Raw genomic sequence first — 52087 nt, 5'->3', positions numbered from 1 at the left:
ATCCGACATCCGACATCCGACATCCGACATCCGACATCCGACATCCGACATCCGAGCCGCCACGGCGTCCAGGCATCCAACATCCCACTACCTCTCCACTTCCTTCAAATTCTCAATCTTCTTATTTCTAAGGAATCCATTGATATCCTCAAAGTGCTCTTTCACCCGCTTGTTTCCAAACTCAAAGACTTTAGTGACTAAGCCATCCAAAAAGTCTCTATCGTGAGAAACGATAATCAAAGTCCCATCAAACGCCTTCAAAGCGTCTTTGATGATGTCTTTGGTTTTCATGTCTAAGTGATTGGTAGGCTCATCGAGAATCAGCAAGTTCACCGGCTCAAGCAAAAGCTTGATCATCGCCAATCGTGTCTTCTCACCACCTGAAAGCACTTTTACTTTCTTGTTGATGGCATCGCCTTGGAACATAAAGGCACCTAGAATGTCTTTTACTTTAGTTCGGATCTCTCCAACTGCTATGTAGTCGATCGTTTCAAAAATTGTCAAACTCTCATCCAGCAAGGAAGCTTGGTTTTGGGCGAAATAGCCAATCATAGAGTTATGACCCAACTCACATTTGCCTTCGAAGTCGATCTCGCCCATAATTGCCTTGATCATGGTAGATTTACCTTCCCCGTTTTTACCAACAAATGAAACCTTCTGGCCGCGCTCGATAGTCATAGACGCATTTTTGAAAACCACATGCTCATCATAACTTTTGCTCATGTCTTCCACGATCACAGGGTAGTTTCCTGATCTTGGAGAAGGCGGGAAGCGAAGCTTTAAGGCAGAGCTATCCACCTCATCCACTTCGATGATTTCCATTTTCTCCAACATTTTTACCCGTGATTGTACCTGAAGTGTCTTAGAATAAGTACCCTTGAAGCGGTCGATGAATCCTTGAATGTCTGCAATCGTTGCTTGCTGCTCTTCGTATTGCTTTTGCTGCTGTTCGCGACGCTCTTTTCTTAGTTCTAGGTAATGGCTGTATTTAGCTTTGTAATCGTAAATGCGACCCATTGTCACCTCGATAGTTCGGGTAGTAATATTGTCTACAAAAGCTCTATCGTGGGAAATCACCACTACCGCTTTCGCTTTATTCAAAAGAAAATCCTCCAGCCACTGAATGGATTCAATATCTAAGTGGTTAGTAGGCTCATCCAAAAGTATCAAATCAGGCTTTTGCAAAAGAATTTTTGCCAATTCAATTCGCATTCTCCATCCACCGGAAAATTCTGAGGTAGAACGTGTTAAATCAGTTCTTTCGAAACCAAGACCTAGCAACACTTTCTCCACTTCAGCCTCGTAATTGACTTCCTCAATTGCATAGAATTTTTCACTTAACTCCGAAACCTGCTCGATCAGCTTGTAATATTCATCGGATTCGTAGTCAGTTCTTACAGTCAATTCCTCATTGATTCGCTCGATTTCCGTCTTCATGTTCAAGTAGCTGGCGAAAGCCTTGGAAGTCTCTTCCATCACCGAGCAATCATCTGAAGTCAACAAATGCTGAGGCAGATAAGCCACCACAAAATCCTTAGGAGCAGAAACAGAACCTAAACTCGGCTTGGTCTCTCCAGCAATGATCTTCAAAAGTGTCGATTTTCCAGCACCGTTTTTCCCCATCAAGGCAATCTTGTCGGTTTCGTTGATGGCAAAGGAAACATTGCTGAAAAGGGTGGAACCGCTGTGAATAACGGCGACATTATCTACTGAAATCATAAGTATCGGAATTGAAGCGGCAAAGGTAAGGTTTAGGATTTGAAATTTTTAATTCAAAATTTGAGATTAGGTAATTGTCATTCTAACTTTAATTTCATAGATTAACTAGTGATTTAAAAATATTCAACTTCATTTTTATGCTGAAACTCATATATCTAATAGTTATACTTTTTAGTTTACTCAACATTGATCCAGAATACCTGTTGGGTTCATGGAAGATCACTAAATCACAAGCTTTGGAGAATCTAGTTTTGTCAGAAAGCTATAAAAACCTAATTGAGGATCAGCAAGAAAAGGTAAATCGATTAAATAAACTGGTTTTGGATAGTGCATATTATAGGTTTACTAAAGACTCTGTTTTTTGGTCAGATGTAAATCAAAGAGAAGAAAAGCTAGTTCATCTCAAAGGGCGTTGGCTTATTAAGGGAGATACGCTTTATGTTTTTAAGACAGGAAAAGTAGAACCTTATCCTTATTTGATTGAGAAAAAATCTACTAATGAAATATCAATGAGGTTTATTTTTCCAGACGGTCAAATTGCTAGAAGTAGAAGTGATTTTCAGAGAAAATTAAACTAAAAGCTAATGTGTGTTTAATACTACAATCTTGATACTTGAGTCTTACATCTAGCTACTAAAAAAGAAAAAACCGCTCCGAACTTAATCGAAGCGGTTTTTTTAACACCGGGCATCCAACATCGGACACCTGACAGTTATTTATGCATTCACACCCAAAGCCTTAGCCATGGTAGCTCCGATCTCCGCCGGAGAATCTACCACGTGAATTCCATTTTCTCTCATGATTCTCATTTTTGCAGCAGCGGTATCGTCAGCGCCTCCGATAATCGCACCCGCGTGACCCATTCTACGTCCAGCAGGAGCAGTTTGTCCGGCGATGAATCCTACTACAGGCTTCTTGTTGCCGTTTTCTTTGATCCACTTCGCTGCCTCAGCTTCGTAGTTTCCTCCAATTTCACCGATCATCACGATCGCGTCAGTCTCAGGATCTTCCATTAGCAACTGTACTGCTTGCTTGGTAGAAGTTCCGATGATAGGATCTCCGCCGATACCGATGGCAGTAGATACACCTAGACCAGCTTTGGCTACTTGATCAGCAGCTTCGTAAGTCAAGGTTCCAGACTTGGATACGATACCGATTCTACCTGTTTTGAAGACGAAACCTGGCATGATGCCAACTTTTGCTTCTCCCGGAGTGATTACACCCGGACAGTTAGGACCAATAAGTGTAGCGCCTCTTTCTATGATATATGGCTTAGCTTTCATCATATCAGCAACAGGAATTCCTTCTGTGATAGCGATGATTACTTTGATACCTGCATCTGCAGCTTCCATGATCGCATCCGCAGCAAAAGCCGGTGGTACGAAAATGATGGAAGTGTCTGCACCAGTTTTTTGTACAGCTTCTTCTACAGAATTGAATACAGGCTTCTCCAAATGAGTCGAGCCTCCTTTACCAGGAGTAACACCGCCGACTACGTTAGTACCGTATTCGATCATTTGCTGTGCGTGAAAAGAACCCTCAGACCCGGTGAATCCTTGTACGATTACCTTGGAATTTTTATTTACTAGTACACTCATGATGCGATTTCTATAGTTTGGCACAAAAATATAATAAACCCACCACCCACAAAAGAAAAGGGTGACAATATGCTGGGAATTTGGAGATTCTTTGAGAAAGCCTACGTAAAGGGGATGGGCGGTCAGACCAGATAGCAATTAAGCCCTGATTAGTTGAAAGAAGTTCTAGGAGAAGTCGATGCAGGAAAGGGTGTTTTCTAAAGCAATTGTTCTATTTCTACTTGCTAGAAGCATATTTTTTATATTTTCGATTCAAAATAGAGTTATCACTTCCACCATCACCTATGTTTACCCTAAAAATTCTCATCGTTGAGGACGATCCGGTTTCAGCACTTTTACTTCAGCGGGCACTTGAGAAAAACAGACATGAAATACTCGGTATAGCGGATTCAGGGGAAAAAGCTTTGGATATTCTATCTGAAAATCATGCAGATATGGTGATGATGGATATCAATTTGGCAGGGGAGCTAGATGGTATCAAAACCACCGAAATTATCAATGAAATTTATGATGTCCCAGTGGTGTATCTGAGTGCAAGCTCTGATGCTGAGACACTTAATAAGGTGGTGGGTACTAATCCAAGTGCCTATGTGATCAAGCCATTCAACATCCGCGAGCTGAACATGGTGATTGAATTGGCGATCTATAAGGATCGTAAGGAAAAAGAACTGCAAAAGCTCAATAATGAGCTGGAAGAAAAGGTAAAACAGCGTACCGAAGAGCTATATAATGCCAATAGAGAGCTGACAAAAGCTCTGGAAAAAGAACGGGAAATCAATGAATTGAAATCCAGGATTGTGTTGAACGTTTCTCATGGCTTCAAAACTCCCCTTACTTCTATCCTGAGCTCCGCGCAATTGCTCCAGATTTACGCGGAGAAGGATCATCCATTCAAGGCTAAGATCTCAAAACATTCGTTCAAAATTGAAAATTCTGTCAGAGCACTGAATAATTTGCTGACAAGCGTATTGTTCTTTGGAAAAGCAGATGCGGATAAAATAGAGTTCAAGCCCAAGAAGATGTTTTTGGGTGCTTTTGTGAAGGAGGTGCTGGATACTGTCAGCGCCAGCAAAGAGAATGATGTGAAAATTAAGACCGAGTTGGTGAACCTACCCAAGGTAATTACATCGGATAGCGAGCTATTGTATCAGATTTTCGAAAATCTACTTTCTAATAGTGTGAAATATTCCAAGGACGGACAGGAAGTAGTTTTCAAGCTGGAATATGTGGATAGTAAATTGATAGGTGTCGTAACTGACAAGGGAATTGGTATTCCAGTAGCAGAACAAGGCCAGTTGTTTGACCGTTTTTTCCGGGCAAAAAATGTGGGGATTGTAGAGGGCTCAGGATTGGGACTGTCTATTGTCAAAAAATGTATCGATGTCTTGAAGGGAGAGATCAGTTTCGAAAGCGATACCAAAAACGGCACAACTTTTAAAGTAGAAATCCCCGTTAAGTAACTATGCTTTTTGAATCTCAAAAAATAGAATATACCCATTCAGGACAAGCAAAATTGATTTTTCCTGATATTGGGCTGGATGCAGGAGAAAGCCTTTTGGTCCTAGGGAAATCAGGTTCTGGCAAAACCACCTTGTTAAATTTGCTTGCGGGCTTACTCAAACCTGAGGCTGGAGAAATAAAGTTAGCAGGTAAGAATTTAGCAGCTTTGAATGGGCAGGAGTTGGACTTGTTTCGCGGGAAAGAAATCGGCATCGTTTTTCAAAAACCACACCTTTTAGCCGCGCTCAATGTGAAGGAAAACCTTCAAATGGCTCATTTTTTCAGTAGAAAGAAAGGTCAAAATATTGAAGAACTTCTAGGCGAGTTAGGGTTGGCGGGTAAAGCAAAATCGTCCGTTTTAACACTTAGCGAAGGTGAAGCGCAGCGTGTGTCCATAGCCAGAGCACTTGCAACTAGTCCCAAATTAATTCTGGCCGATGAGCCTACTTCTAGCTTGGATGATGAGAATGCTGAAAAAGTAGTCAAACTGCTCAAGACTCAAGCTGCTAAGATCGGTGCGGCACTGATCATCGTCACTCACGATCAACGAGTAAAAGCACATATTCCAAATTTTGTAGAAGTAAAATCAGTATGAATTTAGTTAAACTGAGTTGGAAATATTTGACATTCAGGCCGCTTTCGACCAGTCTGAATGTATTGTTGTTGGCTTTAGGGTTGGCTATTATTACTGTGCTTTTGCTTATCCAAGATCAATTTGAGAAGAAGATGAATCAGGATGCAGCTGGGATTGATCTGGTAGTTGGGGCAAAGGGGAGTCCGCTGCAGTTGATTCTTGCGGGGGTGTATCATATCGATTTTCCTACAGGGAATATTCCAATGGAGGAAGCCCAAAAGCTTTCAAGAAACCGCTTGGTGAAAAATATTATTCCTATGGCTTTGGGAGACAATTACCAAGGTTTTAGAATTGTAGGCACTAATCACGATTATCCTGCACTGTACGAAGCTACCCTTGAAAGCGGAGCCCTTTGGCGAAAACCATTTGAAGTGGTATTGGGTGCAGAAGTGGCAGAGAAATCTGGGTATAAAGTAGGAGATGAATTCTTGGGCAGTCATGGGATCAGCGTAGGAAGCCATGAGCATGACGCTAATCAATTCAAAGTAGCGGGCATCTTAAAGCCAACGGGAAATGTACTAGATCGGCTGATCCTTACAAGTGTGGAATCTATTTGGTACACGCATGACGCAGAGGAACCTGAGAATTCGGATTCTACAGAAAATCATACGGAGCATCACAACATCGATTTTTCAAAAGATATTGCCATCAAAGGTTTTCCTAAAACAACTGAATCCAGAGCGTTGACCACGCTTTTGATTCAATACAGAAACCCCATGGCAGCTATTCAGCTACCTCGGCAGATCAATTCCGGTACTTCTATGCAAGCAGCTTCACCATCCTTCGAAATGGCTAGACTTTTCGAATTGTTAGGTGTAGGAATTACCTTGTTGCAGGGTCTTGCTGTGGTGATTATCGGTATTTCAGGTTTGGGGATTTTCATAGCGCTCTATAATTCACTGAAGGAAAGAAAGTACGATTTGGCGATACTGCGAGCAATAGGAGCCTCAAGGATCCAGCTTTTGTTTTTGATTTTTCTGGAAGGAGTCATGCTGACCTTTATGGGGGCAATTCTCGGAATTTTACTCGGTCACACTTTTCTTTCGGTGATTATTTCTCAGAATGAGCAGGGAGTTGTAGGGGCTCTTCAGCCATGGATTTTCCTAAGACAAGAACTTTGGATAGTAGTTTATGCGTTAACGGTTGGAGTTTTGGCTTCTATTATCCCGGCTTTTGCAGCTTATCAAACAAGTATTGCAAAGCAATTAACAAAGGCTTAACTAGCGGCTGAATTAAAACCCGGATATATGAATAAGTTAAAAATAGCCTTTTTGGCAATTCTAGTGATGACCTTGGTACAAGGTTCCCTTTTGGCACAAAGTACCAATGTCTGGAAAAATCTCTCTGAGGTCACTTATAAAATCTCTGAAGATGAATATGGAGAGTTATACGTTCCAGTTTTCTCCGAAAACATCACTAAAATGGAAGGCAAAGTAGTGGAGGCTGATGGCTACATTATTCCGTTTGAAGGAATGTTCAAACCAGAGCACATCATACTTTCCAGCTTACCGCTGGCAGAGTGCTTTTTTTGTGGTTCGGGAGGGCCTGAAACTGTCATGGAAGTGGATATGGCTTCACCTATCAAATACACTTCAAATAGAGTTCGCGTTCGTGGGACCCTAACTTTGAATAGCAAGGATCCCGAGAAGCTTATGTATATCATGAAAAATGCTACGTTGGTGAATTAATGGAGAAGGGTTTTAAGCCCAGAGTTCACAAACCTTAGGTTAAGCATCCAACCTTCCGAATTCATTTCTATTCTAGAAACAAATTTCCTTTTCCAACTCTCTGAATTTTTCCAAAAGTCCTAGCGAAACAGGTCCTGGTTTTCCAGTTCCGATTTCATGATCATCAATTTGAGTTACTGGAAGTAGGACTTTGGTGGTGCTGGTAATAAATGCCTCATCAGCATTTAAGGCCTCCTGCATGCTGATTGGCCTGATTTGTACCTTTCCAGCTAATTCGATGACGTTCTTTCGGGTAATTCCCATGAGTACATGAGTGTCTGGCGTGCTGATGACTCCATCCTTTACAATGAAGAAATTACTCCTTGAGCTTTCACTTAGGTGGCCATTGAGGTGATAAAGCACATCTTCAGCTCCGGCATCTTTCCAGCGTATGCTGTCCCAAACCGGATAAGCGTAATTCGTAGTTTTGATTTCGGCAATTGGTCTAACGTACTCCAGAGAAAGCAACTTGATCCCCTTGTCGTATTTCTCCTGAGCCGGGAAAATCAAGGATTCTGCAAAAATGAAAAGTTTTCCCTTGGCTGGGGAAAAGTGATTTGGAGATACCCCACCACTCAAAACCATGCGGATTCCTCCTTCTTTGAGGTGGTTTTTTTCAATAAGCTCATGAACAATGGCTTTCAGTTCTGCCCGGGAATAGTCCAAGGGCAGGAAAGTTCTTTCCGCAGAAGCCAAAAATCTATCGAGATAACTCTCAAGGAAAAGTGGTTTGAAATTAACAGTTCGGAAAAAATCAAAAATCCCATATCCTCGAATAAGACCTAAGTCCATAGGATGAATGGTGGCTTTTTCGGAAGATATAATTTGCCCATCGGCAAAGCAAAATGGTTTCATGGTGTTTCAGTTTAAGAGCACCTAAAAATAATAGCAATAGCCGAATAAATCACCCTCTATAAACATCAATGTTTTTACTACTATTTGTAGATTAAATAGTAACTTTGCGGCATAAAAACTAAGTAATTATGAAGCGTACAATTCTATTTTTGATTTTATCCTCATTTTTTGTTATCAACGCCTGTGGCCCTAAGGGACCAAGTGAGAATGAACTCCTTAGAGAAGAGGTCATTGCAGTACATGACGAGGTGATGCCTGAAATGGGCAAACTGAAATCGCTAGAGCGGCAGGCTCTTGAAAAAGTAGATGAGCTCGCAGATCAAACCCCTACAGATTCAACTAAGATTCAGGAATTTAAGGCACTCGCCTACGATCTTAATCATGCTCATGAAGCTATGTTTGCCTGGATGCGTCAATATGAGCCTAAAGATGGTGACCAATCTCCTGAGGAATTAAAGAAATATCTGGATGAGCAGATGGTGCTTGTATCTGAAGTTAATGAAGAAATGAAAGAAGCATTGGCGAAAGCTGATGACCTTCTCAAGTGATCAGAACTCAGGCTTTTTTTGCAGATATTTTTCCACATCATTTGAAGTGATTTTTCCTGCTTTCATTCCCCAGATGTTGTAGAGGTAGGTGCTGATCTGAGAGATTTCCAGTGGAGTCAGTTGCGGGCTGGCGGGCATGGGTTGATTATAGATTTGGCCATTTACTGTGATTTCTCCTTCCTGCCCATGTTTTATTATCCAAACCGTGCGGTGTACGCTTTCTTGGAAATAATCCGAATCTTTAATCGGAGGTATTAGTTTTCCCAGTCCCAATCCGTCGTTTTGATGGCAATTGCCACAGTGATTTTCGTAGATAGTTTTTCCCTCTACGGCATATTTCATCACTTCAGGGTCTTCTATCTGCGAGAGCGTGTTTTCATCATTTGAACCTTTTGGGCTACATGCTACAGCAAAGAGTAAAATGACTAGATACTTTTTCATTCTCCCAAAATCTTTGGAATATCCTTAATCAACTGATCTACTTGATCTGATTTGGTTCCGTCATAAACACCACGAATGTGGCCTTTTTGATCGATAAGGAGGAAAGCGCCAGAGTGTAAAAAACCGCCCGCTTCGTTTTGATCTTCCATAGCCGTGGTCATGTAGCTGGTTTGACCGATCTCGTAGATTTTCTCAGCTTCTCCTGTCAAGAAATTCCATGTTTTGGCATTCTCTATTCCCAGTTTTTGAGCGTAATCTTTCAGTACTTCCTCTGTGTCATGTTTTGGGTCGATCGTGTGACTCAGGATTTTGAAGTTGGGGTTGTTACCAAATTTCTCATAAACCCGAATCATCTCTTTTTTCATGATAGGACAGATGGTGGGGCAAGTTGTGAAAAAGAAGTCTGCGACATAAACTTTGCCGTTGACCGAAGCATTATCGATAGTTTCTCCATCCTGGTTTGTAAAGGAGAAATCAGCAATTTTATGGTAAACTGTATCCTGGACTACTTTTCCATCCACAGTTTTTTCATCCACATGCCAATTTCCAAGTTTTGGAAGAGTCGTATTATTTTCTCCCGCAGGTTTGCATTGAGAAAATAGAATTGGAATCAGGAGTAAAGAAAGAATAGAAAACCTCGTTTTCATATTAATACAATTTATTAGGTAATTAAGCTGTTTTACCAATCGGGTGATAAAAGCAGTAAGTTTCTGGCAATTACTGGCGATGAGGCTACTTCGGTCACCCGTCTTCGGTCTTCCATCTGCCAAATCAACGAAAACATGGATGCCTGCATCATTGCGGATAACCATATTATTTATTTCTAAATTTTTTGTAAAGGCGAATTGCAAGCATCAGCGTGACTCCAAGTGTAATCAAACCTGCCAATCCCCAAACCATGCTCAAGGTGCTTTTCAATACAATCAGGAACACGATGGCGAAGAGAAGAAGGGTAGAAGCCTCATTCCATATCCTCAACTGTGTGGAAGTCCATCTAGTTCGGCCAGCTTGCAGTTCTTTGAATAGTTTGTGGCACCAGCCATGGTAGCAATATAGAAGGAATACGAAACCGAGTTTAGCATGCATAAAAGGCAACTGCAAAAACTCCATGCGATAGGTCAAAACTAAAGTCCCAAAGATCAAAGTGAGCACAGCAGAGGGCCAGGTGATGATATACCATAGCCGGGAAGCCATGAGGTCAAGCTGAGGTTTGAGGATTTTTCCCTCAGATTCTGGACGCTCCATTGCCTCAGTCTGATAAATGAATAATCGAACGATATAAAATAGTCCTGCAAACCAGGTGACTACAAAAATGATGTGAAGTGCTTTGAGGTACTCGAAAGTCATTCTCGGAATTTTCGGCTAAATTAAGGCCTAATCTTTATAACCGCACGAATTTTTGAAAAGCTCTAAAATCATTTTCTGGATTATCGCTCTGATTGTGATGGGTCTTGTAGTTTATATTTCCATGGATTCGCTTACGCAACCAGGAATAGAACGCTTCGAAGGCAAATACAAGGAATTGTCCAGCTATAGAAATGAGAATAACACAGGTCCAGTCGTAAGAGTATATGCTGTAAAAGCACTGGACAATTCTAAGGAATGGATGCGAGAATACGGGGAGTCAATGCCTCATACAAAGTATGGTAGGACTGTAGTTTTCTTTTTCAAAAATGAGATAGATCAGGAAATCAAACTTTCTCCAACAGACCCTTATTTCACCCAAGGATTGCAACCTTATGTGATCGCTACTTACCAAAAGAGTCCTATGGGCGATGTGAGTTTTACTGATGGTTACCCAAAATGAGAAAACGCTTCACGCTTCAGGAATACAAAATAGGAGTTCTTTCAGGCGATAGAACAAAGCTCAGCCAAGCCATTACTTTGGCTGAAAGTTCGCTGGAAAGTGACTTGGCCTTGGCTTCAGATTTGGTTCAGGAGATTTTGCCTCATACCGGAAAGTCCATCAGAATTGGGATCACAGGTGTTCCTGGAGTTGGGAAAAGCACATTTATTGAATCTTTTGGACAGATGCTCGTTGATTCTGGGAAATCAGTAGCCGTTTTAGCAGTAGATCCTTCCAGTCAAAAAAGCAAAGGAAGTATTCTTGGCGATAAAACACGGATGGAAAAGCTCGCCGGAAATAAGCGCGCTTTTATCCGCCCAAGTCCAACGGGAAGTACCTTAGGTGGCGTGAGTTCCAAAACAAGAGAAGCAATGTTACTTTGCGAAGCGGCTGGTTTTGATGTGATTTTGATCGAAACGGTGGGAGTGGGACAATCTGAAACAGCTGTGAAGAGCATGGTGGATTTCTTTCTTTTGCTGATGCTAGCTGGTGCAGGCGATGAGCTGCAGGGAATCAAAAAAGGAATAATGGAAATGGCAGATGGGGTCGTCATCCACAAGTCTGACGGAGATAATCTGGCCAATGCCAAAAGGGCGAAGTCATCCTATGAAAATGCACTTCATCTTTTTCCATTGGGAGACAATAAATGGTCTGCTCCCGTATTGATAGCCTCTTCCTTGACTAAAGACGGGTTGAGCAATACTTGGGAAATGATCCAAAAGTATAAAGACCAAACTCAGCGGTCTGGTTTTTGGGAGTCAAACCGAGCTAAGCAAAGACTGAGTTGGCTGGATGAAAATCTACAATTCTTACTTGGTAAATTCTTTTTGGACCATCCGCAAGTGAAGAAGATGCTCACCAAAAATCGAACACGAGTTGAAAATGGAGAGCTCAGCCCTTTGTCTTTGGCGAGAGATTTGATCACTACTTTTTTTCAATCCAACCAAAATCATAAATGAAATACCTGCTAATTATATCTGTATTCCTATGTGTAGCTTGTAGCAAACCAGCGGAAGTTGAAGAGCAAATAGCGGAGGATATTAGTTTCAGTACAAAAACCTTTACTTCCGAAAGGTGTATTGATGACAATTGTGCCAAGGTTGAATTGAGTTGGCCAATCGCTGAAAATGTACCGGCGGCTTCTACAATTAATGAAGAAATAGGTCGTCAATTACTTGCTTACTTTCAACAGGATAAAACCTATGATAACCTTGATTCTGCTGCGAATGATTATTTGGATTCCTACGAGGAGTTTAAAATTGATTTCCCTGATGCCCCTGGAGGTTGGGCGATAGAAGTTAAGGTTGAGAAAAGCTACGAATCAGACAGTACTTTGAGTTTTAAATTCAGCGGATACGATTTCTCTGGGGGAGCTCATCCAAATTCCAGTGTTTATTATATGAATTTCGATAAGCAGACTGGCGAGTATTTAAGTGTGGATCGAGTGGTTTTGGATCAGGGTGAAATGCTGGAATTGGCTGAAGCTGCTTTCAGAAAATATCATGATGTGGAGGAAGGTGTAGAACTTAAAGATGATGGTAGGTTCTTCTTACCTGAATCGGGTTTCTTTCTTCCAAATGCTATAGGATATGAGGGTGATACTTTGCATCTGACTTACATTCCGTATGAGATTGGTCCGTATGCTATGGGATATACAGAGCTGGTTTTTCCAATACAGGAAGTCAATGATTTAGTAAGGCAGTAAACTACAAGATAAATTCCCTGAAATTTTCTCTGTGGATCAATTTGTACTCAGAGCTGTATGTTTCTTCGAAGGCGGATGGAATTGAAAATTTCGCGTTAGGATTCCATTTGAATTCATAAGCATTCAATTTCCCGTTTTTTTCTTCCAGATAATCCAACTCCTGTTGATTTTTTGTGCGCCAAAAATAGCTGTTCACTTTTGTGCCAGAATATTCTAAATACTTTAGCCTTTCAGCCATTAGGAAATTTTCCCAAAGCGCTCCAATATCATTTCTTAAGGCAAGTGGTTGAAGGTTTTTGATTAGTGCATTCCGGACTCCGTTATCGTAGAAATAGATTTTTTTATTCATCTTTATTTCCTTTCGCAGATTACGGCTGAAAGTTCCTAATCTATAAATCACGTACGCTTGCTCGAGCAGATCAATGTAACTAATGACAGTTTTGACATCCACTTGTAGAGATCTGGAAAGCTCATTGTAGGAAACCTCACTACCCATCTGAAAGGCCAAAAGTTGCAGAAGTCGATAAATCACATCCTGCTTTTTGATGACTCCCAAAGCAAGCACATCTTTATAGAGATAGCTCTCTGTGAGTTCATACAAAAGTGTTTCTTGGTCACTTATATTGGTGATGATTTCTGGGTAAAATCCATAAACTAGGCGGTTTGGTAAGTCCTGCTCCGCCGCTACATATCCTGTTGTTTGCTCGAATTCCTTCCAGCTGATGGGATAGAGATGAAATGTAACTTTCCTGCCAGTAAGCGGCTCCTGAGTCAATCCTGATAGTTCGAATGAAGAGGATCCGCTTAGAATTAAATGCACTTCTGGCATTTGATCGTGGATTATTTTCGCTGTGATTCCAATATTCTCGATGCGTTGGGCTTCATCGATGAATACGTACTTGTAGTCGCCGACAATTGATTTGATTTGCATTGTATTCGGAGTGTCCAGCAACCTCCTTGTGGTAGGGTCATCACCATCGAGGAATAGATAGTTTTTTCCAGCTAGCAAATCATAGATAAGCGTAGTTTTCCCAACTTGCCGAGGTCCTATCAGCAATATGACCTTCCTGTTTTGTAGCTGATCAGAAAGGTTTTGAAAATGAATCCTATTAAACTTCATACCCAAATATAGACTTTTATGGAGTTTAATCCACAAAAATCCGTCCTTTTATGGAATACGATCCACAAAAATCCGTCGTTTTATGGATTTGAAATTATGGAAATCAACTTTCAAACCAAAAAAGCCGATGAGAAACCAATCCCAACGGCTTTTTAATGTTGAATATCCAATATCGAATGCAGAATAATGAAGTAGTAAAACCTAATAAACCAAGAACCCGGATGGCCCTCTACCTGCCTCAAAAGTTTTGATCACAGAACCACTTTCAGAAAGAACTGTCACAGTACCGTTGCCTTGGAAGCCATTTGAATTAGAGACGTAAATCTGATCCCGCTCGTCGTCGAAGCCAATGCCATAGAACCCTGATCCTGTCATTAATTCCGTAACAGTCGCAGCGTTTCCTTCTATGTCAATACTCACCACGGCATCATTGTAATCCGGCCAGCCTGAGCTGGTCAAAACATACATTTCATCGTCTCCATCGAATGCAATTCTGCTGGTAGCGTTTGCCACCGGTACAGTGTAAGAAGTGCCTAGAGTTAGGCTGCTCAGATTTACAGTATAGAAAATCACCTCATCGGCTGCCACTGCATATACCCAAAGAACCCCGTCTTCAGCATAGAACTGCCGAGGTGAAGCTTCCAGGTCAAGGGTCGTAACTACAGCTTCCTGAGTGGCATCGATAATTTCGATTTTGTTTTCTTCAGAACCAGCTACAATGATGTAATTGCCATGAGCGAAAAGGTCTTCAGGTTTGTTTGAAACTTCGATTTTCTTAGAAACTACTCCACCGTCAAGACCATTTACCACTGCTATATAGGAATCTGGAGTTCCGTAATTATCGTCATAAGGGCCATAATCACTGATAAAAAGTTTGCTTCCATTTACAGCCAGAGATCTCGGCTGGTCCAGATCGGCTACCACAGCACCTGAACTTTTGAAATCCCCTGGGTTAACGATTTCTACCTTGCCGGTATTTGCTACCAAATACAATCTGTCAGCTTCAAGGACCATGTCTTCCAATAAACCTGCAAATGGGCGTGCATTTTCTGCTTCAAAAATATTTGGAAGAAGCTCCTGAGTATTTGGGTTTAAGTGATAGACTTCTCCATCATTTGTCCCGAAGTTTCCTTCATTCATGATCAAAATGCCGGATTCGTACTTGCCCAATGGCTTTTCATCTCCACTGTCGGAGCAGGCAAAAGAGATAGAAATCAAGGCTGAAGCCCAGAGAAATTGTTTTAAGTTCATAATAGTATGGATAAGTTAAATTGAAAAGATCTTCCTGGCATGGCTCGTAGATAGAGCACTTGGTAGTCGGTGTCGAGAATATTGTTGATTTGAAAACTGAGTGGAAAACGGATTTCGCCAAGTTGAAGACCGCTGTAGCCAAGTCCCAAATTGTATAGCTGATAAGAAGGTATCAGGCGCGGGTTATCCGCCGTGACTGATCGTTCGCCCACGTAAAATGTGCTCGCAAAGGCCGAAAAGTCCTGTATCTCTACTCTGATTTTGGCGTTAGCCTGATGCTGTGGAGAGTAAGGCAATTGCTTGCCTACCGATTGGTCATTTTCATCCACGGCTTCCGAGGTGATGGCCTTGGAGAACGTGTAGGAAGTGGTTAACTCCCAGTTCCACATTCCAAACTTTCCATCTAAATTTCCCTGATATTCTACACCTTGGTTACTGACTTTCTTGATGTTTTCCGGAGTCCAGAAACTTCCTTTTGGCAGCCAAATGATCCAATTATCCACGGACATTTTGTAGTAAGTCAAGCTTTGCTTCCAGTTGAGATTTCCTGTTTTATTCCAAGTCAGGGCAATTTCTCCGCTTAGGCTTTCTTCAGGAAGCAACTCTGGATTACCGCCTGGATTCCAGAAACGATCATTCAATGTTGGGACTTTGAAGCCTTTTCCGAGGGAAGTTTTAAGTTGCAAGGACTGAGAGTTTCTGTTCCAAAAGCTCCAATCCATTCCAAGGTTGGGAGTGAAGGGAGCAAAAGTGCCATCGTAAACCAATTGCCTAAGGTTTAATGCAAATGAGAGCTTTTCAGAGGGAGAGAAGTTTGTGCTTTGATACAACTCAATTCGATTATCCTCAGCTTGATATGTGCTGAGATCACCTTTGGTCAGCGTATATCTGGCTCCAAGTTTTGAAGTCCATTTGGTGGAAATCTCCTGATCCCAATCACCAGCAAGGAAATATTGAGTGCTGTTGTTTTGACTCGAATTGAACAGTTGCTCATTTCTTACAAAACCCGTTTTCAGGTTCCAGATCGATTTTTCCTCAAAATGGAAGTAGTCAATTACTGCCCGAAAAGCTTGATCTTCCTGTTCATCTTCCGTGTTTGAGCCGATGACAGGTTGAACTTCCCGGTTGGTTTTATTCCACCAGAAAGCTGTTTTCAATTGGTTGTTGTCGTTCAGATTCCAAGCCAGATCTTGCACGATCCCGATCTGCTCAAATTGCGCATGATCTTCTTTTACTTCCGGTGTACCAAATTGTCCCAAGTCTTTGTAGGGAAAGTTATTCTTTGCAAACTCCCTGTAGATTTTCGTTTTGCTGCTGAAGTTAGAGGTAGAAAACCCAGCATAAGCTGAAGAATTAAACAATCCAAAACTTCCGATCTGCTGGCTGATTCCAGCATGAAACCCTTTGCCGAATTCGCTTTCAGTACCCAAATGAACAGATCCTCCGATGGCTTCATTTCCGAAAAGCGCTCCTGCATTGCCGAACTGCAAACTCACTTGGTCTATGGCGGAAACAGGTAAAATAGACAAGTCACTTTGCCCGAGTGAGGGACTGTTGATGGGTAAGCCATTCCAAAAAACCGCCGTATGACCTGCCGAAGTACCGCGAAAAGATGGGGAGGCGATCATTCCTGCTCCGTATTGCCTCACGAAAACCGGCGATTGCTCTTGCAAAATATCTCCAAGAGATCTTCCCTGGAAGTCCTGCAAATCCTTTTTTGACCAGCTGATAACTTTTTGCCCTTGGGCAAATCGATCCAAAGCCGGCGCATAGACTTCCACCTCAGCCAGAGGAATCGTATCCTGACTGATCGGGCTAAAGCCCACAAAAGAGTAAACCCACAAGAGCAAAGTCATGCCTGATCGAATTAGTTTAAATCCGATTCGGGCTTGAAGAGAAAGGGGAAGAAGGAATCGGAACCGCGAAATGCGGCTCGGGTACGTTCTTCGTCGCTTTTCCTCCGAAAGCACAGAATCAAAAGAAACGGGCAGGTCTCCTGGCTTACCTAAATTTGCCGCCTTCTCATCCCGAATTGGTTTCGGAACAATGGCATGGTTGACAAATCTGCGGAAAAATCCGCTCGGTTTACAGTTGCGGGGACAGCTTTGGTTTTACACCAAATTCCCTTTTAATCCCAAGAGCTCAGTTGCGAGATTGGGAACCTATTTCGGCTGCAAAAGTAGATCGGGAAAGCTTAGAAAAAAAATCTGTTTAGAGACAAATTTTGGAAGTGGCGAAAACCCGAGCTTATTTTGGGCTTCAATATCTCCAATTATTTCTGTGAAAAACCATCGAATTAGTTTCTTTTTTTCTTTACTATTTTTGTCCGTAATCATCTCTTTTTCAGGGTGTAAAGAGAAAGTGGGCAAGAGTGAAGACACGCTAGAAAAATTAGACATAAGCTATGCGTCTGGCTTTACTATTTTTAAAGGTGAAAACTTTTGGAAGGTAGAAGTGACTCAGCCATGGACTGGTGCAGATAGAATTTTTTCCTATTTGGTTTTGAAAGAAAATGCTGAAAAACCTGCCGGAGAATTCGATGCAATCATTCAGCTCCCGGTAGAAAAAGTCATCCTGACTTCGACTACTCATATTCCGCATTTAGACATGTTGAACAGCACTGAAAAGTTGATTGGTTTTCCAAATCTGAATTTGATTTCTTCAGACAAAACTTGGCAACATATTGATGCTGGAAAAGTGGTTGAATTAGGAGCTGGACCTTCAGCAAATACAGAAATGGTGATTGATTTGGCTCCGGATTGGATCATGATTTCTACGCTGGGAGATGATCTGAAGTACTTGGATTTACTGGCTCAAGCCGAGATTCCCGCAGTAATCAATGGAGAATATGTGGAGCAGCATCCGCTAGGAAGAGCTGAGTGGATTAAGTTTACAGGGGTGATGTTAGGGAAATATGAGGAATCGAAAATAGCTTTTGAGCAGGTGGAAAAAGACTATTTGGAAGCTGAGAAACTGAGTGATTCGATTGTTGATTCGCTTCGGCCTACTGTGCTGAGCGGGGTGCTTTATCAGGATATTTGGTATGCCCCAGGAAGTGAAAGTTGGGGGGCGAAGATCCTACAAAATGCTGGTGGCGACTATATTTTCTCCCATCAAAAAGGAACCGGCTCTGCACAGTTGAATTATGAATATGTGCTTGAAAATGCACTGGAAGCTGATTTCTGGATAGGATCCGCTGATTTTCAAGACTTGGAAACTATGGGGAATGCAGAGCCTCGGTACAAAGCCTTTAATTCATTTAAATCTGGAAATGTGTTCTCTTATACCCAGAAAAGAGGTAGAGCAGGAGGGTTGGAGTATTTTGAGTTGGGCTACATGCGACCGGATTTGATTCTAAAAGATTTGATCAAAATCCTTCATCCTGATTTACTTCCAGCGTATGAGTTGTATTTTTATCAACAACTCCATGCAAAAAAATAGTCCATTTCTTCTTCTCTCGGCCGCGTTGGTTCTGCTGCTTTTCAGTTTTCTACTAAATGTCAGTTTGGGATCCGTGTCTATTTCATCAAGCGAAATTCTGAATGGGATTTTCACTGGAGAATGGACTAAGGCGTCACGTGAGCAGATTATTTTGAACTACAGAATTCCAAAAGCTCTGGTCGCAATTCTTGCAGGAATAGGACTCAGCATCAGTGGTTTGCAGATGCAGACTTTTTTCAGGAATCCATTAGCAGGACCGTTTGTATTGGGGATTAGTTCAGGCGCGGGGCTTGGGGTGGCGATTTTGATGCTTGCTGGTTCTGCTTTTGGACTAGCTGCTTTTGGTGGGGCGATTAATCCTTGGGCTATCGCCATTGCAGGGACGTTGGGTGCTAGTTTGGTATTGCTGTCCGTGAGTTTAGTTGCTTGGAAAGTGAAAGACAGTATGACGCTTTTGATTGTGGGATTGATGTTTGGATCGGCAGTTTCGGCTGTGATATCTGTTCTTTCTTATTTTTCAGGAGCGGAAGCATTGAAGCTTTTTACCATTTGGTCCATGGGAAGTCTAGGCGGATTGGTTTGGGATCAGGTTTGGGTGTTAGGTTTGGTGATTGTTATCGGAATCGTACCCGTGATCGCCTCAGTCAAATCTTATAATGGAATGCTGCTGGGCGAGAGCTATGCAAAAAGTATGGGGATTAACCCTGACCGCTTGCGATGGTTGATGATTCTCAGCACAGGTTTGTTGGCTGGAAGTGTTACTGCATTTTGCGGACCGATTGCTTTTATAGGGATTGCTGTGCCACATTTGGCTAGAATTGTCTGGAAAACCTCTGACCATAGAATCCTGTTTCCAGCTTCAGCTTTGATAGGAGCAAGTTTGTTGCTTTTATGTGATGCTGTGGGTCAGCTTCCTGGTTCCGCACAGACGTTACCGATAAATGCCGTGACTTCGCTCGTAGGAGCTCCAATAGTGATCGGTTTGGTGCTTCGCAAAAATTTCAGTAAAGAATTCTAGGCTATGGGGAAAGCATCAATCATCGGTAGAAATCTTAGCCTTGGATATGCTAAAGGAAGAATAAGGAAGGAGATTCTGAATGGACTTGATTTTGAGCTTTTTTCCGGCGAATTGACCTGTTTGCTTGGCCCAAATGGAGTAGGGAAATCAACTCTTGTGAAGGCTGTTTTAGGTCAATTGAAGCCTTTCCGTGGTGAAGTTTTGCTCCATAGAAAACCTATTTCTGAGTATTCAAATGAGGAATTAGCAAAAGAACTTTCAGTGGTTTTGACTGAGCCATTTTTGCCGGGAAATATGACCGTAGGGCAATTGGTAGCTATGGGTAGAATTCCCCATACAGGTTGGACAGGAAAGCTGGAGGAAAAGGATAAGCAAGTCGTTCAAAATGCACTTGCAGCTACGAAAATAGAATACTTACGTGATGAAAGACTTTCTGAAATCAGTGATGGTCAGCGACAAAAAGCGTTAATAGCTCGAGCGCTGGCTCAGGATGGAAAAGTAATGGTATTGGATGAACCTACCGCACATTTGGATCTGGTGAATCGCTACGAAATCATGCATTTGCTCCGTGAAATCGCAAAGACTCAAGGAAAGTCCATCCTCGTCGTAACCCATGACTTGGAAATCGCATTGGAGACTGCCGATCGATTTTGGTTATTAAATTGTGGAACTCCACTGATTTCTGGTTTGCCGGAGGATTTGGTGATTTCAGGCCAAATCAATCAATTATTGCCTGGAAAGAAATTCCATTTTAGTGTGGAAAAGGGAAGGATCGAATCTAAGAATGAAGAGCTGAAAATTGAAATTTCCGGTCCCAAAATTCTGGTTTCTTGGATTTCAAAAGCTCTTGAAAAAGCTGGAATCAAGGAATTGTCCGGAACAATAGAAGTAAGTGAGGATCCATTTTCTATAAGTTATAAAGGAGTAGTTTATAGCCGGGTTGAGGAGTTTATTGTGGCTAATCTTTGAGGTCTTTTTTTTGACCTCGAAGGTTTAATTTTTTCTTAAAATTTCGAATGATGAATGCCCAATGATGAATTTCGAAGTATCGGATACTAACCGCTTCCTAAATTAATCTAAAAGTCCAAAATAGCCTTTACCTTACTTCTGAGTTCAGCAATCTCCTGTTGGCCTAGACTACCAATCCTTTCTAAAAATCTTCGATTATCCAATGCTCTGACTTGATCAATAAGAATCTCAGAGTTTTTTTCTAAACCATATTTCCCTTCAGAAATACGGGTTCGAAGAATATTTCTCTTTAGAGTAAGTTTTGTCGTAAGAGGGCAAACTAAAGTGGAAGGGTGATCAACCTGATTGAGGAGATTTGTTTGAATGACTACCACTGTGCGAATCTTACCTGGCTCAGTTCCTTTTGAGGGGTTTAAGTTCGCAAGCCAGATTTCATATTGCTTCATCTTCCTCGATTAAAGCATCAAATTCAGCGATGATTTCAGTTGAACTTTCTTTTGATAGTTTAGAAGCGAACGCAAATTCGCTACTTAGTTTTTTGCGCTTTTGATAGTTGTTGTAAAATTCAAGAGCCTGATTGATATACCTATTTCTGGCAACTTTTCTATCCTTAATGATTGCCTCCGTTTCTTCGAAGATTTCTTTGTCTAGTTTTAAAGAGAGCGTTTTCATATTTCCGAGTATATACTATAAATATATACTTTTTTCTGAAAGTTCATTTATGATGAGTCAATTTTCAAAATCGCCTTACATTAAAAACCTCCTGCAAATCTCACACTTACCTATTAATTACACAATGGGGGTATGATTGAAGGATCTTTTGCCTATATTTTGAGTTGAAATTAAACCCCGACTTACTTTTGAACTTATATGTTATTTGAACTGATCCGACTGGAATTCCTAAAAAGTTTCCGATCTACATCCTTTGCCAAAAGCGTAATGGTTGCCATTTTCCTTGGTTTTCTGGCCATTATGCTACTAGGATATTTACTATTGGCAGGGATATTCTTGGGAAGGATTTTAGGTGAACTGGCTGAAGGACAGGATCCTATTGAGGTTCTGAATTCAGGCTTAATTTTCTTTTTTCTGGTGGAATTTATGTACAGATATTTTCTGCAGAAACTTCCTGTAATAGAGCTTGAAAGCCTGCTTCATCTGCCAATTTCCAAAAAGAAAATAATGCATATGCTACTTGGGAGATCGTTTTTCTCACCGTTAAGCATTATTGCATTGATACTGTTTGCTCCCTTTGCGTTCACAGAGATTTCCATTCAATATGTAGTTGCAGGAGCCATATCCTGGTTGGGAACTCTCCTGTTTATCAGCTGGACCTTGCATTGGTTTATGCTTTGGTTCAAGCAGCGATTTGAAGATAGTTTGATCGGAGTTATTATCGTATTTATAGTATTACTCTTGGGTGGAGGCTCTACTTATATGGGTTGGTTTAACCTAGGTGAGCTTGTCGCGCCATTTTTCACATTCGCCATGAGTAGTTTTTTACCATTGGCGATCATGTTGATTTTATGTTTTGTAGGGTATTACATGGCATTCTCTTACTATCTCAATAATGCCTATTTGGAAGATTTGGCCAAAGAGGAAGAGGTTCGATTTGTGAATCAATCGGTTGGATTCTTTTCCAGATTCGGAATGGCCGGGGAGCTTGCGGACTTAGAATGGAAGCTGATAATCCGACATAAAAAGAGCCGTACCTTTTTGATGCTAAGTGCGTTTTTCTTGCTTTACGGAACCATTTTCTACGATAATCCAGAATATCAAGATGGTCCAATGCAGAACATCTTTATTTTCGTCGGTGTATTTATTACAGGAATTTTTATGATTCAGTATGGGCAGCTTTTCTTAAGTTGGAACTCTGGTTATTTTGATTTTTTCCTTAGCCGACGAGATGGAGTGAAAAATTTGGTGAGAGGTAAATATCTACTCCTGTTATCCATCTCCTTATTGTGTTTTTTGCTGTCTATTCCCTATGTCTATTATGGATGGTCGTTTCTATTGATTCACCTAGCTACTTTCCTGTTTAATGCTGGGATTATGATTCATTTGATCATTTACCTGGCTCTTTGGAAACCAAAACCTATGGATCTCAATAAGGGTGCAATGTTCAATTATGAGGGAGTTGGAGCAGCTCAGTTTTTGATGATTATACCTATGATGGTCGCACCCTATTTGATTTATTTGCCATTTGCAATGCTGTTTAATTTCTATGCTGGATTGGCAGCGCTGAGCACTGTGGGTATCATAGGGATTATTTTCTTCAATAAGCTTTCAACTATTAATATTAATCGGGTTTTAGACAACCGATACGAAATTTCATCTTCATTCCGTCAAGAGTTATGATCCAAGTTACAGACCTTAAAAAACAATACAAAGAAGTAGTTGTACTCGATGTTGAGAGACTCGATATTCCAAAATCAGAATGTTTTGGTTTGGTGGGAAACAATGGTGCAGGGAAAACGACCTTATTTAGGATTATGCTCGATCTTGTCCGTGCTTCGCAGGGCAAAGTGGAAATCGATTCTAGGGATGTGAGCAAAACTGAAGAATGGAAAAGAACCACAGGCGCATATTTGGACGAGCACATGTTGTTGTCTTACCTGACTGCGGATGAGTATTTTCAGACGCTTCGCAAAATCTATGGACTTTCCGAGGCTGATTTGCAACTTCACTTGAGCAAGTTTACCGAGCTATTCAATGATGAGATAGTTGGGAAAAAGAAGTACATCCGTGATCTCTCGAAGGGTAATCTGAAAAAAGTAGGAATCGCAGCAGCACTAATGGGTAATCCAGAAGTAGTTTTTCTGGATGAACCTTTTGAGAATTTAGATCCAAGTTCTCAGATCCGATTGAAGAAATTGATTCTTCAGGAGAAACAAGGTTCTCAGGTTACTTTTTTGATATCCAGTCATGACCTTACCCACGTGACAGAGATCTGTGATCGCATCGTGCTACTAGAGAAAGGGAAGATTATCAATGATCTGAGGGATAAATCTGCGATGCTAGCTGAGTTGGATGCTTATTTCACAGGGTGAGAAAGAGTCTTATGTGTCCATTGTTTCCTGTAAAATGAACATAAGATAGGGAAATCCACTTTTGCTGGACATGTTTAGCTAACGTGTCCATTTTATTTATAAATATGGACATGTTGTCAAAATGTGTCCATTTGGTGAACATGTTTTAGCCATGTGTCCAATATTTTGAGAAATATGGACATATTCTTGGGTTTGTGTTTATATTTTTAATAAATTTGGACATGAGAAACTTTTAGTCCTATGCCCTACGACCGGAATTTGCCTTATAATGATTTGCCTCTACTTCCACCTTCCAAGGCAGTAGAGGAAGATATCGCAATCTTGAAAAAATTGGTCACGGCATCACGAGCTCTGGCTTCGGTGAATGCAAGTGTTCTTCGCTTGCCAAATCCAACCATGCTAGTGAACACGATTGCACTTCAGGAAGCAAAAAGTTCTACTGCGATTGAAAATATTTTTACCACAGAAGATGAGTTGTACAAGGCCGTTTCTGACTTGATTCAGGAGGAAAGAGCGGATTCTGCAACCAAGGAAGTGTTACGATATCGAGAGGCACTTTGGGAAGGATACACAACGATGAAAGGTAAAAGTAGTATTAACCAGGATGTGATCTTGGGGGTATTTCGAGAAGTGAAGGATACAAGTGCTGGTTTTCGGTCACCTGCCACACAAACTATCATTAAGAGAGGAAACAGTGAATTTCGGTCTGGTGAGACGATTTATACTCCGCCAAGAGGAGAGCAATTGCTTCAGGATTTTGTAGGAAACTGGATAGAATACCTGAGTGATGACGAGGGTTTTCCGACAGATCCTCTTCTGAAAATGTGCATTTCTCATTATCAATTTGAGGCCATTCACCCCTTTGCAGATGGAAATGGAAGGACTGGCAGGATTTTGAACCAACTTTATCTTGTGAATAGAAACCTTCTTGATCTTCCTGTGCTGTATCTATCCAAATACATTATCGTCCACAAGGAAGACTATTACTATCACCTTGGGGCAGTTACACAGCGCGGCGATTGGAAGTCCTGGATCTTGTATATGCTGGAAGCTGTGGAGAAGACTTCGATTTTGACTGAGGATTTGATCCGTCAGATAATTGTTCAGATGGAAGCTACTTTAGCCCATGGAAAGGCAAAAATCAAATGGTATTCTAAAGAAGTCAATGAGCTGATTTTTTCACAACCTTATCTCAAATCCAAGACACTTGGCGAGTTGATGGGAGTTAGTTCAAGAACGACTTTGACGAAATATTTTTCAGAGTTGATCGAAGCAAAGATTCTGTTTCCGAAAAAAGACGGAAAGGAAGTGTATTACGTGAATGAAGAACTAGTCAGGATTTTAGGAGATTAAAAAAGTCCCTCCGAACGTTCAGAGGGACTTTTGAAATTGCTATCCACACCATTAAGTGGATAGACGTTCAACCTTTAATCAACCAATTTTATTTCCATCCACCACCAAGAGCTTGGTAAATATTTACGGTGGCATTCATTTGTTTCATTTTTGTCTCGATCAATTCAAATTTGGATTCTAGGGCATCTCGCTGCGTCAATAAAACCTCCATGTAGTCAGCTCTTGCAGAGTTGAATAGCTCATTGGAAATATCTACTGACTGATTGAGCGCATCTACTTCCTGCGACTTTAAGTCATAGGTTTGCTCTAAGTTTTTGATGTTTGAAAGCTGGTTTGCCACTTCTACATAAGCATTCAATATCGTTTGCTCGTAGTTGTAGATAGCTTGGATCTGCTTGGAATTAGCAGTTAAATACCTTGCCTTGATCGCATTCCTGTTTATCAGTGGAGCCACTAGCTCTCCAGCTAATGAATAAATCAATGACTGTGGCGTATTAAATAGATAGCTAGGGTTAAATGCATTGAATCCAAGGCCTGCACTGATCTCCAGGGAAGGGTAGAAGTCAGCTTTAGCTACTTGAATGTCAATCTTGGACGCTGCCAATTCAAGTTCAGCTTGTCTGATGTCAGGTCGGTTTGCCAAAAGCTGAGAAGGTATGCCCTCATGGATAGTGTCAGGAATCAAGTCAGCAAAAACTGCAGAATTTCGTTCTACTTTCTGAGGGAATCTGCCTACTAGGAAGTTAATTCTATTTTCGGCTTCTATGATTTCCTGCTCTATGCCGTATTGAAGGCTTTTGGTGTTCAGAACTTGTGCTTGAAATCTACGAACAGCCAATTCCGTCACTCTAGCAGCATCTTTCTGATATTTTACGATCTCAAAGGCATTGTTTTGAATTTCAATGTTTTGCTTAACGATAGCAAGTTCATTGTCCAGTGCTAGTAACTCATAATAGGAATTGGCTATCTCCGAAATCAGATTGGTCACCATGAAGTTTTTGCCTTCCACACTTGCCAAATATCTGGTCAATGCTGATTTTTTAGCATTTCTAAGTTTGTGCCAAATATCGACTTCCCAGGTAGCAAATGCTCCCAGCATATAATCTTGAAGAGGATCAGGGATTTCTTTACCCGGCTTGATGTCTGTATTGGCATCATTAGCACCTTGGCTAGTGTATCTACCCACTTTGTCCACACCTGCCGCTGCGCCTATATTCACAGAAGGCAAGATTTCACCTTTACGAACTCTTACTTCGTTTTGCGCGATCTGAATTTCCTGCAAAGTGATATTCAATTCCTGATTGTTGCTCAAAGCAGTGTCGATCAGGGCTTTGAGATTTGGATCAGTGAAATACTCTTGCCAAGTGACCTCAGCAGCAGTATTTGTAGTATCCTGAGAGCCATTATAGCTCTCAGGTGTTACGTTATTTACGTCTTTTTGTATTAGCTCCGGAGTTTTGCAACTAGATACAGCTAGTATTAGAGATGCGGTTCCCAGGCATATATATATGGTTCTCTTAAGCATGTGAGTGTTGTTTTTGTTCGGAAAGGGGAGATTCATCTTCATTTTTGATCAGGTGTCGACCATCTGCCAAATTTCCAAATATGAAGTACAAGCCAGGTACTATGATTACCCCGAAAATGGTCCCGAATAGCATACCACCAAGCGCTGATGCACCTATAGTATGGTTACCAATTGCACCTGCACCTGAAGCAACTATCAATGGAATCAAACCTGCGATAAAGGCAAATGAAGTCATCAGAATAGGTCGGAAACGAACTTTGGCGCCTTCGATGGCTGCTTCCAATATGCTTAATCCTTCCTGTCGTTTCTGTACGGCAAATTCCACAATCAACACGGCATTTTTACCTAAAAGACCAACCAACATGATCAGACCAATCTGAGCATAAATATCATTATCAAGCCCCATCATCTTCAGTAAGAAGAAGGAACCGAATACCCCGGCCGGGAGCGAGAACACTACGGCAAGCGGAATGATAAAGCTTTCATATTGCGCTGCCAGTACAAAGTACACGAACACCAGTACTATTAGGAATACATAAAGCGCTTCATTTCCTCTGTTGGATTCGTCATAGGAAAGTCCTTCCCAGGCAATGTCATATCCTTTAGGTAATGTTTGCGCAGAGACTTCTGTGATCGCCTGTATCGCATCAGCTGTGGTATATCCTTCAGCCGGAAGGCCCCGGATAGATGAGGAATTGTACATATTGAAACGAGTTACCTCATTAGGCCCCTGAGTTTTCTTCATTGTCATGAAAGCTGAGTAAGGAACCATTTCACCGGCTTCATTCTTCACAAAGAGGTTCAAGACATCTGAAGGAAGTCTTCTAAACGATGGATCTGATTGCACATATACTTTGAAGAATCTACCAAACCGTATGAAGCCCTGCTCGTAGGTGCTACCGATAAGAATGTTCAGGTTTTCCATGGCATCTCCGATAGAAACGCCTTTTTGCATCGCCTTATCATTATCTATTTCTAATTCATATTGAGGATAGTTGGCAGCGAAGAAGGTAAACAAGCCGGTAATTTCAGGACGTGCACTAAGATCATCCATGAACTTCTGATTGATCTTGTCAAAGTCCTGATAATCAGTTGTAGTAGTCTTGTCCAATAGTCGTAAGGAGAAACCTCCGGATGAACCAAAACCAGGAATAGCAGGTGGTTCGAAGAATTCCACGACGGCACCAAGGCCTTTTGATTCTTCTTCCAATTCCTCCATGATCTCCTTCACCGTATGCTTACGATCTCCCCAAGGCTTCAAGTTGATCAAACAGGTACCAGCATTGGAACCACGACCTTCTGTCATGATCTCATATCCTGCCAATGATGAAACTGATTCAACACCATCGATTTCCTCACATATTTTTTGAAGTTTCTGAGAAACCTGATTTGTACGCTCAAGAGTAGATCCAGGAGGGGTTTGGATAATAGCATAGATGGTTCCCTGATCCTCACTTGGGATAAAGCCTGCAGGTAAGATCTCATTTTCGAAAACAATACCAGCTCCAAATAGTAGCAGAATGCCAAATGTGAGCCATCTGCGGCTTACCATGGATCTAAGCAACTGTACATATTTGCCAGTCAGCTTATCAAAACCACTGTTGAATCCGTCCAATGCTTTGGTTAGGATATTTCTCTTCTTCTCTTTTCCATGGTGATTTTTCAACAGCATAGCGCAAAGAACAGGTGTCAGCGTCAAGGCAATGATCGCAGAAATCACAATTGAACTGGCCATAGTAATGGAGAACTGCCGGTAGAAAGTACCCACTGGTCCACTCATAAAGGAGATAGGCAAGAATACCGAAACCATTACCGCGGTGATGGCGATGATCGCACCTGAAATTTCACCAAGTACTCTTTTTACAGCTTGATAAGGAGATAGATGAGGCATTTCCTCCATCTTGGCATGGACCGCTTCCACCACTACAATCGCATCATCGACCACAATACCAATAGCAAGTACTAAGGCAAAAAGCGTGATGATGTTGATCGAGAGTCCAAATAACTGTAGCACGAAGAAGGCACCTATCAGCGATACTGGCACGGCAATGATCGGAATCAATGTCGATCGCCAGTCGCCCAAGAAGACAAATACAACTAACGCCACTAGGATAAATGCATCCCGCAACGTATGAATTACCTGTTCGGTAGATGCATCCAAGAATCGGGATACGTCATAACTGATGCTGTAATCCATTCCCGGAGGAAATGAAGCTTTCATCGTTTCCAGTTGTGCTTTTACCTCTTCGATTACATCACTGGCATTACTACCATAGTTTTGCTTCAATACAATCGCCGCAGATGGATTTCCATCCAGATTAGAGTAAATATCAAAGAATTCACTGCCTAATTCTGTTCTGGCTATATCCTTCAAGTGTATACTTTCACCATCGGAATTAGCTCTGATGATGATGTTATCATACTCTTCAGGCTTACTGAATCGGCCTTTGTAGGTCAATACATATTCCAGCGATTGTGCTTCAATACCAGAGCTTTGTCCGATTCTGCCCGGGCGGCCTACGATACTCTGCTCTTGCATGGCTTCCATTACCTCATCTACTGAGATATTGTAAGCTCGCATACGATCAGGATTCAGCCATACACGCATCGCGTAAGTACGGCTACCTAATATTTGAGATCGTGCTACCCCTTTGATCCTGTTGATTTCAGGGATCATATTCACGTTGGCGTAATTGTACAGGAATTTTTCATCCATGTTTTCGCTCTTGGAATACAGGTTGACATACATCAACATACTCGGCTGTATAGGAGTGATTACCACACCTTCCCGTTGTACAAGTTCGGGTAGAAGAGGCATTACCTGATCCACCCTCGTCTTCACACGTATTACAGCCTGATTGGGGTCCGTGCCCGGTTCGAAGATGATGTTGATCGTAGCTTCACCTGCACTGGTAGCATCGGTTGCCATGTACCTCATATCCTGCACACCGTTGATTGCGTTTTCCAACGTAATCAAGGTGGACTTCACAAGTACATCGGCACTTGAACCTGGGAAGGCTATGAAAATACTTACCGTAGTAGGGGCAATAGGAGGGAACTGAGATATAGGTAGTTGCTTGATGGATAGCGAGCCTATAAATACAATAATAATCGATATGACTATCGCGAGGACTGGTCTTTTTATGAATGTGCTAAACATTGTGGTTTCTGGTTTTATGAGAGATTTGACTACTCTGCATATAAGTCTAACTGAGACAATGCTGTGTGCGGATCTACAAAATCATAGTGTATCTCCTCGTTTTCTCTTACCAGACGCAAACCTTCCAGAAGGATTTTGTCACCCTTCTCCAAACCTGCCGAAATCACATAGATGTGAGGTATTTCGGCTGCAATGGTTACTTCTCTGGAGCGGATTTTATTTTCTTCATCCACTACATAGACATACTTTTTCTCCAAAACTTCGAATGTTGTTTTCTGAGGAATCAATAAGGCATCCTTCAATGGAATGCTCATTTCAACATTGCCAGTTTCCCCATGTCTTAACAGACCATCTGGATTAGGAAATGTTGCTCTGAATGCGATGTTGCCAGTTTCATTATTGAAGTCTGCTTCAATAGTTTCCACTACACCAGGATATTTGAAGTATTTGTTGTTTGCCAGTAGTAGGTTCACAATGACATCATCATCACTTTTTACTTCAGCTTTATATTCTAGGTATTCTGCTTCAGGCACATTGTAGTAAACCCACATTTTGCTGTTGTCCGAAAACTCAGATAGTAATTCGCCTTCATCTAAAAGGCTACCTTCCCTTACTAAGAACCGCCCAATGATGCCATCAAATGGTGCTCGGATCTCAGTGAATTGTAAGTGAACTTCAGCAAGAGCAAGCTCTGCTTTTGCCTTGGCCAATTTAGCCTTTGCCATAGCCAGCTCATTTGGCGCAACAATATTTCTATCTGCGAGCGTTTTGGTGTTTTGATATTCGATCTCTGCAAAATCTACTTCTGCAGCAGCACTTTGCTGCTCTGCTTCATACAGCTTAGGCATGATTTTAAACATGATCTGGCCTTTTTTTACAAATTGACCTTCATCTACATAGATCTTTTGAAGGTAGCCTCTTTCCTGAGCGCGTAGCTCGATATGTTGTATAGAATGTATTTGGGATACGTAATCTTTGGTGATCAATGTATCCATGGTGAGAGGACTAGTTACCTGAAAGGTGGCTTCCTCTTCGTGATGTTCTTCTCCATGTGAGTTACAGCTTGTGATCCACAAGGTACCGCACAGGCTCAAGAGCATGAGAATTTGATTTTTCATATGAATTTAATTTGTCTTTAAAAGGCCTTAAAGCCTGGCCCGATTTTTCTTCGGGAGAATTTCGCATGGCTCAAAATCATACTAGTGTAGGATCATTGAGGCATACTCGATTTCAAAGGATGATTTAATAAAAACGATATCTTTTTCCGGGTGATTTTGGGTAGTTGTGTATAGGAAAATACACGGAACCCGTTGAGCATCAAGAGCTCTTTAGCTAATGCTTCTAGGGGTTAAATAAGAAAAGGGGAGTTCTAGGCAAAAGTGTTTTTCTGCCTCAAAAAAGTAGTATTATATTCTAAATACCTGGATGACTACATGTTTACGAAGTTCACCTGTATTTGGAATAAACTTGCTGAAATGCAAGTCGTGTGAAAAGTCTTGGAAAAGAAAACCAAAAATCCGGGTAAAGAAAATTGCGCTAAAGTGCGCGCTATCTAAAAAATCATGATTTGTGACAAACTCATCTTCTTTTTCTTCTTCTTCGACTTTCGAATTGTTGACAGTAAAAATGCTAGTACCGTGCTCCTTGGAAGCGGAAAAAGAGAGAGGATGTTGCTGAGTATTGTTGATTCCTACAACTGTCTCAAAAGAGCCTTCGTAGCCATCGATAGCATTATCAGTATCAACACTGGCATAGATTGCACTATACCCACTTGATATGAGAATACTTAACGATAATAAGAATCTAACTAGATACTTTGCCATTTGGTCACAAACTTATGTAGGACATTGGTGATTGTCAAGTGGAGTGAAGTAAATATTCTTTCGACCACTCTCTTAAGATTTTTCAATAGAATAAATGGTGACCTATTGCAATACTTTTAACTACATCAGCTTAAACCAAGTGAATAGATTTTTAGTTTTTTTAGAGTTTGATTTATTTTGACAGATTCAGTTTCCAAATGTATTTTTAATTTGAGAAACGCTAAGGATGAATTTTTAATGGTATTCACACTAAATCTTAGGTGAAAAAAATGTCGGATACCGTTTATTTGAAGATTTTTACTAACCTATCGGTTTGCAGACAAGAAATGGCTGGTGTTGAATACTGTTGGGGGATAGAGTTTTGGTATTTAGCTACAACTCATTGGTTTTTGTGGCATTAAATACCTTTCAATGTGATGATAGCGTGTCTCTTATATTTTGGTAAGATTATTTAAATGAAAAAAAATATTGAATTTCTTCTATTATTTAGTTGGTTACCCCTTAATCAAAGAAGATTTTTTTTACATTAGTGATATTGAATCCTAGTCACAAAATATAGAGAATTTTAGTTGACTTGAGTTCAATCGAATGGGTATCTTAGAGCTAGTTTTTATTAATTTGTTGAAAATGAGATTAGTAGCTTTTTTAATTAATTGTTTAGGCACTTAAAAATGGCATTTATCCAAATTAGATTAAAATAGCTTTGACGATTTAGTAAGAATCTTGACATAATTTAAAGGGTTGATTTCTGTGATATTTTTAAAAAAAGTATATGGCAACATATTTACCTTGTTCAATTGATGTTTTTCAAAGACTACTTTTTGCTTTTTGCAATGTAAACAGGCTAAATGCAGCTATTAAAACATTTTGTTTTCTCTATTTGAGCCCTAAGCAATTTTCAGTATTGAGTTGCGCTCTTTCATCCCTATTTAGAATTAGAGAGGAAGTGCCTAGTCATATCAGTTCATCCGGCAAGTGTCTAGAGCTAGTTGGATCTACTTTGCAAGTGGGCAGTTGGGTGTCTAATGCTTCCTTCATTTTAATACAATTTGTTTTAAAACTGCGAATTGGCCGAATGGTGTATAAAGTTGTGCGCAGGTCTAAGGATTACGGTGTTGCAAATTTTATCAATGATCTAAGCTCTTTAAAAGATAAGTCTAATAAACTCTCTTTCACTAACCCTACGGCTTTACTACCAAATTAACCCTTTTCATTAACTGTACTTCGGTCCGGTAAAGAACTGTATCTGATTTTATAAATGTGAGAAATACTCCTTTACGCATGAAATATCATAAATACATAACTTCCATATTTTTATTACTTATAATCTCCTTCGGAGCTATTGGCAGTTCATCCCGTCCAAAGCTTAACGAAGGGTTTGGCAAGTCAGACAAAAATATCCTTCTCTTTTCGGAAGCCCTAAGCGACGATGTTGAATTTGCTGTTTCGACTTATTCTATTAGAGTTGATGCAGAAGTGAATTCAGGATACTTTGCCCCCACCGATTTAGCCCTTTCGCTCTCGGTCAATAACTCCAACCCCGTACTTGGCAATGACGTCGTCTTTACCATCACGGTAACTAATAATGGACCTGAGGATGCAGCGACTGTAGAAGTCGCAGCACCACTTCCGGCAGGCTATGACTATCAGGGCGATGATATCGGAGGCGGAGTGTATAATGCAGGTACGGGAATTTGGACGGTCGGAGGCTTGGCTTCCGGTGCTTCTGCAAGTATTGAGATCACCGCTACCGTTACCACCACGGATGATTATGAATTTTCGGCATCGGTTTCCAGTGAAGAGGAAGACTTGAATGATACGGACAACCAGGCGAGTGTTTCGGTTGATCCTACGTTGATTGCTGATTTAGCTACTTCCAAATCTGCAAGTAACAATTCCCCAAATGCAGGCGACCAGGTTGTTTTTACTGTCACTGTCACAAACAATGGAGGGTATGACGCGACCAATGTCGTGGTCAATGATCAGCTCAGATCCGGCTATACTTACATCAGTGACAACAGTGGGGGAGCTTATAATTCAGGGACAGGTGTTTGGAATGTCGGCAATCTGGCAAATGGGAGTTCGGCAAGTTTAGAAATCACAGTTTTGGTCAAGGGAAGTGGAAACTACCAAAATACGGCAACCGCCAGTTCAGACCAGTTTGATCCAAATAATTCCAATAACCAAAGTTCCATCACCTTAACTCCCGTTCCACAAACAGACCTTAGCATTGCCAAGTCTGTGAACAACGGAACGCCGGATGTGGGAAGTACAGTCAATTTTACCATTTCTGTCACCAATAACGGGCCTTCTCCATCCACTGGAATTGTCGTGTCTGACCAGCTTCCAGATGGCTACGAGTACGTTTCTGACAGCCCTTCTCAGGGTAACTACGATGAGGGATCGGGAACATGGACAGTTGGGAATCTGGCTTCAGGAGCTTCTGCTACCCTGACCATTACCGCCAGAGTATTGGAGCCCGTCTCTGGAGTTGACTATGAAAACCAGACTTCCATCACGGCTAGCAACGAGAATGATCCAAATCCTTCAAACAATTCAGCTAGTGAAATAACGACCCCGGTTTCCAACCCAAGCTGGACTTTGACAAAAAGCAGTTCGGATAGTTATGAAAATCCAGGCGATGTCATTGATTACAACATCACTGTACGAAACACAGGAAACGTTTCCATTTCAGATGTCGAGGTATCAGATCCCCAAGCAACTTCAGGTCCGGATTACAGCTCGGGCGATACGAATACAAACGATATCCTGGAAGTTGGGGAAATCTGGGTTTTTACCGCTTCCTATGAGGTGACGCAGGAAGATATTGACAACGGAAGCTTTACCAACTCTGCTACTGCTTCGGGAGATCCGACAGCCGGAGATTTAGATGATGCATCCGGTAGCACAACCGTAAACGCGACGTTGAATCCATCCTGGACACTCACCAAAACACCTACTCCCACGGATTACGACGCAGTGGGTGATGTGATTACTTACACCATTTCTGTGGAAAACACAGGAAATGTTTCTATTCAAAATCCTACTGTAAGTGATCCGGGAGCTGATGCTACACCGGTTTATTCCTCAGGGGATGATGGAGACGGAGTTTTGGAAGTGAACGAAACCTGGGTGTTCACAGCCTCACACACCATTACGCAGGATGATTTGGATAATGGTTCGTTTACAAATGAAGCAACTGCCTCCGGCTCATTGATTGCTGGAAGTCTTCCAAATGCCTCTGGTTCTGCCAATGTCACAGCCAATCAGAATCCGTCTTGGGAAATGACCAAGACTGCGAATGAGACTGAATATGTCAATGCCGGCGACCAGATCACCTATACCATCGAGATCAGAAACACAGGAAATGTTTCCATTTCTGACGTGAATGTTTCCGATCCGCAGGCCACCAGCGGTCCTACTTTTTCATCTGGAGATACTGATGGAGATTCTGAATTGGATCCGGATGAGGTCTGGATTTTCACCGCCAGTCATGAAGCTACTCAAGAAGACGTAGATAATGGACAATTTACCAATACCGCTACGGCAACCGGTAATCCACCTTCGGGCACACTCGATGAGATCACCGACGGTGCTACCGTTCCATCGGTTCAGAATCCTTCCTGGACCATTTCAAAAACCAGCAATACAACGACCTATAGTAAACCTGGGGATGTAATTTCCTACACCATAGTGGTGGAAAATACCGGGAACGTCACCATTGACAATGTGGTAGTTTCCGATCCTCAGGCCACCTCCGGGCCAACTTACCAGTCCGGCGATCAGAATAATGACCAAAGACTGGATGTGGGAGAAACCTGGACTTATTCAGCGGAATACACCGTCACCCAAGAGGATGTGGATGCAGGCTCTTTTGAAAATACAGCTTCTGCCACCGGCGATCCTGCTGGGGGTGACCTGGATGATGTGGATGCTAATGAATCCGTTCCTGCCACTCAGACTCCAAAGTGGACCATTTCCAAATCTGTCAATGAAGGCGGCTATGGTGAAATCGGGGATGAACTCACGTATGACATTGTCCTTTCCAATACCGGTAACGTATCGATCAGCAATGTAGTGGTGAGCGATCCTCAGGCTACTTCTGGTCCGACCTATGTTTCTGGCGATGACGGAAATGATATTTTGGATGTGGGGGAAACCTGGGTTTTCACGGCCACTCACGTAATCAATCAGGATGATCTGAATGCGGGGGAATTCACCAACGTGGTAACCGCTGCAGGTGATCCAGCCGGGGGAGATTTGGAAGATGCCACAGATGACGCTTCAATAGTAGGTTCGCAAAATCCGAAATTCTCTATTTCCAAAACAGTTGCAGAAAGCGGTTATTCAGAAGCTGGAGAAGAACTTCACTACACCTTGGTGATTGTCAACACGGGTAACGTTACGCTGAGCGATGTGGTGGTTACGGATCCTAAAGTGGGCACCTCGGATGTTTTTCCAGAATTCCTACCTGGACAGACGATCTCATTTGAGTTGACCTATACCGTTACTCAGGCCGATGTTGATCGTGGCTCATTGGAAAATTCTGCCACCGCTACCGCCACAACTCCCTCTGGAAACACATTTAGTCTAAATGATTCTGAAACAATCCGAGCATCTCAGACTCCAAGAATGGAGGTTAACAAGTCTGTCGCTGAGTCAGACTATTCTTCGGTCGGTGAGGTATTGAATTACACCATCATTCTGGAAAATACCGGAAATATCACGATCAACAATCCTGTAGTCGAAGACCCAACTGCCAGCTCCGGTCCGACCTATGAATCAGGTGACGAAGACGAAGACGGAGTGCTGGACGTGGGAGAAGTGTGGACTTACACGGCTACTTATGTGGTCACCCAGGAAGACATTGATAACGGCGGCTATACCAATGAAGTAACGGCCTCCGGTGATCCTGCGGCAGGAGTCCTTCCTGACGAGACCGATGAAGTGACCGTTCCTGCCGTTCAGCTGCCAAGCTGGAGCATAGATAAAACAGCCACCAACAATCCTAAAGAATACAGTGAAGCCGGGGATGAGATTTTCTATGAAATCGTTATCACCAATACCGGAAATGTTTCCATCAAAAGCGTGGATGTTTTTGATGTGGGAGCGACCAATCCTCCGGTTTACTCTTCTGGTGATACAGACAATGACCAGATTCTGGATGTGGGTGAAACCTGGACATTCACTGCCAGCTACATTGTGACACAAGAGGATTTGGATAATGGAAGCCACGAAAATACCGCTCAGGCTAACGGAATCTCTTTGGGAGGAAACCTGCCGGATATTTCTGATGATGAAGTGGTGCCCGCAAATCAGATTCCGGATTGGGAAATCACCAAAACCCCTTCCAGCGATACTTATACCAATGCCGGCGAGGTAATTACCTATACTTTTGAAGTAGAAAATACAGGAAACGTCTCTATTTCCGAAATTTCCCTGGATGATCCGCTGACCGGTGAGCCGGACTATGTTTCTGGCGACACCAATTCCAACGGCAAACTGGATCCAAATGAAACCTGGATTTTCACTGCGCAATACACCATTACCCAAGAGGATATCAATAATGGCTCGGTCACAAACGATGTCTCTGCCAGCGGCACACCTGCGGGCGGCATGGATCTTCCGGATGCTACTGATTCCAATACCATTGACGCTATCCAAAACCCGGAAATTTCCCTGGATAAATCCGTGGACAAAGTCTCTTACGACGACACCGGAATAGTTTTGAACTATACCATCACGGTTACAAACTCTGGTAATTTGAGTTTGAGTGATGTAGCGGTATCGGATGATTTGATTGATTTGGATGAAAGCGGGCTGAGCTTGGAGCCAGGCCAGGAGCTTACTTATACAGGTTCAGTTACCATCACCCAGGAGGACCTGGACAACGGTTCGATTACAAATACTGCTACTGCTACGGGACAAGATCCAAATGGCGAGGACGTGGAAGATTCGGATTCTACAGAATCTGATGCAGATCAAAAACCATTAATCGAAGTCGATAAAGCGTTGACCAGCGATGGATACGTGGAAGCGGGAGATGTGCTGGAATACACCATTACGGTCACCAACACCGGAAATGTTACCCTGACCGATGTGGAGGTAGTCGATCCGCTTACAGGAATGACCGAGACTATTCCAAGCTTTGCGCCTGGAGAAACCATTGTTTACACCACTACCTATACTGTAACAGTGGCGGATGTGGATAATGGTTCTGTGACCAACGATGTGGCTGCTTCAGGCACAGATCCGAACGGAGAAGATGTGACAGATACCGATTCCCAAACCACCAACGGTGCGGAATCAGATGAAATCACCGTCATCAAAAATGTGCAGGAGTCAGGGTATTTTGAAGCGGGTGATGTATTGACTTACACCATTATCGTAGCCAACACGGGGAATTCCACGATTAATGATGCGAGCGTGACTGACCCCTTGACGGGTTTGACAGAGGATATCGGTACCCTTGAGCCAGGAGAGGTTTTAACTTTCACCACCACTTATACAGTGACCCAGGCTGATGTGGACAATGGCACTATTGAAAATACAGCTTCAGCCAGCGGAACGAATACAGATGGAGAAGATGTAGATGATGAGGACACGGAAGTGATCAATGGAGCTCAAAACCCTGAGCTCAATGTCAACAAGTCCCTGACCTCAGGAGAACTGGTGGAAGGAGAGGTATTGGAATATGACATTGTGGTGACCAATACGGGGAACGTGACGATTACTGATATTCAGGTCACTGACCCAACGACTGGTTTGGATGAAAACGTGGGAGATTTGGCTCCTGGTGAATCTGTGACTGTCACTACGTCTCACACAGTTACCTCCGAAGATGTTGCCGAAGGTACATTTACAAATGTTGCAAATGCTAGCGGAAAAGATCCAGACGGTAATGACATTGATGACTCTGATGGCGCTACGACAGGCGATGGAACATATAGCAATCTGGATATCGAAAAAGATGTCCAACAAAACGGTTTTAGCGAAGCTGGGCAAGTCCTCAATTACACCATCGTAGTAACCAATCGAGGCAATGACGACTTGACCAATGTGGTGGTCACCGACCCGCTGACTGGGCTGAATACGACCATTGATTTGGAATCCAAAGAAAGCCAGACGTTCAATGAAACCTACACCGTCACTCAGGAAGACGTGGACAAAGGCTTTATTACAAATACTGCTACCGCCACCGGCCAAAATACCGTCAATGAAACTTTGACTGATTCGGATACCGAACTCATCAATGGAGTTCAGACACCTCAGTTGACCAGCGAGAAACAGGCTGTCCAAGGAGGCTACAAAGCCGTGGGTGAGGTAATTGAATACGTTATTTTAGTCAGAAACTCTGGCAATGTCACTGTTTTTGACACGCAGATAGAAGATCCGCTTACTGGATACACCCAGGAGGTAGCGACGATTCTGCCCGGCGAAATCATTACCATCACAGAATACTATACTGTCACCCAAGAAGACTTGGATGTAGGTGAAATCAATAATACCGTAACTGCTGCGGGAGAGGATTATTACGATAATCCTGTGAATACCTCCGACAGTGAAGAATTGACAGGGGCTAGAAACCCAAGATTGGTTTTGGAAAAGTTTGTGGAAGAAACCACTTATTCCACTCCTGGAGATGAGTTGCACTATACTTTGGTACTCACCAATACAGGTAACCTGACCATTTTCGACACAGAATTAGAAGATAATTTTATTGATTTTACTACAGTTGTGCCTGAATTGGCTCCGACAGAATCAGCCACATTTACTGTCACTTACGTCGTTACTCAGGCGGATTTGGATCGGGGAAATATTCTGAATACAGCTGCCGCAGTTGGAAAAGATTATTTAGGCAGAATCGTCACAGCAGGCGGTGCCGTGAATGTGCCGGCCAACCGCATGCCTGAGATGACTGTGACCAAGGTGGCCGACATTTCCGAGTTTGATGAACCGGGAGTAGAGATCAACTACCTGATTACCGTAGAGAATTCTGGAAATATCACCATTGCTGATTTGCTGGTGAGTGATCCAAAAGCCAGCACCGGACCTGATTACGTCAGCGGAGATGAGCTGGACGATGACATTCTAAGCGTGGGAGAAGTCTGGACTTATGAGGCTACTTACACCACGACCCAAGCAGATGTGGATCGTGGAAGATTTGACAACACAGTCACTGCAGACGGTCAACAAGCTGGAGGAGGTCCAATTGAAGCAACTGGAGATGAAACTGTGGCAGCTATCCAAACTCCAAGCTGGACTTTGGACAAGCGCGGCATCAACAATCCGAGAACCTACAGCACCGTTGGCGAGGTATTGAATTACAGCATTACCATAGCCAATACAGGAAATATTTCCATCACCAACGTCAACCTCCAAGATCCGAATGCCACCACAGGACCGGACTATTTGGCCGGAGATCAGAATGACGACGATGTGCTGGATGTGGGTGAAACCTGGACTTACACAGCCTCCCATGTGATTACCCAGCAGGATATCGACAATGGTTCCTTTACCAATACCGCCAGCGTCACCGGAAATCCAGCAGGTGGAAGCATTCCTGATTTGACAGACAGTGAGACCACCAATGCGATTCAGAATGCAAGGTGGACGCTGACCAAAACCAGTACTACCACACCGAATAGCTACAATAGTCCGGACGATATCCTGAACTACACCTTGGAGCTGAAAAATACCGGAAACGTCACCATCAGCAATGTGGTCTTGACAGATCCATTTGTAGCCCAAGGTCCTACTTACAGAAGTGGAGACAAAGATGCCGATGGCAATCTGGATGTGGGCGAGACCTGGGTTTTCGTTGCTAACTACACCACGGATCAAAATGATGTCAACGTAGGTGAATTCCAAAATACCGCCACAGCCACTGGAACTCCTGCGGGAGGAAATCTGGCAAATGCGATCGATGATGAAATCGTTCCGGCTGTTCAAAACCCACGCTTAGAAGTAACCAAGTCTGTGGAGGAAAGCGGCTATACTGCTGTAGGGGAAGTGTTGAATTACGACATTGTGGTAGAAAATGTCGGAAACGTCACGGTTTACAATATCACCGTTTCTGATTCCAAAACACTTCTGAGTACAACCATCGATGAGCTGGCACCGGGCGAAAGCCGTGAATACACGGAGACTTACACCGTCACTCAGGAAGATGTGGACCGCGGCACTATTACCAATACCGCAGATGCAACGGGCGAAGACTTTAACGGAAATACTGTCCAGGATGCCGATACCGAAGTCCTAAACGGCGCCCAAAATCCTCAGATCACAATCGATAAATCAGTAACCCAAAACAGCTACATCAATGCTGGGGAAGTACTGGATTACACCATTACTGTCACCAATACCGGAAATATCACGGTATTCGATATGGAAGTTTCCGATGATCTGACGGGACTATCTACGACTGTAGCCACCTTCTCTCCGGGAGAAAGTGTGACCTATACCGAAGTTTACACCGTCACTCAGGACGATGTGGACAATTCCAAAATCGACAATACTGCATTGGCAGAAGGGCTGGATTTCAATGGAAATCCTGTCAGCGACGATGATCTCGAAAGAATCACCGGCGTTCAGAATCCATTTATTTCCTCTTCCAAATCTTCTCCTCAGACTACTTACTCATTTGTGGGTGAAGTGATCAACTATCAGATCCTGATCAACAATACAGGTAACGTCTCCTTCTACAACATGGAGATCAATGATCCTAAGGCTGAGATTACCAGCGAAAATCCTATTCCGATTGTTGTCGCCGGGACTACTGCTACTGTGAGCGCAGAACACATAGTGACACAGGCTGATTTGGATGCTGGCTCCTATACCAACCAAGCAACTGCAGATGGTACTTTGAAAACCGGGGTGCCAATTTCTACCACGACCAATCGGGTAACCCTGGATGCAGTTCAGTCACCTTCGATGACTGCGACTAAGGCCACTTCTACCGCCGATTACGACCAGGTAGGGGATGTGATCGAATACACCATCGTGGTGGAAAACACCGGAAATGTGACCTTGACCAATATCACGATCACTGAGCCAAAAGCGGTGATCACCTCCGGAAATCCAATCCTCACTTTGGCACCGGGAAATACTGCCACCATTACTGCCGAACACGTGGTGACTCAGGCAGATCTGGATGCAGGTTTCTACTCGAATCAGGCAACGGCGCGCGGCAAGGACACCAACAATGAAAATGTGGATGCCACTACCAATGAGGTGACGGTTCCTGCAATTCAAAATCCTTCTTTGATTACCCAAAAGCGATCTACCACCAGCAGCTACTCAGCAGTGGGTGATGTGATCAATTATGACATTTTGGTGAGAAATACCGGAAACGTCACGTTGACCAATATTGTGGTGACTGATCCAAAAGCGGAGATTACCAGTGGTAGCCCAATCGCTACTTTGGCACCTCAACAAAATGCCACTGTCACCGCACGGCACGTGGTGGTGCAGGAGGATATTGATGCGGGAAGCTACACGAATATTGCTAATGCAACCGGGACGGATACGAACGATCAGGATGTTACTAATAACACCAATGAAGTGGTTGTTCCGGCGATCGAAAACCCAGCAATCTCGATTGACAAAACTGCAATTACCACCAGCTACTCCGAGGATGGAGATGTACTCTCCTATCAGGTTACGGTGACGAATACAGGAAATGTAACTTTGTATGATGTTGTGGTTACAGATCCGCTCACCGGAATGGATGAGCAGTTCACAGACTTTGCTCCGGGAGATAGCCAGGTTTTCACCACGACTTATACCGTGGATCAGGATGATGTGGATAATGGAGAGGTGCCAAATATGGCTTCCGTAACGGCTGTGCCTCCTGTTTCCAGCGGAATAGCAGAAGTTTCCGATGCGGACGTTGAACTGGTAGAAGCCATTCAGACCCCAAGTATTGAGGTTACTAAATCTGCTGATAAAGCCAGCTACGAGACTCCAGGTGAAGTGGTGACTTACACCATCATCGTGACCAATACCGGAAATGTGACTCTGACTGACGTCGAGGTGACTGATCCATTGACAGGTTTGGATGAAGCCGTGGGTACGTTGGCACCGGATGAAAGTGCGACTTACACGACCACCATCACCATCACTCAGGAGGACATTGACAACGGGTCTATTGCAAATACCGCAGCCACCAATGGAGTCGATCCGAATGGTGATCAGGTAAATGATACGGATGATGAACTGATCAATGCACTTCAAAATGGAGACATTGAAATCACCAAAACTGCCGATCCGAATGCTTTCAGCGCGCCGGATACAGAAATCACCTATACGATTACTGTAGAAAATACAGGTAACCTGACGTTGGAAAATGTGGCAGTTACCGATCCTTTGACCGGGCTGGATGAGACGATCGATGTGATGATTCCAGGTCAAGTGGAAGTCTATACCACTACCTATACGACCACCCAGGCTGACCTTGATGCCGGAAGTATTCCAAACACTGCCAGCGCCGCTGGTCAGACTACTCAGGGAGTTGATGTCTCTGATACAGACAATGAACTGGTTACTGGCCAGCAAAGTGCTTCGATTGAAGTGGTGAAAACTGCCAATCCGCTATTCTTCGATGCAACGGGTGAGGTGATCACTTACACCATCAAAGTGACCAATACCGGAAATGTGACTTTGGATGAGGTAGAACTGGTAGATCCATTGACCAACTTCGATAAGCTGGTTGGCACCATGGCGCCGGGTGAATCCCAGACCTTTAGCACTACTTACACCCTGACTCAGGCAGATGTGGACAACACTAACCTGATTAACACGGCCACTGCCACAGGACTTTCTCCTTCCAATCAGGAGGTTTCTGATACGGACAATGCCCGGGTTTATGTATTTGGATTACCAGCCATAGAAATCGTAAAAACCGCCGATCCGCTGACATTTGACGAGGCAGGCGAGGAGATCACGTATACCTTGGTAGTCACCAATCTCGGTAATGTGACGCTGACCGATGTGACTGTAGTCGATCCACTTACAGGTACTGACCAGTTGGTGGATGATGGGGTTTTGGATCCTGCGGAAAGCAAAACCGTCACCTTAACTTATGAGGCTACTCAGGATGATTTGGATCAGGGTTTCATTACCAACACAGCAACAGCAACTGGGATCGATCCGGATGATGATGAAGTGGAAGATACCGATGATGCTCTGGTTCAAGGATTACGCGCCGGAGCTATCGGCATCGAGAAGACAGCAAATCAACCGACCTTCGATGCAGCCGGAGATGAGCTAGGTTATACCATCACGGTCACCAATGAAGGAAATGTGACTTTGACCGACGTAGAAGCTACAGATCCATTGACAGGTTTGACTTGGGATATTGGAGAAATGGCACCGGGAGCAAGTGTTTCCACAGTGACTAGCTATACGGCAGATCAGGACGATGTCAATGCTGGTTTGGTAGTCAATGTAGCAACTGCCACCGGAAATACGCCTTCTGGAAATGTCGTGACCGATCAGGATGATGCACGAGTTATCGCCATAAGATCTGGTTCCATTGCCATCGAGAAAACTCCGCTTCAGAGAACTTACAGCCAAGCTGATCAGGTGATTGACTATGAAATAGTCGTCACGAATACAGGAAATGTCACACTGACAGATGTGGAAGTAAGTGACCCACTGACTGAATTTGAGACTAGCATTGAAAGCATGGATCCAGCCGACTCGGAAACTTACACCGTTTCCTACACCGTCACTCAGGCAGACGTGGATCGGGGTACTATTGTCAATGTCGCCACAGCTTCAGGTATTACCCCGACAGAGCTAACGGTTACTGATACTGACAATGCGATAGTACTTTCCAGAAGATCGGCTTCCATCTCCATTACCAAGGATGCGGATGTGCAGACTTACGACGAAGTAGGTGATGTCATCGACTACACTTTGGTCGTAACCAATACCGGCAACGTGACCTTGACAAATGTCGAGGTGACCGATCCCTTGACTCAATACAGCACGACCATCCCTACTTTCAATCCGGGAGAAACGGAGGAATTCAGTACTTCTTATGTGATCACTCAGCAGGATGTAGATAATGGCGAGCTTCCAAATACTGCAAGTGTCTCAGGAACTACGCCTGCTAACCTTACTGTCAGCGATACGGATGATGAGCTGGTGACAGCCATTCAAAATGGCGAAATCACCGTTTCAAAAGCTTCTGATGTCAACACTTACGATGCCGTAGGAGACCAGATCACTTATACCATTGTGGTGGAAAACACCGGAAACGTGACCCTGTCCGATGTAGAAGTCATAGATCCACTCACGGGTATGACGGAAGATGTGGATGCTTTGGCACCGGGAGAAAGTGTGACATTCACAGAGGTTTATACCGTTGACCAAGATGATCTGGATGCCGGACAAATTGAAAATACTGCTTCCGGTTCGGGAGTAACTCCTGGTGGTGAAACCGAAGAGGACAATGATTCGGCCATCGTGGATGCGATCCAAGATGGTGAATTGGAGGTTCTGAAATCTGCTGATAAACCAACCTTCTCTGAGGCAGGCGAGATCATCACTTATACCATTGTGGTGACCAATACCGGAAACGTTACCCTCAGCAGAATCTACGGCGTGGACAACAATACAGGTCTGAGTGGATTTATCCTTACTCTTGAGCCAGGTCAATCCAGAACATTCACCGAAGCATACGAAGTGAATCAGACTGACATGGACAATGGCTTTGTCTATAACTTGGTAGATGCCAATGGCTATGCGCCGGATGGCAGTCAGGTTGGAGATTCTGACGACGTGACTGTCCTGGGACTTCAAAATCCTGATATATCTATTACCAAAACTGCAAATCCTAAAACCTACGCCGCTCCGGGTGAGGTGATCACCTATACCTTGGTGGTGGAAAACACCGGTAACGTGACGCTGGATGAGGTGACGCTGAAAGATCCAAAAACTGGTTTGACTCGAAATATTGGAAGTCTAGCTCCGGGAGAAAGCAGTACACTTACTCCTTCTTATACCATTACACAAGCAAATGTGGACACTGGTAAGATTGACAACATTGCTGAAGTTTCAGGGGTAGCTCCTGATAACAGCAGAGCTGAAGACTCTGATGATGAAACAATAACTGCATTGCTTGATCCTGAGATCAGCATCGAAAAATCGGCTAACGTATCCGACTACGACGCTCCTGGCGATGTGATCCGATATACTTTAGCAGTGACCAATACCGGAAATGTGACCTTGACGGATGTGACGGTTAGTGATCCATTGACCAGCCTGACTACCAACGTCGGCACCTTGGCTCCGGGTGAATCCACTGATGTCAGAGAAAATTATACCGTCACTCAGGCGGATATCAATAACGGCTCCATCTTTAATCAGGCTACTGTCATAGGCAATACTCCGCAGAACACACAAGTCACTGATGAGGATGATCTGACCATCGAAGCGATTCAGTTGTCATCCATCGAGATCGTGAAGGAGACCACGCAGACTACCTACGATCAGGCTGGAAACGTGATTTTCTACACCCTCACTGTGACCAATACCGGAAACGTCACCTTGACAGATGTGACGGTGACAGATCCGCTGACCGGCTTGAATTATAACGCCGGTTCATTTGCTCCAAATGAAACCAAGCAGGGGCAAACCGCCTACACCGTCACCCAGGCGGATATGGATAGCGGGGAAATCCTGAATACGGCTACGGTAGTCGGTACAGATCCGAATGAGGAGCAAGTCAGCGATGACGATGAAGTTCTGTCTAAAGCAAACCAGATTGGCGGAATTGAAATCACGAAATCAGCTTCACCACAGATTTACACCGCTGCCGATCAGGTAATCACCTATACGCTGGAAGTGACCAATGTCGGAAATGTGACTTTGACAGATGTGGAAGTGACAGATCCGTTGACAGGATTGACGGAAACTGTTCCGGTATTATTGCCAGACGAAACCCAGCAATTCCAGACTACCTACACCGTAAGTCAGGCGGAAGTGGATACGGGTTCTGTGACCAATATTGCGACAGCTACGGGCACCACTCCATATGACGAAGAGGTTGAAGATACCGACAACGAACAGATTATTGCGGTGCAAAACGGAGCGATAGAAGTGACCAAAACTTCTAACCCTAAATTCTTTGATGCTGCGGGTGAGTTGATCACTTATACCATTGTTGTGACCAATGTTGGAAACGTGACCTTGGACGACGTGCAGGTAAATGATCCGTTGACCGGCTTCAATGAAGCGGTAGGCACATTGGCACCAGGGGAAAGTGAGACCTTCACGACCACTTATACCCTTACTCAAGAAGATGTAGATAATAAAAATCTGGTCAATACTGCTACAGCAACCGGAGTAACTCCGAATGATGAAACGGTAGAAGACACAGATAATGCGAGGATCTTCGTGATCGGAGAGCCGGCAATCGAATTGACCAAAACTGCTTCTCCGCTGACATTTGATGAAGCGGGAGAAGAGATCACTTATACACTTACCGTGACTAATATCGGTAATGTGACCTTGGACGAGGTGACGATCACAGATCCACTCACTGGTACCGATGAGAATGTAGGCACTTTGGCGCCAGCCGAAAGCACCTCGATTACGGTCACCTACATTGCCACACAGGATGACTTGGATCAGGGATTCATCACCAATAGCGCTACGGCGGTAGGAATTGATCCTGATAGTGATGAGGTGGAAGATACCGACAATGCTACCGTTCAGGGATTGAGATCTGGGGCCATCGGCATAGATAAGAAAGCAAACCAGTTGACCTTCGACGAAGCTGGAGACGAACTGACCTACACCATCACGGTGACCAATGAAGGTAATGTGACCCTGGATAATGTAGTCGTAACTGATCCTTTGACAGGATTGAATTGGGAAGTTGGAGAAATGGCACCGGGTGAGCAGGTTTCAACTGTGACCTCGTACACGGCGGATCAGGATGATGTGGATGCTGCTTTAGTACTGAATGAAGCTACCGCAACAGGAGAAGCCCCATCAAGCATTGAGGTAACAGACTCCGATGACGCCAGAGTTTTGTCTCAGCGTTCAGGTTCTATTTCTATTGACAAAACTCCGCTTCAAAGAACATTTGATGCAGCCGAGGAAGTCATCGAATACACGTTGACTGTGACCAATACCGGAAACGTGACCTTGACAAATGTAGAGGTGACCGATCCGCTGACTGGGTTTGACAATGGAGGAGCGCTTACTTTGGCTCCAGGAGCATCTGAAACTTACACGGTTTCTTACACGGCTACTCAGGCAGATGTGGACGCTGGATTGATTGTGAATCAGGCTACCGCAACAGGTGTCACTCCTGCGGACAGAACTGTGACAGATACCGATAATGCAGTGGTATTGTCCAGAAGAGCTGCAGCAATTGAGCTGACGAAAGAGGCGGATGTGGATACTTACGAGGCAGTTGATGACCTGATCACTTATACACTAACTGTGACCAATACCGGAAATGTAACTTTGACTGATGTGGAGGTGACCGATCCGTTAACAGCTTATAGCACTGTTGTTCCGACTTTGGAGCCAAGTGAAGTTCAGGCGTTCACTACTGTTTACACCATTACCCAGGAAGATCTGGATAATGGCGAATTGCCAAATACCGCAACTGTGACCGGTACAACACCGGCAGATAGAACTGTTGCTGATACAGATAATGAACTGGTGACAGCCATCCAAAATGGTGAGATCACCGTCACCAAATCCGCGGATGTAGATACTTATACCGCTGTTGATGACGAGATTACCTACACTATTGTGGTGGAAAACACGGGTAATGTGACTTTGACCAATGTGGAAGTGGTGGATCCTTTGACAGGTTTGACAGAGACAGTTCAGACTTTGGCACCGGGAGAAAGCAGAACATACACTGCCGTCTATGCGGTAGATCAGAATGATATCGATGCGGGTCAGGTAGAAAATACCGCTTCAGGCTCAGGGGAAACTCCTGCCGGAGAAACCGTAGAAGATGAAGATTCTGTGGTAGTAGAAGCTACGCAAACACCAGAAATCGATCTGGTCAAAGAAGCTGACAAGGCTACCTATTATACTGCTGGAGAAGTGATCATTTATACGATTACTATCACCAATACCGGAAATGTGACTCTGAATACCTTGGAAGTCACAGATCCATTGACGGGTGCCGACGAGCCCATCAATACCTTGGCACCGGGAGCAAGTCTATCCAAAGATTTCCCTTACACAGTTACTCAGGCGGATGTGGATAATGGACAAATCGACAACACTGCAAGTGTAACTGCTTTGGATCCAAATGATGAAGTAGTTGAAGACAGTGATGAGGTGACCGTGGATGCCATCCAGCAAGGTGAGATCGAGCTGACCAAATCAGCCAATGTCTCTACTTATGATGAAGCAGGCGATCTGATCCGATATACTGTGGTGATCACCAATATCGGAAATGTGACCTTGACGGATGTGAATGTGACAGATCCACTGGTGAATTTGGATCAGACCTATCCATCCATGGCACCGGGAGAAAGTTATACCTTAACCAGCCGATACACCGTGACTCAGGCGGATGTGGACAATGGCCAAATCGATAATACGGCAAGTGTAACCGGTAATTCTCCAAATCCAGCTACAGTTTCCGACTCGGACGATGTAACAGTGATTGCAGAGCAAAGTCCGGCTATTCTCCTTGAAAAAGTAGCCGATGTGGCCAATTACGATGAGGATGGTGATGTGATCACCTATACGCTCACTGTGACCAATACCGGAAATGTTACATTGACCAATGTGATCGTGACCGATCCATTGACAGGCATGGATGAGACTATTCCGTCCTTGGCACCGAGTGAGGTGTTGACCTATACCACCACTTACACCATTGAGCAGACGGATGTGGATGACGGTTCGGTGATCAATGATGCCAATGTAATTGGTACTCCTCCAATAGGCCCTGATGTGACTGACGAAGATGCAGTGGAGGTTCTTGCTTTGCAAAGCGGTTCAATAGACTTGACCAAAACAGCAACTCCTCGAATCTTTGATGCGCCGAATGAGGTAATCACCTATACTTTGGTGGTGACCAATACAGGTAACCTGACTTTAACCGAACTGAATCTGGTGGATGAAAGACTTTCTCTGGACGAGGAATTCGGACCTTTGGCACCGGGAGAATCGGCGACATTTACGCCTACTTACACCACTACACAGACAGATGTAGATGCAGGGAGCATTATAAATACTGCAACTGTTACCGGCAACACGTCTGTGGAAGAAGGCCTGACCGACACAGATAATGTTACGGTATTCCGTCGCGGCACACCGGGAATTGAAATTCAAAAGACGGCTTCGCCAAAAATCTATGAACGTGCCGGACAGGTAATCAATTACACGCTGACCGTGACCAATGTGGGCAACTTGACGATTGGGAATGTGGTCATCACGGATGATTTGACAGGCTTCTCAGAAAATGTGGGAACCTTGGCTCCGGGAAGTATTTCGATCAGAAACACTTCTTATACCGTGACTCAGGCCGATATGGACAGCGGCAGTATTTCCAATATTGCAACTGTCCAAGGCATAGCTTCCAACGCTGAAGTGGTGACCGATGAGGATGAAGAGAGTGTGACTGCATTGACCGCTGGCTTACTCTCCATTGATAAAACACCAAGTCCAAGATTGTACCGTGAAGCCGGTGATCAGATCACCTATACCATTGTGATCCGAAACCGTGGCAATGTGACCTTGAGCAATGTGGCCGTGACCGATCCACTGACCGGAATGGACGTGGCTGTTGGGAATTTGGCTCCGGGAGCAAGCAGGACTTATACTGAAGTTTATACCATTGCCCAGCAGGATGTAGATGCAGGTCTGTTGACAAACATTGCCACAGCTACTGGCACTACGCCAAAAGGACGTGACCTGGAAGTGACTGACAATGCGGTAGTGGTAGCCTTGAGAGATGGCGATATCGCCATCCAAAAAACCGCCGATGTTTCGACTTACGATGCTGCAGATGATGTGATTCCTTACACCATCGTTGTGACCAATACCGGCAATGTGACCTTGACAGATGTTTCGGTGACGGATCCTCAGACTTCGCTGAATCAGGTTGTTGGTACTTTGGCACCGGGAGAAAGTGCTACAGTCACCACTACTTATACCATCACGCAAGCTGATGTGGATGCGGGAGTCTTTGAAAATATTGCGACAGCAACAGGAATTACTCCTGCCGATAGAACTGTGGAGGCAATGGATGATGAGCAAGTGACAGCTATCCTGAATGGAGACATTGATATAGAAAAAGTTTCTGATATCAGCACTTACGATGAGGTTGGCCAGACAGCGAATTATACCATTACGGTGACCAATACCGGCAATGTGACCCTGAGCAATGTGATTGTGAGAGATCCATTTACCGGTTTGGATGAAGTCGTACCTACTTTGGCACCTGCTGCTTCGGTAAGCTATTCCACTTCGCATGTGATTACCCAAGAAGATCTGGATAATGGGTTCTACGAAAACATAGCCGGAACCCGTGGCACCACTCCTCAAAATGTAAATGTGGTGGATCTGGATACTGTTCAGATAGATGCTATCCAAGAGCCGTCTATAGTTTTGGAGAAAACTGCCGATGTGGACACCTTCGACGAAGCAGGCGATGTGATCGAATACATGGTCGTAGTGACCAACAATGGAAACGTGTCCTTGGATAATGTGACTGTTACTGACCCTAAAACCGGATCAAGTAGAGACTTTGGAACATTGGCTCCTGAAGAAACAGCTACCATCACAGTAAGCTACACCGTGACACAAGCCGATGTGGACAGAGGCTCTTTGGAAAATGTGGCTTTCGTAACCGGAGAAACACCTGACGGCGGCGAGGTAGAGGATGAGGATGAGTTGATCATAGACGGCATCAAGAACCCAGCTATAACTATAGAGAAAACGACCACATCTACAACCTATGCTGAAGCAGGTGATGTAATTCCATATACACTGGTAGTGACCAATACGGGCAATGTGACCCTGACCGATGTAACGGTAGAAGATCCTTTGACAGGTTACTCAGAGAATGTAGGAACACTTGCTCCGGGCGAAACGGTGACCTTGACGACGGATTACACGGTGACCCAGGCAGATGTGGACAGCGGTGAAGTAAGCAATATAGCCACAGCCACCGGCACAGATCCAGACGGGGGAGAGACCGACGGCACCGATAGCACGGTAACCCCTGCGACGCAGACCCCGGGCTTGAGTGTGGAAAAAGAAGCAAACGTGGACGAATACGATGAAGCGGGCGATGTGATCCCTTACACCATTGTGGTGACCAATACCGGCAACGTGACTCTGACCAATGTGAACGGCAGGGATGACTTGACCGAACTGACCCGAAACTTTGGTACCATGGCACCGGGAGAATCCATCACTGTGACCACCAACTATACTGTGACCCAGGAAGACGTGGACAATGGCACCATACTGAACTTTGCGACAGCGACCGGTACCGATCCTGACGGCAACCCTACAGACGGTGGAGACGGTGCAGAAGTGGACGGTATCAAAAATCCATCCCTGGATGTGATGAAAGCCACCAATGCGACTACCTATACCGAGGCAGGCGAGGAGATCAAGTACGGCATCGTAGTGACCAATACCGGTAACGTGACACTGACCGATGTGACCGTGGAAGATCCATTGACCGGACTGACAGAGGATGTGGGTACCCTGGCACCTGGAGAAAGCGCCACGATCATCACGAGCTACACGGTAACCCAGGATGATGTGGACAACGGCACGATCAGCAACTTTGCGACAGC

At 43.6% G+C, this 52087-nt stretch carries 31 protein-coding genes and 1 riboswitch; of the genes, 16 read left to right on the top strand and 15 right to left on the bottom strand.

Annotation, left to right across the window (positions count from 1 at the left end; genetic code table 11):
* Positions 1 to 87: 87 nt before the first annotated feature.
* Entirely contained in the window at positions 88 to 1719 is a 1632-nt protein-coding gene (locus tag BM386_RS19400; protein ID WP_091697286.1) for an ABC-F family ATP-binding cassette domain-containing protein, read from the bottom strand.
* 137 nt (positions 1720 to 1856) lie between these two features.
* On the opposite strand from BM386_RS19400, the gene BM386_RS19395 reads away from it, so the two are divergent.
* Positions 1857 to 2297, top strand: coding sequence for a hypothetical protein (locus BM386_RS19395; RefSeq protein WP_091697284.1), 441 nt, complete (start codon positions 1857 to 1859; stop codon positions 2295 to 2297).
* A 138-nt stretch (positions 2298 to 2435) separates the two neighbouring features.
* Here BM386_RS19395 and sucD read toward each other — a convergent pair whose 3' ends face one another.
* Positions 2436 to 3317, bottom strand: a complete 882-nt coding sequence (gene sucD / locus BM386_RS19390) for a succinate--CoA ligase subunit alpha (protein ID WP_091697283.1) — start codon at positions 3315 to 3317, stop codon at positions 2436 to 2438.
* A 284-nt stretch (positions 3318 to 3601) separates the two neighbouring features.
* Between sucD and BM386_RS19385 the strand changes: the two genes are divergently transcribed.
* The 4 genes from BM386_RS19385 (at position 3602) to BM386_RS19370 (ending at position 7139) form a co-directional block, all read left to right on the top strand.
* The gene (locus BM386_RS19385) at positions 3602 to 4777 is read left to right on the top strand and encodes a hybrid sensor histidine kinase/response regulator (protein WP_091697281.1); all 1176 of its coding nucleotides are present in this window, start codon (positions 3602 to 3604) and stop codon (positions 4775 to 4777) included.
* 2 nt (positions 4778 to 4779) lie between these two features.
* The gene (locus BM386_RS19380; protein ID WP_091697279.1) at positions 4780 to 5412 is read left to right on the top strand and encodes an ABC transporter ATP-binding protein; all 633 of its coding nucleotides are present in this window, start codon (positions 4780 to 4782) and stop codon (positions 5410 to 5412) included.
* Positions 5409 to 6671, top strand: a complete 1263-nt coding sequence (locus tag BM386_RS19375) for an ABC transporter permease (protein WP_091697277.1) — start codon at positions 5409 to 5411, stop codon at positions 6669 to 6671. Before BM386_RS19380 ends, BM386_RS19375 begins: the two co-directional genes overlap by 4 nt.
* Before the next feature lie 66 nt (positions 6672 to 6737).
* A complete protein-coding gene (locus BM386_RS19370; RefSeq protein WP_091697618.1) occupies positions 6738 to 7139 on the top strand; it encodes a hypothetical protein in 402 nt (133 codons plus the stop codon).
* A 72-nt stretch (positions 7140 to 7211) separates the two neighbouring features.
* On the opposite strand, the gene BM386_RS19365 is transcribed toward BM386_RS19370, so the two are convergent.
* Positions 7212 to 8033, bottom strand: coding sequence for an aminotransferase class IV (locus BM386_RS19365; RefSeq protein WP_091697276.1), 822 nt, complete (start codon positions 8031 to 8033; stop codon positions 7212 to 7214).
* A gap of 128 nt (positions 8034 to 8161) precedes the next feature.
* Here BM386_RS19365 and BM386_RS19360 point away from each other — a divergent pair, with 128 nt between their 5' ends.
* A complete protein-coding gene (locus tag BM386_RS19360) occupies positions 8162 to 8581 on the top strand; it encodes a hypothetical protein (protein ID WP_091697274.1) in 420 nt (139 codons plus the stop codon).
* Here BM386_RS19360 and BM386_RS19355 read toward each other — a convergent pair whose 3' ends face one another.
* The 3 genes from BM386_RS19355 to BM386_RS19345 all read right to left on the bottom strand — a co-directional run bounded on the left by BM386_RS19355 (position 8582) and on the right by BM386_RS19345 (position 10369).
* A complete protein-coding gene (locus BM386_RS19355) occupies positions 8582 to 9022 on the bottom strand; it encodes a c-type cytochrome (RefSeq protein ID WP_091697272.1) in 441 nt (146 codons plus the stop codon).
* On the bottom strand, positions 9019 to 9669 hold the full coding sequence (locus tag BM386_RS19350) for an SCO family protein (RefSeq protein ID WP_091697617.1): 651 nt from the start codon (positions 9667 to 9669) through the stop codon (positions 9019 to 9021). The genes BM386_RS19355 and BM386_RS19350 overlap by 4 nt, the downstream gene beginning before the upstream one ends.
* Before the next feature lie 166 nt (positions 9670 to 9835).
* Positions 9836 to 10369 (bottom strand): CopD family protein, encoded by a 534-nt coding sequence (locus BM386_RS19345; protein WP_091697270.1) that lies wholly within the window; start codon positions 10367 to 10369, stop codon positions 9836 to 9838.
* Positions 10370 to 10421: 52 nt separating this feature from the next.
* On the opposite strand from BM386_RS19345, the gene BM386_RS19340 reads away from it, so the two are divergent.
* The 3 genes from BM386_RS19340 to BM386_RS19330 are packed head-to-tail and all read left to right on the top strand — an operon-like array spanning position 10422 to position 12573.
* Positions 10422 to 10829, top strand: a complete 408-nt coding sequence (locus BM386_RS19340) for a hypothetical protein (RefSeq protein WP_139235951.1) — start codon at positions 10422 to 10424, stop codon at positions 10827 to 10829.
* Positions 10826 to 11827, top strand: a complete 1002-nt coding sequence (meaB, locus tag BM386_RS19335; RefSeq protein ID WP_091697267.1) for a methylmalonyl Co-A mutase-associated GTPase MeaB — start codon at positions 10826 to 10828, stop codon at positions 11825 to 11827. Before BM386_RS19340 ends, meaB begins: the two co-directional genes overlap by 4 nt.
* Entirely contained in the window at positions 11824 to 12573 is a 750-nt protein-coding gene (locus BM386_RS19330) for a DUF3298 and DUF4163 domain-containing protein (RefSeq protein WP_091697265.1), read from the top strand. Before meaB ends, BM386_RS19330 begins: the two co-directional genes overlap by 4 nt.
* A 1-nt stretch (position 12574) precedes the next feature.
* On the opposite strand, the gene BM386_RS19325 is transcribed toward BM386_RS19330, so the two are convergent.
* From BM386_RS19325 to BM386_RS19315, 3 genes are all read right to left on the bottom strand, one after another.
* Complete coding sequence (locus BM386_RS19325) at positions 12575 to 13693, bottom strand: ATP-binding protein (protein WP_091697263.1); 1119 nt, start codon at positions 13691 to 13693, stop codon at positions 12575 to 12577.
* A gap of 201 nt (positions 13694 to 13894) precedes the next feature.
* Complete coding sequence (locus tag BM386_RS19320; RefSeq protein ID WP_091697261.1) at positions 13895 to 14944, bottom strand: YncE family protein; 1050 nt, start codon at positions 14942 to 14944, stop codon at positions 13895 to 13897.
* A complete protein-coding gene (locus BM386_RS19315; RefSeq protein ID WP_091697259.1) occupies positions 14941 to 16800 on the bottom strand; it encodes a TonB-dependent receptor in 1860 nt (619 codons plus the stop codon). Before BM386_RS19315 ends, BM386_RS19320 begins: the two co-directional genes overlap by 4 nt.
* A gap of 113 nt (positions 16801 to 16913) precedes the next feature.
* A riboswitch (cobalamin riboswitch) is annotated at positions 16914 to 17125 on the bottom strand.
* Positions 17126 to 17266: 141 nt separating this feature from the next.
* Between BM386_RS19315 and BM386_RS19310 the strand changes: the two genes are divergently transcribed.
* From BM386_RS19310 to BM386_RS19300, 3 genes are read left to right on the top strand one after another with little or no spacing between them, the layout of a single operon-like run.
* Positions 17267 to 18385: an ABC transporter substrate-binding protein gene (locus BM386_RS19310; protein ID WP_244545570.1), complete on the top strand. Its 1119-nt coding sequence runs from the start codon at positions 17267 to 17269 to the stop codon at positions 18383 to 18385.
* Positions 18372 to 19403 (top strand): iron ABC transporter permease, encoded by a 1032-nt coding sequence (locus BM386_RS19305; protein ID WP_091697258.1) that lies wholly within the window; start codon positions 18372 to 18374, stop codon positions 19401 to 19403. The genes BM386_RS19310 and BM386_RS19305 overlap by 14 nt, the downstream gene beginning before the upstream one ends.
* Before the next feature lie 3 nt (positions 19404 to 19406).
* Positions 19407 to 20372, top strand: coding sequence for an ABC transporter ATP-binding protein (locus BM386_RS19300; RefSeq protein ID WP_091697256.1), 966 nt, complete (start codon positions 19407 to 19409; stop codon positions 20370 to 20372).
* A gap of 107 nt (positions 20373 to 20479) precedes the next feature.
* On the opposite strand, the gene BM386_RS19295 is transcribed toward BM386_RS19300, so the two are convergent.
* Positions 20480 to 20818, bottom strand: coding sequence for a type II toxin-antitoxin system PemK/MazF family toxin (locus BM386_RS19295; RefSeq protein WP_091697255.1), 339 nt, complete (start codon positions 20816 to 20818; stop codon positions 20480 to 20482).
* A complete protein-coding gene (locus BM386_RS19290; RefSeq protein ID WP_091697253.1) occupies positions 20805 to 21044 on the bottom strand; it encodes a hypothetical protein in 240 nt (79 codons plus the stop codon). Before BM386_RS19290 ends, BM386_RS19295 begins: the two co-directional genes overlap by 14 nt.
* 198 nt (positions 21045 to 21242) lie before the next feature.
* Between BM386_RS19290 and BM386_RS19285 the strand changes: the two genes are divergently transcribed.
* The 3 genes from BM386_RS19285 to BM386_RS19275 all read left to right on the top strand — a co-directional run bounded on the left by BM386_RS19285 (position 21243) and on the right by BM386_RS19275 (position 24772).
* Positions 21243 to 22727: a DUF5687 family protein gene (locus tag BM386_RS19285; RefSeq protein WP_091697251.1), complete on the top strand. Its 1485-nt coding sequence runs from the start codon at positions 21243 to 21245 to the stop codon at positions 22725 to 22727.
* Positions 22724 to 23419: an ABC transporter ATP-binding protein gene (locus tag BM386_RS19280; protein ID WP_091697250.1), complete on the top strand. Its 696-nt coding sequence runs from the start codon at positions 22724 to 22726 to the stop codon at positions 23417 to 23419. Before BM386_RS19285 ends, BM386_RS19280 begins: the two co-directional genes overlap by 4 nt.
* A gap of 240 nt (positions 23420 to 23659) precedes the next feature.
* Positions 23660 to 24772 (top strand): Fic family protein, encoded by a 1113-nt coding sequence (locus tag BM386_RS19275; RefSeq protein ID WP_091697248.1) that lies wholly within the window; start codon positions 23660 to 23662, stop codon positions 24770 to 24772.
* An 88-nt stretch (positions 24773 to 24860) separates the two neighbouring features.
* On the opposite strand, the gene BM386_RS19270 is transcribed toward BM386_RS19275, so the two are convergent.
* The 4 genes from BM386_RS19270 to BM386_RS19255 form a co-directional block, all read right to left on the bottom strand.
* Positions 24861 to 26297, bottom strand: coding sequence for a TolC family protein (locus BM386_RS19270; RefSeq protein WP_091697247.1), 1437 nt, complete (start codon positions 26295 to 26297; stop codon positions 24861 to 24863).
* Positions 26290 to 29457: an efflux RND transporter permease subunit gene (locus tag BM386_RS19265; RefSeq protein WP_091697245.1), complete on the bottom strand. Its 3168-nt coding sequence runs from the start codon at positions 29455 to 29457 to the stop codon at positions 26290 to 26292. The genes BM386_RS19270 and BM386_RS19265 overlap by 8 nt, the downstream gene beginning before the upstream one ends.
* Before the next feature lie 29 nt (positions 29458 to 29486).
* Positions 29487 to 30575 carry an efflux RND transporter periplasmic adaptor subunit gene (locus tag BM386_RS19260; protein ID WP_091697244.1) on the bottom strand — a complete coding sequence of 363 codons (1089 nt, stop codon included), beginning with the start codon at positions 30573 to 30575 and terminating at the stop codon, positions 29487 to 29489.
* A 288-nt stretch (positions 30576 to 30863) separates the two neighbouring features.
* Positions 30864 to 31280, bottom strand: coding sequence for a hypothetical protein (locus BM386_RS19255; protein WP_091697242.1), 417 nt, complete (start codon positions 31278 to 31280; stop codon positions 30864 to 30866).
* 1281 nt (positions 31281 to 32561) lie between these two features.
* On the opposite strand from BM386_RS19255, the gene BM386_RS19250 reads away from it, so the two are divergent.
* The coding region (locus BM386_RS19250) for a DUF7507 domain-containing protein (protein WP_091697240.1) at positions 32562 to 52087 on the top strand (19526 nt) is incomplete at its 3' end.

The sequence above is a fragment of the Algoriphagus locisalis genome, assembly GCF_900116615.1.
GTDB classification, from domain to species: Bacteria; Bacteroidota; Bacteroidia; order Cytophagales; family Cyclobacteriaceae; genus Algoriphagus; species Algoriphagus locisalis.
This window is presented reverse-complemented; position numbering and strand designations above follow the sequence as displayed.

Excerpts from the sequence above, each read along its gene's own strand:
- BM386_RS19320 (WP_091697261.1), bottom strand. The coding sequence starts at position 14,944 with ATGAACTTAAAACAATTTCTCTGGGCTTCAGCCTTGATTTCTATCTCT.
- BM386_RS19330 (WP_091697265.1), top strand. The coding sequence starts at position 11,824 with ATGAAATACCTGCTAATTATATCTGTATTCCTATGTGTAGCTTGTAGC.
- BM386_RS19275 (WP_091697248.1), top strand. The coding sequence starts at position 23,660 with ATGCCCTACGACCGGAATTTGCCTTATAATGATTTGCCTCTACTTCCA.
- BM386_RS19260 (WP_091697244.1), bottom strand. The coding sequence starts at position 30,575 with ATGAAAAATCAAATTCTCATGCTCTTGAGCCTGTGCGGTACCTTGTGG.
- BM386_RS19355 (WP_091697272.1), bottom strand. The coding sequence starts at position 9,022 with ATGAAAAAGTATCTAGTCATTTTACTCTTTGCTGTAGCATGTAGCCCA.
- BM386_RS19370 (WP_091697618.1), top strand. The coding sequence starts at position 6,738 with ATGACCTTGGTACAAGGTTCCCTTTTGGCACAAAGTACCAATGTCTGG.
- BM386_RS19280 (WP_091697250.1), top strand. The coding sequence starts at position 22,724 with ATGATCCAAGTTACAGACCTTAAAAAACAATACAAAGAAGTAGTTGTA.
- BM386_RS19380 (WP_091697279.1), top strand. The coding sequence starts at position 4,780 with ATGCTTTTTGAATCTCAAAAAATAGAATATACCCATTCAGGACAAGCA.
- BM386_RS19375 (WP_091697277.1), top strand. The coding sequence starts at position 5,409 with ATGAATTTAGTTAAACTGAGTTGGAAATATTTGACATTCAGGCCGCTT.
- BM386_RS19350 (WP_091697617.1), bottom strand. The coding sequence starts at position 9,669 with ATGAAAACGAGGTTTTCTATTCTTTCTTTACTCCTGATTCCAATTCTA.
- BM386_RS19290 (WP_091697253.1), bottom strand. The coding sequence starts at position 21,044 with ATGAAAACGCTCTCTTTAAAACTAGACAAAGAAATCTTCGAAGAAACG.
- BM386_RS19345 (WP_091697270.1), bottom strand. The coding sequence starts at position 10,369 with ATGACTTTCGAGTACCTCAAAGCACTTCACATCATTTTTGTAGTCACC.
- BM386_RS19385 (WP_091697281.1), top strand. The coding sequence starts at position 3,602 with ATGTTTACCCTAAAAATTCTCATCGTTGAGGACGATCCGGTTTCAGCA.
- BM386_RS19360 (WP_091697274.1), top strand. The coding sequence starts at position 8,162 with ATGAAGCGTACAATTCTATTTTTGATTTTATCCTCATTTTTTGTTATC.
- BM386_RS19325 (WP_091697263.1), bottom strand. The coding sequence starts at position 13,693 with ATGAAGTTTAATAGGATTCATTTTCAAAACCTTTCTGATCAGCTACAA.
- BM386_RS19300 (WP_091697256.1), top strand. The coding sequence starts at position 19,407 with ATGGGGAAAGCATCAATCATCGGTAGAAATCTTAGCCTTGGATATGCT.
- BM386_RS19265 (WP_091697245.1), bottom strand. The coding sequence starts at position 29,457 with ATGTTTAGCACATTCATAAAAAGACCAGTCCTCGCGATAGTCATATCG.
- BM386_RS19255 (WP_091697242.1), bottom strand. The coding sequence starts at position 31,280 with ATGGCAAAGTATCTAGTTAGATTCTTATTATCGTTAAGTATTCTCATA.
- BM386_RS19315 (WP_091697259.1), bottom strand. The coding sequence starts at position 16,800 with ATGACTTTGCTCTTGTGGGTTTACTCTTTTGTGGGCTTTAGCCCGATC.
- meaB (WP_091697267.1), top strand. The coding sequence starts at position 10,826 with ATGAGAAAACGCTTCACGCTTCAGGAATACAAAATAGGAGTTCTTTCA.
- sucD (WP_091697283.1), bottom strand. The coding sequence starts at position 3,317 with ATGAGTGTACTAGTAAATAAAAATTCCAAGGTAATCGTACAAGGATTC.
- BM386_RS19365 (WP_091697276.1), bottom strand. The coding sequence starts at position 8,033 with ATGAAACCATTTTGCTTTGCCGATGGGCAAATTATATCTTCCGAAAAA.
- BM386_RS19295 (WP_091697255.1), bottom strand. The coding sequence starts at position 20,818 with ATGAAGCAATATGAAATCTGGCTTGCGAACTTAAACCCCTCAAAAGGA.
- BM386_RS19395 (WP_091697284.1), top strand. The coding sequence starts at position 1,857 with ATGCTGAAACTCATATATCTAATAGTTATACTTTTTAGTTTACTCAAC.
- BM386_RS19305 (WP_091697258.1), top strand. The coding sequence starts at position 18,372 with ATGCAAAAAAATAGTCCATTTCTTCTTCTCTCGGCCGCGTTGGTTCTG.
- BM386_RS19285 (WP_091697251.1), top strand. The coding sequence starts at position 21,243 with ATGTTATTTGAACTGATCCGACTGGAATTCCTAAAAAGTTTCCGATCT.
- BM386_RS19400 (WP_091697286.1), bottom strand. The coding sequence starts at position 1,719 with ATGATTTCAGTAGATAATGTCGCCGTTATTCACAGCGGTTCCACCCTT.
- BM386_RS19270 (WP_091697247.1), bottom strand. The coding sequence starts at position 26,297 with ATGCTTAAGAGAACCATATATATATGCCTGGGAACCGCATCTCTAATA.